Raw genomic sequence first — 57,671 nt, 5'->3', positions numbered from 1 at the left:
GCCCCCAGGGTGGCTTTGTCCTGTGGGTTCAGATGCCGGTGAATACCTCAGGAACCGAGGTCTATCGCCGGGCCCGGGAGGAAAATATCAATGTCGCCCCGGGGCTTATGTTCTCCACAACCGACAAGTACGAAAACTGTCTGCGGTTGAACGGAGCCCACCCCTGGAGCGAACGTATCGAGCAGGCGATCATTCGCCTTGGTGCCATAGCAACCGCAGTGGCCGCCGAGTCCTGAGGGTACTCACAGTCACCGTTCCCTGAGCTTTAGCGGGTCCAGCAGGCCGGCCGCAATGGCGATGCCGGTGACGTCAGGAACTCGTTCCACTCCCAGTCGTTTCATGACCCGCGCCCGATACAGGTCGATGGTCTTGATACCAACATCCAGCTGTTCCGCTATTTCCCGGCTGGTGTAGCCCTGGGCCAGTGGCATGAATACATCCCGTTCCCGGCGGGTAAGAGCGGCGATCAGGGTCTCGGTATGCTGGTCACCCTGCTGCCGTCTGCTGGCCTGCTGGTTTTCCTGCAGCGCCTGCTGGACGCTGTCGAGCAGCAGCTGTTCGTTGAAGGGCTTCTCGATAAAATCGAAGGCACCGGACCTGAAGGCGCGAACCACGATGGGTACGTCCGCGTGGCCGGAAACAAAAATAATGGGGAGCTGGGAGCCCCGCTTCTGCAATTCTTCCTGGATGTTCAGGCCGCCGAGACCGGGCATGCGAATGTCGAGAATCGCGCAGCCCGTCTGCGCCGGGTTCACCGATTCAAGAAACTGGCGCCCATCGGCATAGGGTTTCACCTGTAAGCCAACGGATTCCAGTAACCACTGGGTGGATTCGAGCATGCCGGCGTCATCGTCCACCACATATACGGTATGGGGCGATTCACTCATTCTGGTCTGTCTCCCTGCAGCTGTCGGTTTTGTTTTTATTGGCGTTGAGCGGCGGGAAGCGACAAACCAGAACCAGGCCGCCATCCTTGCCCCGGCGAGCGTCCAGAAATCCGCCAAACCCCTCTATGATGGAGCGGCTCATGGACAGCCCCAGACCCAGTCCCTGGGGTTTGCTGGTGTAGAACGGGGTGAACATTTTTCGCAAGCCCTCATCATCGAGCCCGGGCCCCTGATCGGCCACTTCGATCAGAATTTCCCGCTCTGAGGTTACGCAGGTTGTCACGGTAATCTGTGAAGGCGTATTCCCGTTCCGATGGGTCTCGATGTTGGCGTCGATAGCGTTGCGGATCAGGTTGATCAGTACCTGCTCGAGTAACACCGGGTCGGCGGTGATAACCGGCTTGCAGTCAGCAAGCTGTTCCCGGATTACCACGCTGTTCTTATCCGCATCCCACTGGCAAAGGCGTTTTACGTTGGTTACAGCGTCATTGATGCTGATGGGGGCGGTGCGCTTCTGGCCTTTGCGCAGAAAAGCGCGCAGCCGCTTGATGACCTCCGAGGCCCGGTTGGCATGGTGGGTAATCCGTTGCAGGCCGTCTTCCACACGTTCCAGGCACTCGGGGTTTTCCCGCGCCTGTTTCAGGTAACGCTGGCTGGCACTGGCGAAATTCACAATGGTGGCCAGCGGCTGGTTCATCTCGTGGGCAATGCTGGACGCTAGTTCTCCCAGGGTTGCCAGGCGCGCGGTGTGGGCCAGTTCGTCGGCCAGGCGACGATTGTTTTCTTCGGATTCTACTCTCGCTGTGATATCCCGGGACACACTCACCACCTCAATGACCGCCCCGGTATAGGTTTCACGGATGGCCCGGCTGGCAATCTCGAACCAGCGCTTGCTGCCATCGCGGTGGAGGATCTCCAGGGTCATGGTGGCGTAGCCTTCGTCCCGCAGCCGGTTGCGGGCTTCTTCCAGTTCTCCTTCCATTGTGCTGCTGCGGAACACATCTTCCAGCGGTTTGCCTCTGAGCTCCTCCGGCCAGTAACCCAACAACCGCCAGGATGCCGGGGTGGCGTCAATAAAACGGCCGTCCGGCGCGTGGCGGGAAATGAGGTCAGTGGTGTTTTCGGTGATCAGACGGTAAAGGCGGCTGGAGCGGGTTGCTTCGTTCAGCTTGCGGATCTCATCAGTGGCATTTCTGCCACGGGCCAACACCTGACCGGAGGCCCGATCGGGAATAAACGTCCACAGCAGCGAGATGTCGGGAAGGCTGCTTTCCACATTCTCAATGGCTCGCCCCTGGCTGAGGCTGGCGTTGATCAGGGCCTGGGTGTTGATTGGCAGAAGGCCAGCAACCTCCTGCGTTCCAGCCGTCCGAGCCAGAGTCATCGCAGCTGTGTTGCTTGCCAGAACCATGCTGTCGGCGCCAAGTACAAGTCCCGCTTCCGGGTCAGAGTCAGAAAGCTGAAAGGCAGGAACTGTCGATGTTTTTGTCATTATTCAGCCGTCATATAGTAATAACACTATAATACGTTGGTGTAATTTCTAGTATATTTCCTATCGAATACCATTTTCGCCAGCCAAGAGTATAGCTTTTCCAGCGTACTTACTGAATACACCATAAGAACAATGGAACCCAGAGGACCACACTGATGACCTCGATTTTTGATCAGGGCCTTGAGCCCGTCGACGCCAATTATTCTGTTCTGTCCCCCATCGATTTTATTGAACGCACCGCCAGCGTTTACCCGGAATATACCTCGGTGATTCACGGAGCCATTCGCTACAACTGGGCGCAGACCTACGAGCGCTGTCGCCGGCTGGCCTCGGCACTGGCTGGGCGCGGAATTCGCCGTGGCGATACCGTAGCGGCCATGCTGCCCAACATACCGGCCATGGTGGAGTGCCACTTCGGCGTGCCCATGATCGGGGCGGTACTCAACACCCTGAACGTGCGGCTGGACGCCGAAGCCATTGCCTTCATGCTGGAACACGGCGAGGCCAAAGTGGTCGTTGCAGACCGTGAATTCGGCGAAGTGATCCGTGATGCGGTCAGCCGTCTGGATGAAAAACCGCTGGTGATTGACGTAGACGATCCCGAGTATGGCGAAGGCACGCAGGTGAGCGATCTGGATTATGAGGCCTTCCTGCAGGAGGGCGACCCGCAGTTCCAGTGGAACCTGCCCGGGAACGAGTGGGATGCGATTTCGCTGAACTATACCTCAGGCACCACCGGCAACCCGAAAGGCGTGGTGTATCACCATCGTGGCGCCTACATGAACAGCATGGGTAACCAGGCGGTCTGGTCCATGGGTCAGCATCCGGTGTATCTGTGGACGCTTCCGATGTTCCACTGCAACGGCTGGTGTTTCCCCTGGACGGTCACCGCTCTGGCCGGCACCCACGTTTGCCTGCGCCGGGTAGACCCGGAGAAGATCCTGCAGCTGATTCGTGACCACCAGGTAACCCACATGTGCGGCGCACCGATTGTGCTTAATGCCCTGCTGAACGTGCCTGAATCCGCCAAGGCGGGCATTGATCATGAAGTAAAGGCCATGACGGCCGGGGCAGCTCCCCCTGCCCAGGTTATTGGTGCTATTGAGGAAATGGGCATCGCCATCACCCACGTGTACGGCCTGACCGAAGTGTATGGCCCGGTGACCGTATGTGCCTGGAAATCCGAATGGGATAAAAAAACTCTGGATGAGCGGGCCACCATCAAGGCGCGCCAGGGCGTTCGCTATCACACGCTGGCAGGAACCATGGTGGGCGACCCGAATAGCATGGAGCCGGTGCCCAAAGACGGTAAAACCATTGGCGAGATTTTCCTGCGCGGCAATACTGTGATGAAAGGTTATCTGAAGAACCCCAAGGCAACCGAAGAGGCCTTCCGGGGCGGATGGTTCCACACCGGTGATCTCGCGGTCTGGCACGAAGACGGCTACCTGGAAATCAAGGACCGCCTGAAGGACATCATCATTTCCGGTGGTGAAAACATTTCCACCATTGAGGTGGAGGATACCCTGTATCGCCACCCTGCAGTGCTGGAGGCAGCCGTGGTGGCGCGCCCGGATGAAAAATGGGGAGAAACGCCCTGCGCCTTTATCACTCTGAAGCCGGAAGCAGGTGAGGTCAGTGAAGAAGACCTGATCGGGTTCTGCCGCGAGCGCCTGGCCCGCTTCAAGGTACCGAAAACCATCGTGTTCTCGGAACTGCCGAAAACCTCCACTGGAAAGATCCAGAAATTCGTGCTGCGTGACCAGGCGAAAGAACTCAGCTAACCCCACAAATACAATATCAGGCGCGGAACGCTCCGCGCCGGGAGACTTCTGTTATGCAAATGTACGAACGCAAAGACGGGGAAGAGCAGCCGTATTGGCCCGCAGGTCCCTTCAAAGTCCGCCTGCCATTTGTCCATTACCGTTGGGAATTTGCGGAGATGGTGCAGGGCCTGATCATGTTTGTGGTCAGCCTGGCCATGATTCCCCTGCTGGAAAAATACCTTGGCGTACCCTACGACGTTGCGCTTGCCTATGTGGTGATCTGCGGTATCGGCTTCATGTTGCCGGCGCTTCTGGGTGTCCCGCTGGTTCCGGGCTGGATTACGCCTGGTATTCCTGTCGTGCTGCTGTTCCTGGGCGATTATGAACCCGGCCCCGAGGCCATCCAGGCCCTTTTTGCCCTGCAGTTCCTGGTGTTTATTATCTTCCTGGTGCTGGGCATAACCCGCCTGGGTAGCAAACTGGTGGAGCTGATTCCCCGGTCCATGAAGGGCGGCATTATCATCGGCGCCGGTATCGCAGCCCTGATGGGTGAAATCGAGGCCGGTGGCCGCCTGGCAGAAACCCCGATTTCGCTGATTGTTGGTGGCCTGGTCTGCCTGTACCTGATGTTCTCCGTGTCCTTTAAAGGCTTTGTGGACAGCAGCAACATCGCCCGGAAGATTGCCAACTACGGCATGGTACCGGGTATGGTGGTTGCTATCGTGGTGGGTTTTGCTACCGGTGAGTACGCCGTGCCCAGTGTCGAATGGGGTATTACCAAACCGGCGTTTGATGAACTCTGGAACTACCTGCCATTTTCGGTTGGCTTCCCGGATGCCAGTGTGTTCCTGTACGCCATTCCGACGGCGGTGATCGCCTACGTGATTGCCTTTGGCGACATTGTTGTGGGCCAGTCACTGATGAGCCGTGTCGACCACCTGCGCAAGGATGAAGACATCGACAACAGCATTGATCGTGTGCACCTGGTAACCGCCCTGCGTAATGGCGGCCACGCATTCTTCGCTCCGTATCCCGGCCTTGCAGGACCGATCTGGACGGCGGTGACGGCCACCATGGCGGAGCGCTACAAATACGGACGTAACGCCATGGAGTCCATCTACAGTGGTGGTGGCACTTTCTGGATTACGGGCTTTATTGCCGTATTCATGCTGCCCCTGGTGAGCTTCTTCCAGCCGGTGCTGCCGATTGCGCTGTCGCTGACCCTGCTGCTGACCGGTTATATCTGCCTGATGGTGGGCCTGGAGCAGCTGGAGAACAACACCGAGCGTGGAATCGCCGGTACCATGGGCGTGGTTCTGGCAGTCTATGGCGCGGGCTGGGGCCTGGCCACAGGTGCCGTTCTGTATTTTCTGATTGAGCGCACCAAAATCATCGGATTTACCGCCGACCCGGAAGCTCCGGGCGTCAAAGCGGCCGAAGAGCACTAACGAAGACCTCCGGCGTGGCCGGAGGCTTTCAACCCCTGTGTGTCCTTGGAGGTATTGGCGTCGCCATACCTCCTTTTTTGTCGTTGACGATCTGTCATTTTGTGACAATCTGTCGACTTTTTGCGTTTCCTGCCTTCCTTCCGGGTTCGATCCGGGTTTAAACTGACTGTTCTGATCAATTTTCGTACGCGGTTTCCCGCTGTACGGTGAATGCCGTTCCATAACCACAATAAACCGGAGGCAGTCATGACTATCAGTTCCACACCCGAAGGGGTTTCCGTCACCCCGCGGCACCTGCGCTTTGATCTTGCTGAAGACCTCAGAACCCTCTGGCATGGTAATGACGCTTTTCGTACGGCCTTTTTCAACGCGCTTTCGCTGCAGTTTCCGGACGGGGAGCAGCAGTTTATCAATGCAGTTCGCCTCTACCGTGATCAGGTGGATGACCCCAAGCTGAAAGAAGAGATCCGTGGGTTTATCGGTCAGGAAGCGCTGCACAGCCGGGAACACAAGCATTACAACGAAGCCCTGAAGGCGCGGGGCTATGACATCGATGCCATTGACGAGCGTTTCCGCAAGCACATGGAATGGGTAGGCAACTTGCCCCCCAGTCGTCAGCTTGCCGGCACCTGCGGCGCCGAACATTACACTGCCGTGCTGGCGAACGCGATTCTCAGGCATACGGAATGGATGGAAGGGGCTGCCCCCGGAATGGCCAGACTATGGCGCTGGCATGCCATTGAGGAGACCGAGCACAAGTCCGTGGCCTTCGATGTCTACCGTCATTGTGTGGGCAATGAGCGACTGCGGCGGGTTGTATTCCTGTTCGTGACCTGGAATTTCTTCAAGTATACCTTCCTGAATACCTGCAGCCTGCTGAAAACCGATGGTAAATTGTGGAGCCCTGGAACCTGGGTTGGCGGTATCAACTTTCTGTGGGGCAAACCGGGGGTACTGCGTAAATGCCTGCCGGACTTTCTAGCCTACTTCCGCGATGGCTTTCATCCCTGGCAGCAGGATAATCGTGACCTGATCGATAAAAACCTCAACGAACTTGAGCTGGAGCAAACTGCCAACTAGCAGACTGCTGAAATTACCACCACTTTGTGTAAGACTGATCGCTGCCAGGAACAACGACAATAAAAGGGAAGTGTCCGGCATAACAAACTTCCCGCAGCTGGAGGCCCCCAATGCGCGTTGGTCTTATAGTGGATTCGGCTTGCGATTTGCCCTACGAGTTCAGCCGAAAACACGACCTGTTCGTTCTACCGGTAACCGCCGTTATCGACGGTCAGACCTATATTGACGAGCACGATCCAGTGCGAACCCAGGAGTTTTACCAGAGTGGGCTGCTGAAAAAGGGCCACCATGCCGAGACCCAGGCCTTCTCTCCCCAGCAGATACACGACCTATTCATGGAAAAGATTGTCACCCAGTTTGACGTGGCAATTTGCGAAACCGTTACCCGCTCTCGCAGCCTGATTTTCCAGAACGCCACCGAAGCCATGAACAGCGTGATGGCGCATTACGAGGACGCGCGCAAGGCTGCCGGCCGCGACGGCAAGTTTTCCATGCGTGTTATCGACAGCAGGCAGATATTTGCCGGCCAGGGCCTGTTGGCGGCTCACACTCTGCGCCTGATCGAGCAGAAGCTGGCCAAGAACGCCCTCCGCAATGAGGTAGAAGCCTTCACCGACAAAATATACACCTGTGTGATACCGCGGGATCTGCATTACATCCGTGAACGTGCCCGCAAGCGTGGCGACAAGAGCGTTTCCGCGCTGGTGGCCTTTCTGGGCAGAGCTTTGAACATTACGCCGGTGATCTTCGGACTGGGTGCAGAGGGGCAGCCTGCGGCCAAAACCCGCAGCTTCGATATGGCGGTGGAAAAGGTGATGAACTACGCTGTCGGCCGGGTAGAGGCCGGGTTGCTGACGCCTTATGTCTGTCTTTCCTGTGGACTCACCTGGACTGAAATCGAGGACCTTCCCGGCCTGAACCGGCTGCGGGATGCCTGTGAGAAAAACGGCGTGGAACTGCTTCTGTCCCAGATGGGCATTACCAGCAGTATCTATGTCGGCCCTGGCAGCCTTTGCCTTGCGCTTGCGGCAGAACCCCACGAGTTCGGCGACTTCCAGTAACGTTTCTATAATGTCAATTGGACCCGATTATGACCGAAGGCAAAACGGATCTCGCCAATGCGCTGCTGGAACAGCATGTAAAACATGAACTGGCGTCCCTGAAGGGAGCAAAGCTGCGTCGGTTTCTGGCGACAGAGATGGATGAGCTGTTTGGTTGCGCCGATTCGATCACACTGAACCGGCTTACCTCTGTGGGCCAGGTGATGGGCGTGATTCACCGCATTGTGATCAACATGGAGCTGGCCCCCGGGATACCGGAGCTGGCAGCAGAGATGGCCACGGAAGTGCTCAATGACCCGGTCCAGCGAACCTCTCGCCTCAGTGACATTATTACCCGCGAGCAGGCGACCGGGTTTCTCGAAGAGGCACTTGAGCTTCGCCAGCAGCGGGAGCGGGTGATCAGCGAGATTATGGCGCACCCTGTCTATCAGGAGCTGGTTTCAAATCTGGTGTACCAGGGTGTGGTGAAATACCTCCATGAAGATAACCTGATCACCAAGAGGGTGCCCGGTATGGGCTCGATGATGAAGTTCGGCAAGCGCATGGCCAACAAGGCGGTGCCCGGACTGGATGAAAGCTTTGAGCGCCAATTCAAGGCCTGGCTGTCTGACAGTCTGCCCGGGCTGATTGCCCGTAGTGAACAGTTTCTGCACCGCGCATTGACGGACGACGAGCTGCGCGACAGCGTCATGGCCGTCTGGGTATCCCTGGAAGACCGCACGATCGAAGAGCTCCACGAAGGCCTGGGCGATGTGCAATTGCAGGAGTTTGTGGTTCTGGGGTACGAGTTCTGGCTGCAGTTCCGCAAGACCGAATATTTTGAACGCTGCGCCAGGGCGGTGGTGGAGCACTTGTTCACCATGTATGGCGACAGGCCAGTGATTGAACTTCTCGACGCGGTTGGCGTCGACCGCGACGTGGTGATGGCGGAAGTCGATGCCTACGCACTTCCGGTGATAGACGTGCTGCGGGAGGAGGGGTATCTTGAAGCCCTGATCCGTCGTCGCCTCGAGCCATTCTACAAGTCCGAGGCGGCGAAAAAGCTTTTGCAGCAGGAGAGCTGAATACACCGGCTGTCCGCGAGGGTGTTTGAGGATGTGGATGCCAACCGAACTGTTCTGGGCCTACCTGGTGGCGATTTCGCTGCTGACGATAACGCCGGGCGTGGATACGCTGCTGGTGATGCGAAATGCTGGCCGGGGCGGCTTGCAGGACGGTTGCGTAACCAGCGTGGGTATCTGTAGCGGGCTTTTCATTCATGCCACTTTGTCAGCCCTGGGTATTTCTGTGTTGCTGGTGGAGACCGCCTGGGCCTTTACCGCGCTCAAATGGGCGGGTGCCTGTTACCTGGTCTGGCTGGGGCTGAATTCATTGCGACAGGCCATGAAACCTGTTGCCGGGAAAGGTCCAGAACAACAGGCAGTGGGTGCTGCCACGGCGTTTACGAAACCGGTTTCAACCGCGGTGGCGTTCCGTGAGGGGCTGCTGTCCAACGTGCTGAATCCGAAAACGGCGTTGTTCTATATGGCGCTGTTGCCCCAGTTTATCGACCCCACGGGTAATGCCTTCCAGCAATCGCTGTTTCTGGCGGCGGTCCACTTCGTGTTGGCAATGGGGTGGCAATGTGCGCTGGCAGTGCTGGTGGTCAAGTCCCGCCGGCTTGGGGTGGGGCAGGGCGTCAAGCGTACGCTCAACGCACTGACCGGCGGCTTCTTCGTTGCTATCGGGGCCAAGCTGGCTACGCAGTGAGCGCAGCTATTACTTTTCCAGGTACTGCAGCTTGTTCGGCTTGCCGTCCCACTCTTCAGCATCCGGGAGTGGATCTTTCTTCTCGGTGATATTGGGCCACTTGCCCGCCAGATCGGCGTTGAGCTCGACAAACTGGGCCTGATCCTCAGGCAGTTCGTCTTCCGAGAAGATGGCCTCGGCCGGGCATTCCGGCTCACACAGGGCACAATCGATGCACTCGTCCGGATCGATGACCAGAAAGTTCGGGCCTTCGTAGAAGCAGTCAACAGGGCATACTTCCACGCAGTCCGTGTATTTGCACTTGATGCAGTTATCGGTAACGACAAACGTCATAGTCAGATTCCTGGTCCAGTAGTCAATCTCATCAGTGTAATAATAATTGCGCGATATTGTATTGAGCGGCCTGTCCGGTCGCAAGCGCCGCAGCGCACTATCGTTATAACATGGGTCAATTCTGCCCATTTTCCGCTTATTTCTTCAGCAGTTCCTTCAATTCATACAATCGGTTCAGTGCATCCCGGGGTGTCAGCCCGTCCACGTCCAGTTCCGCCAGTGTCTCTTCCACCTTACTCGGCTCGAGGCTGGCGAACATATCCCCCTGCATGACCGGTTCGCTGATCCGCGAAGACCTTTTACGCTTTTCCGGCACGGCCGGTGTCGTTGCGACCTCGTTGGAGGAGGGGGTCGCCGGTGCCGCGCTGCCTTCCAGGTGGGAGAGTTGCTGCCGCGCGTTGCGGATCACATCCTGGGGTACGCCCGCCAGTTTGGCGACCTGCAGGCCATAGCTCTGGCTGGCAGGGCCATCATGTACGTTGTGCAGGAATACAATGGTGTCGTCGTGCTCTGTGGCGGTCAGGTGAACGTTGACGGCATGCTCAAGCTCATCGGCCAGTTGCGTCAGCTCGAAGTAGTGGGTGGCGAACAGCGTGTAGCAGCGAATGTGCTTCGCCAGGTGTTCCGCGGTGGCCCAGGCCAGTGAAAGGCCGTCAAATGTGCTGGTACCTCGACCTACCTCGTCCATCAGCACCAGGCTGTGTTCGGTGGCGTTATGGAGGATATTGGCAGTTTCTGTCATTTCCACCATGAAGGTCGAGCGCCCACCGGCGATGTCATCGGAGGAGCCCATGCGGGTGAAAATGCGGTCCACCGGGCCGATGACCACCCGGTTGGCAGGTACAAAACTTCCGGTATAGGCCAGCAGTGCGATCAAAGCAGCCTGACGCATGTAGGTGGACTTACCGCCCATGTTGGGGCCAGTGATCACCAGCATACGGCGCTGCTGATCCATCAGCAGATCATTGGGTACATACGGATCGTTCAGCAGTTGCTCGACGACTGGATGGCGGCCTTCTTCAATGTCGAAGCCGGGCGTGTCGCTAAATTCCGGGGCATTGAAACGCAGGCTGGTGGCGCGTTCTGCAAAGTTACTGAGCACGTCCAGTTCCGCCAGGGCCTGGGCGGCATCCTGCAGTGGCGCGAGTTCGGCGGCCACGGTTTCCAGTACCTCGTCGTACAGCGCTTTTTCCCGCGCCAGTGACCGGCTCTTGGCGCTGAGGGCCTTGTCCTCGAATTCTTTGAGTTCCGGGGTGATGAACCGCTCGGCGTTCTTCAGGGTCTGGCGGCGTATGTAGTCCACCGGCGCCTGGGCTGACTGCGCACGGGTGATCTCAATGTAATAACCGTGTACCCGGTTGTAGCCCACTTTCAGTGTGCTGATACCGGTGCGTTCCCGTTCCCGTGTTTCCACATCCAGCAGGAACTGGCCAGCGTTCTCGCTGATGTTGCGCAACTCGTCCAGCTCTTCATCAAAGCCTTCCCGAATAACGCCGCCGTCGCGAATCACCACCGGCGGATTGTCGATGATGGCCCGTTCCAGCAAGTCCGCCAGTTCCGGGTATTCGCTGATAGTGGTGGCCAGCTTGACGATATGGTGGGAGTTTACCGGTGTCAGGGCCCTTTGTAGGTCCGGAAGCGCCTGAAAGGCATCCCGCAGCCGCGCCAGGTCCCTTGGGCGGGCCGAGCGCAATGCTACCCGCGCCAACACACGCTCAATGTCGCCAATGCTCTTGAGCAGGTCGTGGACCGGCTCGTAGTGAAATCCGTCCAGCAATGCTGAGACGGCCTGCTGACGCTGTCCAACCACGGCAACATCCCGCAGAGGCCGGTTCAGCCAGCGCCGTAGCTGGCGACCACCCATGGAGGTGGCGGTACGGTCCATCACCCAGGCCAGGGTGTGTTGGGTGCCGCCCATCAGGTTGGTGTCGATCTCCAGGTTGCGGCGGCTGGTGGCATCCAGGATTACCGCCTCCTCCCGCCGTTCGCGGCTGAGTTTGCGGATGTGGGGCAGGGCGGTGCGCTGGGTTTCCCTGGCGTATTGCAGCAGGCAGCCAGCGGCACAGATTGCCAGGGTGAGATCCTCGCAGCCGAACCCGCTCAGGTCACGCACCTGCAGTTGCTGGGTCAGCACTCGACGTGCGGTGTCAGATTCGAACAGCCATGGGCCCTGGCGGCGAATCCCGGTATAACCCTCCAGTACTTCCTGGTAGGGGAAGTCCTCGCTGATCAGGATCTCCGCCGGTCGCAGGCGCTGAAGTTCCCCCTGCAGGCCCTCGAGGTCATCCAGTTCGGCCACGGTAAAGCGCCCGCTGGAAATATCCAGCGAAGCGAAGCCGAACCGTTCACGGTGGTTGTAGATAGCGACCAGCAGGTTGTCCCTGCGGTCTTCAAGGAAGGCGTCGTCACTGAGCGTGCCCGGTGTCACGATGCGCACAACCTGCCGGTCTACCGGCCCTTTGCTGGTGGCCGGGTCGCCAATCTGTTCGCAAATGGCGATGGATTGACCAGCACGGACCAGGCGTGCAATGTAACCTTCAGCAGAATGGTACGGAATGCCGGCCATGGGAATCGGGCTGCCACCGGACTGACCCCGTGCGGTGAGAGTAATGTCCATCAGCTCGGCGGCCTTTCTGGCATCATCGTAAAACAGCTCGTAGAAATCCCCCATGCGGTAGAACACCAGCTCGTTGGGGTGTTCGCCCTTGATTTTGAGGTATTGCCTCATCATCGGGGTGTGCTGGGACAGATCGGTCTGGGCTGCTGACATGAACGGTTCCGGATCCATTGGCTTTATATGAAGACAGCGATTGTAAGAAAATAACCGCCACGATGAAACGAAGGAGACCATTATGCCACTGACCGACGACGCACTGGCGGAAGCCGGCGAGGCACTGGCTGAATTACTGGAGCGGCGCCAGCTTACCATTGCTACCGCCGAAAGCTGTACCGGCGGATGGGTGGCCAAGGTGTTGACTGACCGTGCCGGCTCGTCGGCCTATGTGCTGGCGGGGCTGGTCACATACAGTAATGATGCCAAGCGGGGGTTGCTCGGGGTTTCCGAAACCTCCCTGAACGAACATGGTGCTGTCAGCGAGCCCGTGGTGCGGGAAATGGTTGCCGGTGCGCTTTCAACAACAGGCGCCAGTGTTGCAGTAGCTATCAGCGGCGTCGCGGGCCCCGGCGGCGGTAGCGATGATAAACCGGTGGGTACGGTGTGGTTTGCCTGGGGGCGATCGACGGTGGACACCGAGGCTGTAGTTGAAACCTTTGAAGGTGATCGCGACGAGGTGCGGCGTCAGTCTGTATTGTATGTGTTACAGGGGGTTAGAAGGTTTCTGGAAAACTCCTGAACCGGAGGGGTTGGTCTTGCTCCCGGGTTATGTTTTAATACTGTTCAAATATACAGGAGCCCGGTTTTTCCAGGCTCCTTAGTTCACGATTAAGGCCGCCGGGCTCCCGTCCCGGTAACGGCATTGGCGACAGAGGGTTTGCAACGATGGAAGACAACCGCAACAAAGCACTGAGCGCAGCACTGAGCCAGATTGAACGCCAGTTTGGCAAAGGCGCCGTCATGAAGATGGGCGACCAGCCCCGGGAAGCGATTCCCGCGGTTTCCACCGGTTCCCTAGGGCTGGATGTGGCTCTGGGCATCGGTGGCCTGCCCTATGGTCGGGTCTGTGAAATCTACGGCCCGGAAAGTTCCGGTAAAACCACGCTGACCCTCCAGGTGATCGCCGAAGCCCAGAAAGACGGCAAAACCTGCGCCTTTATCGACGCCGAGCACGCCCTCGATCCTATTTATGCTGAAAAGCTGGGCGTGAACGTAGACGAGTTGCTGGTGTCCCAGCCAGACACGGGTGAACAGGCGCTGGAAATCGCCGATATGCTGGTACGTTCCAATGCGGTGGACGTCATCATCGTTGACTCGGTCGCGGCCCTGACCCCGAAGGCCGAAATCGAAGGCGAAATGGGCGACAGCCATGTTGGCCTGCAGGCCCGGCTGATGTCCCAGGCCCTTCGCAAACTGACCGGTAACATCAAACACGCCAACTGCCTGCTGATCTTTATCAACCAGATCCGCATGAAAATCGGCGTTATGTTCGGCTCGCCGGAAACCACCACTGGCGGTAATGCCCTGAAATTCTACTCCTCCGTTCGCCTGGACATCCGTCGCATCGGTTCGGTGAAAGACGGTGACGAAGTGGTTGGTAACGAAACCCGAGTAAAAGTCGTCAAGAATAAGGTTTCCCCGCCGTTCAAGCAGGCTGAGTTCCAGATCATGTACGGCAAGGGCATCTACCATATGGCCGAAGTCCTCGACATGGGCGTAAAAGAAGGCTTTGTGGACAAGTCCGGCGCCTGGTATGCCTACAAGGGCGACAAGATCGGCCAGGGCAAGGCCAATGCCTGCAAGTTCCTGGAAGAAAATCTGGATATTGCCAAAGAGATTGAAGCTGCCGTGCGTGACAAGCTGATGCCCAAGCCGGTTAAGAAAGAGGCGGCTGAAGAAGCGACCGCAGACGCCAATGGTGAGCTTCTTTAAGCCTCGTTAGTTCAGTTCCCGGAATATCGGGGGAGGTATGTGATATGGCCGCGAAAAAAAGACTGCTGATCGTTGCTCATGCGCCCTCCCCGAATACCCTCAAACTGCGTGAAGCGGTAGAGCAGGGCGCGAAACACGAAGACATTGAAAACGTCGAGGTGACCGTGCTTCCGCCGCTGGAAGCCGGCCCGGACGATGTCCTGGCTTGTGACGCGATTATCCTCGGCACCACTGAAAACCTCGGTTACATGAGCGGTGCGCTCAAGGATTTTTTTGATCGCAGCTATTACCCCTGCCTGGAGAAAACCCAGGGCCTGCCTTTCACCTTCTACATCCGTGCCGGCCTCGACGGCACTGGCACCCACCGTGCCATCGAATCCATTACCACAGGCCTGCGCTGGCGTCTGGCGCAGGAGCCTTTGCTTTGCCATGGTGAATATCGTGAGGAGTTCGAAGAGCAGTGCCGTGAACTGGGGCTCTATATGGCGGCCAGTCTCGACGCGGGGTTGTTCTAGGCAGGGCTCAGCTTGCGTGCCGGTTTTGAACGACGCCGGCAGCAACACGAAACTCGCGAATATAGTGTTTGCCGCTGGAAAGTTCTGCCGAATTGATCAATTTGTCCACAAGATTGGCTAAAACTTTAGCCTGAGCGCGACAGGGCGCGCCCCAGATTCTACAATGTCCGGCCAACACCAAATGCTTTCATACCGTTACAGGACCGAATCTTGAAGTCACTGTCCCTGAACCAGCTCTACAAAGCCTGTGTTTTAAAAGATTTACCGTTCAAGACCACCCGACAACTCGAACCCCTGGCAGAAATTGTCGGCCAGAATCGGGCTCAGGCCGCGGTACGTTTTGCCCTGGCCATGCCCCACGGTGGTTACAACGTGTATGCGGTGGGTCGCAACGGGCTAGGTAAGCGCACCATGATGCTGCGGTACCTCGAACACCATGTGGACACGGAGAACCAGAGCCACGACTGGTGCTATGTAGCCAACTTCGAAGAGCCCCGTGTACCCAGGATGCTCAGGCTGCCTGCCGGCAAGGGCACCGAGTTGAAACAGGATATGGAAAAGCTGATGGGGCGTCTGATGAAGATGATTCCCCAGACCTTTGACAGCGACAGTTTTCTGGAGCGCGCGGAAAAGCTCAAGAACGACTACGGCAAGAAGCAGGAAGACGAACTGGAAAAGGTCGCCGCTCAGGCAAAACGAAAGAAAGTCAGCCTGAACATCACCACCCCGGGTGGTTATCGCCTGGTGGCGATGAACGGCAAGGAGCCCCATACCGCCGAGTCTTTCCAGGCGTTGACCGAAGAACAGCGGGACAAGTTTGAAAGCGATATCAACAAGCTGGAGAAAAAGCTCCGGCAGGCGCTACGGAAACTGGCAGACTGGGAGCAGGAATACGCAGAGAGCCAGCAGGCATTGAATGAAGAGACGCTGGAGGGGATCTCGGGCCATCAGGTTGATGAGCTGATCGAAAAGTATCATGACCAGCCGGATGTCGTGGCCTACTTCGAGGCTGTCCGTAAGGATCTGTCAGAGAGTCTTGAAATCTTTCTCGAAGACAATGAAGAGCAGGCCGCCATTGCCTATGCGTCCCTGGACAAGAAAATGCCCCGGCGTTACCTCGTCAATGTGCTGGTTCACCAGAAAACCGACGAAGTCCCCATGGTGGTGGAAGACAACCCCACTTACCACAACCTGTTCGGCTACGTGGAGAGTGTGACCTTCAAGGGCACCGTGTTTACCGATTTCTCCCTTATTCGTCCCGGCAGCATTCACCGCGCCAACGGCGGCTATCTGTTGATGGATGCGATCAAGGTTCTGGAACAACCGTTCGTCTGGGATGGCCTTAAGCGGGCGTTGCGCTCAAAATCCATTCAGATCAATTCCCTGGAGCGTGAGCTGACTCTCTCCGGCACCATTTCGCTGGAGCCGGAGGCGATTCCTCTGGATGTGAAAATCGTGCTGTTCGGCGATCGGGAAACGTGGATGTTGCTGCAGGAGTACGACCCTGAGTTCGCCGAACTGTTCAGGGTGACGGCGGATTTTGAAAACGAGATGACGCGCACCGATGAAAGCCAGGTGCTTTATGCCAAGTTCATCGCCAGCCTGGTCAATGAAAAGAAGCTTCTTCACTGCAGCAATAAAGCGGTTGCCCGCATAATCGAGCACAGTGCCCGGATGGCTGAGCATCAGGATCGTCTATCCTTGCATGCTGCGGATATTGCCAATCTGTTGCGCGAATCGGATTACTGGGCCCGGCAGGCGGGTGCCCGGCTGATCCAGAACTCCCATGTGGATCAGGCGCTGGAAAGTGCCCGTTATCGCAGTAGTCGTATTCGCGACCAGTTCTATGACTCCATTCGTGATGGTTCAACTCTGGTTTCCACCACAGGTACCTGTGTGGGCCAGGTGAATGCGCTATCGGTACTTTCGACCGGTGGCTTTGAGTTTGGTCTGTCCAACAGAATTACTGCCACCTGCTATTATGGGGATGGCGGCGTGATGGATATCGAACGTGACGTGAAGCTGGGTGGTAATATTCACTCCAAGGGTGTGATGATACTCAGCTCATGGCTTTCTGCCCGTTTTGCAGTCAATGATCCCATGCACCTGTCGGCCAGCCTGACGTTCGAGCAGAACTACGGTGAAGTGGACGGTGACAGTGCGTCCCTGGCGGAAATGTGCGCCCTGGTTTCGGCCCTGTCAGGGCTACCCGTGCGGCAGGATCTGGCAATCACCGGTTCCGTTAACCAGTTTGGGCAGGTTCAGCCGATTGGTGGGGTTAATGAGAAAGTCGAGGGTTTTTACAGTACCTGTAAGCTGACAGGGGAGCTGACCGGAACCCAGGGTGTGATCGTACCTGCAAACAATGTGCAGAACCTGATGCTTGATCAGGAAGTTGTGCAGGCTGTTCGCCGTGGCGAGTTCACCGTTCACTCGGTATCCAGTGCAGAAGAGGCCATTACTCTTTTGCTGGGTAAGCCTGCGGGGAAAGCTGATAACAAAGGCAGGTATCCCAAACAGAGTGTTTTTGGCATGATCCAGCAACGTCTGGAAAAAATGCGCGAGCATGAGCGTCAGGAACATGCCCGGGATGACCACAAAGATCCGTCGATCCACTGATGTGCAGCGACGGTTATTGAAAGGAGAGGCAAGGCAGATGACTGATACCCAGCAGACAGTGTACGTGGTTGAAGATGACGAGGCGGTACGTGACTCGCTGGAGTTGCTGCTGAAATCCGATGGCAAGCTCGTCAGCACTTACGACAATGCCAATGCCTTTCTGAAGGACTATTCCGAGAAAATGGCTGGCTGCATTGTGCTGGATATTCGTATGCCCGGTATGGACGGTATGGAGCTGCAGAAAAAACTGAATGAAAAGCACTCTATTCTCCCGATCATTTTCGTGACCGGTCACGGCGATGTGCCGATGGCAGTAGATGCCATGAAAGAGGGCGCAGTGGATTTCATCCAGAAGCCCTACCGGGAAGAAGCCTTGTTGCAGAAAATTGAAGCGGCGCTGGAACAGGACCGGGAGCAGCGCAAAACCCTTGGTGAGAGACAGGAAATCCTGCGCCGCGTGAAGAGCCTGACACCCCGCGAACACGAAATAATGGACCGGATGATTGCCGGGCAGGCCAACAAGGTCATAGCCATTGAGCTTGAAATTAGCCAGCGAACCGTGGAAATACACCGTTCACGGGTCATGCACAAGATGGGAACCCATTCATTGGCACACCTGGTCCGCATGGTTCTGTCCGTAAAGGACCTTATCGACCCGCGCTGATTTGGCCGGCATTATGCAGTCACCATCGTAACCGGCCGTACTCATATGACAGATGCTGTCCTGGAGACAACAGACGTAACGGTTCTGCTTGTTGACGACAATCCGCAGAACCTGAAAGTGCTCTACGAAACCCTGAAGGACAAGGGCTATCGCCTGTTAATTGCCAACGATGGTGAAAAAGCGCTAGATCTCGCCCATCGTCACCAGCCCGAGGTGATACTGCTGGACATCATGATGCCGGAACTGGATGGCTACCAGGTGTGCGAGCGCCTGAAGGCCGATCCGGTTACTTCCGACTGTGCCGTGGTGTTCCTTTCCGCACTGGACGACCTCCAGGCCAAGGTCCGTGGTTTTTCCCTTGGCGGTGCCGACTACATCTCCAAGCCTTTCCAGGCCCAGGAAGTCATTGCCAGGGTGAAAACCCACGCCCGGGTCATCCGGCTGGAGCGGGAGCTTCAGGCGCGCAATCGACAGCTTGAAAGCGATCAGGCCCGCATACTGAACTCCATCAGTGAAGGCATCTATGGCCTGGACGCTGCCGGCGTTATCGTGTTCGCCAATCCCGCAGCTGCCCTTATCATGCGCAGCTCTTCTGAAGAGTTGATCGGCAAGAATTTCTTTGATCTCCATTTCCGCACAGCCGGCCAGGGATGTGAATCGCTTCCGGTTTTTGCGACCTGCAGTCAGGGAGTGGCGGAAAACCAGCGGGATATCGAGATGCTACGGGCGGATGGCACCGCGTTTCCGGTGGAGTATCGATCTACACCCAAGCTTGATGGGGATGAACTGCACGGCGCGGTAGTTGTTTTCCGGGATATCACTGCTGATCTTGAGAGTGAGCGGGCCCTAGAAGATGCACGCAATGTGGTTCAGGAACAGCGTGACCAGATCGCCCATTTTTCTCGCCTGACCACCATGGGGGAAATGGCCGCGGGCGTGGCCCACGAAGTGAACCAGCCGCTAACAGCGATTACCAACTATGCCCGTGTCGCCAAGCGAGTTCTGGCCAAGGAAGAGCCTGATCACCAATTGCTCGAGGAGACTCTGGATAAGATTGAAGCCCAGTCGCATCGCGCCAGTGAAGTGATTCGGCGAATTCGCCGGTTTATGAAAAAGCCGGCGGCGGGAAAGGACGTGCTTTCCATCTCTGCATTGCTTGAGGACACCCGCCAGTTTGCGGAAGTGGATATCCGGAATAATGAAGGCGGTGTTGAGATCTCGGTAGCCGATGATGTGCCAGAGGTGTTGGCGGACCCCATCCAGGTACAGCAGGTAGCGCTGAATCTGATTCGCAATGCGCTGGAATCCACACGAAGTGCTGATTCTTCGGCGCCGGTCGAGGTGGCAGTGACCATGTTTGGTAGCAGCTGCGTGCGGGTTACCGTGACAGACCATGGCATCGGGTTGCCCGCTGATGCGGAAGAGAAACTGTTCCTGCCGTTCTACACCACCAAAGAGGAAGGAATGGGGATCGGCCTGCCGATGTGCCGCTCCCTGATTCAGGCCCAGGGTGGTGATATCGGATTTGAGCGCCCGGAGCATGGCGGGGCCTGTTTCTATTTTACGTTGCCCGTAGCTGGCTCCGATGGCACTCCCTGTGCGCCTGACGCCGCCCCCTCAGAGCCGGCGAAATAACTCTCAGCTCCCCCAACGAATCTCGCCGCTCAGGTGAGGGGCAGATCCTGATGCATTCAGCAGTTGGTAATCCCAACCGGACTTCCCCGCCTGCCAGTTAAGCTGTGCCGTGCCCGGCAGAAACAGTGGCTTTTTGAACTGGCAGGATATCGACACTGCGTCCTGGCGCCAGCCACTCTGTTGCTCGAGCAGCGCCAGGACCCTGGCTTTGCTCCACATTCCGTGGGCGATGGCGCGGGGAAAGCCAAATGCTTTGGCAGTCAGTGCATGCAGATGTATCGGGTTACGGTCCCCGGAAACGCTGGCGTATTGCCGGCCAATGGACTCTGGCGCAATGATCTCTGTTGTCTCCGCATAGCGGGGCAACTCTGGTGGCTTGCTGCCGGATTGTTTATCGCTTTTGTCCGCCTGCCGGAACAAGTTGGTGCTGGTTTCCTCCCAGACCAGGCGGCCAGCGGACCAGGCCTCGGTGATGAGGTCGAATTCCAGCCCCTTGGCAGTTTTCTCCTGGCCGTCAAGTCGCACGGCAATATCCACGCTCTCTCCGGCACCGATAGGGCGATGCTGTGTGATGCGGTTACGAAGGTGTACCAGGCCCAGCAATGGCAGCGGAAACGCTTTCTCCGTCAGCAGTTTCAGGTGTAGTGGAAACGCCAGAATATGGGGCCAGGTGACAGGTAAGGTCGTTTTTGGTCGGAATCCGCAGACTGTCTGGTAACGTTTCAGGGTATCGTTGGCCGTGCTGACGCCAATCAGCCTGGCGGACAGTTCGGGAATATGGATATCACCGCCGGAGGGCTTCTCTTTCGGGAGCAGCACCCTGCTGTAAAGCGACCAGAGACCTGGCGGCTGATTACGATAAATTGCAGTATCTGTCATATTCTTAACTCTCCTGATACACCTGTGCGTCTCTGGCCTGATATGCTTCATTGTACGACTTAGGTCTCAGAGTCTGGCAAATCCCACTAGTATGGGCATTGACTTCGCTTGTCGGCAAGCTTGTCTGGCTGGCCAAGTCTATCAATGAACAACGATAAAGCGGGACATTATGCAGGAACTTCGCGATGCGGGTGTGATGTTGCGCCTGATTTATCAGGCCATGAAACGCAAAGGGATTGATACTGACGTTATATTTGCCCGATTGGGTGTCGATGAAGACTATGTTTACACCGAACAGCTGAGAACACCTCACAGCGCCCAGGTTTATTTCTGGCAGGTTGTCGAAGATGTTTCCGGGGACCCGGACGCAGGCCTTCACCTGGGCCAGTTTTTGCCAGCCTACAAGGGACAGGTTCTTGAATACCTGTTTCTCAGCAGTCCTACGTTTGGTGAGGGGCTTAGGCGGGCACAGAACTATCAGCGGCTATTGAGTGATGCCGCCAATACTGATTTCTTTATCGAGGGGGACGAGGCCTGCATGGTACTGGATGCCGCCTCTGACGAAGTCAGCCGCCAGCGACATTTTAACGAATGCTTCGTTCAGGGTCTGATCACCTTTTTCAGATCCATCACTGATGACCGTTTCTTTCCCTCCCGCATCGAATTCGAGCATGAACGTGACCATGGCGAAGCCCACGTGAGTAAGGTGTTGGGTTGCGACGTGGTATTCGGTGCGAAGGAGAATCGGCTGTATTTTCCGGTTTCCCTGTTGTCCCATGCCTCACCTCACGCAGAACCCGAGTTGCTGGACCTTCACGAGCGGTTTGCCAGTGAACAGGTGGCGCGCCTGGAGAAAAAAGACATTGTTGGCCAGGTAGAACGGATTGTGGCCGAGCTGCTGGACAGCGGAGAAGTGACCCTGGACGCGGTAGCCGAACGCCTGGGGATCAAACCGCGGACTCTGCGTACTCGTCTGACCGAAGCCGAAACCAGTTTTAACCAGGTGCTGGCGGATTTCCGCTATCGTCTGGCGCGGCAATTGTTGGCCACTACCGACGAATCCATTGACGAAATTGTCTATCTTACCGGCTTCTCGGAACCCAGCACTTTTTACCGTGCGTTCAAGCGCTGGTCGGGAATGACACCCATTGAATACCGCAAAACCGCACAGGGAAAGGACGCCATGGTTGATGCCATGTAACGGCACCCCGCGAAACTGGTTTTTTTCATGAAAAACGTTGACATGCGGGGCGGCCTCTTTATAATGCGCCCTCGTTGTCACCAAGCAATCACACCCTTGATTGTGTTCGAGGTGGCGGCTCACGCGGAGCGGTAGTTCAGCTGGTTAGAATACCGGCCTGTCACGCCGGGGGTCGCGGGTTCGAGTCCCGTCCGCTCCGCCATTTTCCCTCCCTGTCTCGTATCTTCTCTTTGTCATTTCGCAGACATCATCGTGTAATAGTTGCTGTGTCATTATTCTGGCATTTGATGCGCCGGAGATGAATGATGTCAGATTACGAAGAAGACTTGATTGATAGTCAGTTTGAGGACTATGAGGACGACGAAGGCCTGGATGACGCTACCGAGCTGTAATTTCCTCAATAACGTTTAACGAATGCTTTTGGCATCCTGCTCTGCCAGGTATCGCTTTCTGTGCTCCCCCGGGCTGGTTGCAAACCAGCGACGCCATGCCTTGTGAAACGCTGCCGGATTGGCAAACCCCAACAGCCAGGAAATTTCCGACAGGGATGCGCGTGTTTCCCGGATGTACTCCACTGCCAGCTCCTGGCGGGTTTCGTCCACCAGTTCCCGGAAGCCTGTCTGTTCGTCTGTGAGTTGCCTTTGCAGCGTCCAGGGAGCAACGCCAAGTTTTCCTGCAACCGCTGCCAGGGTAGGGGTGTCGCCCTGTAGTAGGGGCGGGAGCAGGTCCTTGACCCGGTCTCCAGTGGTCCAGCCCGCGCGGATTCGCAAAAAATCCCGCTGGCACTCCCCCGACAGTTTCTCGAACATGGCCGCTTGCGCCTGCAGTGAGGCCATATCCCTGATGCCCGGGGCCAGCCTCAGGCTGTTGCGCTGCGCGCCGAACTTCACCGGGCACCCGAACCACTGCTCGAACACGGCGTCCTGACCCTGGGAAGGGTACTCAATGGTTACCCTTTCGATGACTCTGTTTTGGCCGGTAATGATCCTCAGAAACTGCGTCCAGGCTGCCAGAACCGAGTCCACCACGAAAAAGTTGAATACGTTGTAGGGCTTGATCGAGTAGAAGTAAGCATCGCGCCCACCATCGGTTGTCCACGGAATCCCCCGACTATTGCGGCTGGTAAGCGGGGCAAAGTGAATCAGGGTATGAATGGCTTCTCCAGCAGTCGGCGCGCATTGGGCGGCCAGTCCGGCAATGCCCGCGTCGACCGGTCGTGACAATTGCCCCATGGTCAGGCCAAACGCGGGGTTGCCAGTGAGGGTAATGGCGGCCTGGCCCATTCGCATGAAGCGGGGAATGCTGATGCGGGTCTCGGGTTGCCCCAGTGCTCGCTCATCCAATCCGAAACGAGAGAGCAGGTCAGTGGGTTCTGTCCCTTCCGCGCGGATGGCTCGCGCCATGACATCAATATAAAGCACGCTGATGTCGCCGAGAGGGTTTTTGCGTCTGGAGATGGAGCGCATGGCTTTCTATATTGTCCTACAAGTTACTTGGGGATATCAGATTGTTACCTGAAGATATTGTCTGGTGCAAGCGCGAGGGCTAACTTAGAGCCCATATTACGGCTCCGCCGATCCAACACAAAAGGAGAGAGACAATGACCGCACCAACACCGGGTGTTTCGCGTTACCCCAATCTGCTGGAACCACTGGACCTGGGGTTCACCCGCCTTCGCAACCGCACCCTGATGGGCTCCATGCACACCGGCCTGGAAGAGGCCAGGAACGGGTTCGAGCGGCTTGCAGCCTTTTATGCCGAACGCGCCCGCGGTGGGGCCGGTCTGATAGTGACCGGGGGTATTTCCCCGAATGAGGAGGGCGCGGTATTTCAGCACGCCGCCAAGATGAACACGCCCGAAGAAGCGGCAAAGCACAAGGTTATCACGCGGGCCGTGCACGAGGCCGATGGCAAAATCTGTATGCAGATTCTTCATGCCGGCCGTTATGCCTACCATCCGGAACTGGTGGCCCCGTCTGCGATCCAGGCGCCTATCAATCCGCTGAAACCAAAAGCGCTGGACAAAGCCGGTATCGAAAAACAGATCGAGGATTACGTGAACTGTGCGGCGCTGGCGCGGGAAGCCGGCTATGACGGAGTAGAGGTTATGGGCTCCGAAGGCTACTTCATTAACCAGTTCATCGTGGCTCACACCAACCATCGTACCGACCAGTGGGGCGGCAGTTATGAAAACCGCATTCGCCTTCCCATCGAGATTGTTCGTCGTGTCCGTGAGCGTGTAGGTGCTGATTTCATCCTCATTTACCGTCTGTCGATGCTCGATCTGATCGAGGATGGCAGCACCTGGGAAGAAGTGGTTCAACTGGCAAAGGAAATTGAAAAAGCCGGTGCCACTATTATCAACACAGGCATTGGTTGGCACGAAGCGCGGGTGCCGACCATTGCTACATCGGTTCCCAGGGGGGCCTTCACCAAGGTAACGGCTCGCCTGAAAGACGAAGTGAGTATTCCCCTGGTGACTACCAACCGCATCAATATGCCGGATATTGCTGAGAAAATTCTGGCACAAGGCGACGCCGACATGGTCTCCATGGCCCGGCCATTCCTGGCGGATTCGGATCTGGTACTGAAAGCGGCTGAAGACCGTGCCGATGAGATAAACACCTGCATAGGTTGCAACCAGGCCTGCCTGGACCATACCTTCAGCGGCAAGTTGACCTCTTGCCTGGTTAACCCCCGTGCCTGCCATGAAACCGAGCTTGCTTATGTAAAAACAGCAACACCGAAGAAAATCGCGGTAGTGGGCGCCGGCCCCGCCGGCCTGGCTTTTGCCACCGTGGCGGCAGAGCGGGGGCACAGGGTCACGTTATTTGATGCCGGCAGCGAAGTGGGTGGTCAGTTCAATGTGGCCAAGCTGATTCCGGGCAAGGAGGAATTCTACGAAACGCTGCGTTATTACCGGGTAATGCTCGACAAACATGGCGTTGACGTTCGCCTGAATACCCGGGTGGATGTGGAAGGCCTCAAGGCTGGCGGTTTTGACCACGTGGTTCTGGCCACTGGAGTCAGTCCTCGCACGCCGGAAATCGACGGGGTGGATCATCCCAAGGTAATCGGCTATCTGGATGCCCTGCTGGGGCGCAAGCCGGTTGGTCAGAAAGTGGCGGTGATCGGCGCTGGTGGTATCGGCTTTGATGTCTCCGAATTTATTGTCCACAAGGGCGCCTCCGCGGCGCTGGATACGGAGCATTTCATGCGCGAATGGGGTGTGGACCTGAGCGTCAAGCACCGTGGCGGCATTCAGGGCATGAAGCCGGAGGTACCTGAGCCGGCCCGTGAAGTCTACCTGTTGCAGCGTAAAACCTCCAAAGTGGGTAAGAACCTTGGCAAGACTACCGGCTGGATTCATCGCACATCCCTGAAAAACCGTCAGGTACAGATGGTGCCGGGGGTCAGCTACCGCAGGATCGACGACGAAGGCCTGCATATCACCGTGAGTCCGAAAGGTGAGGAGCAGGGCGAAGACCGGGTGTTGCCAGTGGATACTATCGTGATCTGCGCGGGGCAGGAGCCACTGCGTGAACTGCAGGGTGGTCTGGAAGCCGAAGGCATTCAGGTTCACCTGATTGGTGGCGCGGACGTGGCGGCGGAACTGGATGCCAAGCGTGCCATAGATCAGGGAAGCCGGTTGGCAGCGGAGCTCTGACAGCCAGAACCGTGCTTCGGGCCCCGTGATCACAAAACGTTGCAGTTTTCCCCTGTCCAGCGGGCATTGACCCGCTAGACTATTACTCGGAAGTCTGACGGTTTTCGGAGAGTGGGGAGCGCACGATGGGGTCTGCCGACCAGGTAAGCGATGGTTATTCGGCGGTAATGTTCATGGACGGCAGCAATGTCTCGCGGCAGATGCGTGCCTCTGAGTTCGGCGCCTTTCTGGATGGCTATGTAGGGCTTTCGGACCTGGCAGACACTGACGTCAAGGCTGTGTACGTGCTTCTGGGCACGGATCTTATGGTGCGTTCGCTGGTGTTTTTCCGCATTTATTTCGATGAGGAGGGTCGGGCTGACAGCCACTGGAACCTGCCGGTAGAGAAACTTGCGAAGAAGGGCGCCAAGGGCCCTGACATGGGGGCCGGCCCGATTCGTCTGGTCTGCCGCAGCCAGTGCCCGAAGTCTGCCAATGCCGAAGAGCTCTGGGATCCGGATATGACTCCCGGGAGCAACCATTTTCAGGCTATTCGCAGAGCTTTGGAAGCCAATAGCCTGAAGCTCCGGAAAGTGGAACCGACGCCGGAGGAGAATATTCCGGTTCTTGGTGACGAAGCCCGCTCCCCCGAAGACCTCGAGACCTCTGCCGATCGTGTGCGACTGGCGCGCGTCATTCGCGAGCAGCGGCTGCGTATCAAGACCCTGCAAAGCGTCCATCGGGATGCGCTGTCTGACATCCAGCGGGAAAACCGTCACGAAATGCAGGCGTTGCGTAATGAAATAGCGGAACTTCAGCAGAAGTTCGAACGCCAGAAACTCAGCAATGAACAGCTGAAAAACCGCCTTGCTGAGCGTAACGAACAGTATTTGTCGATGCAGGAGCAGATTGCCGGCGGAGATGCACGCAAGGAGCATGAGGATGCCACTGTCGACGCAGAAGTTGTGCTGTTACGAGAGCAATTGGAGCGTCGACAGCGGGAGCTGGAAATCCGTGATGAGAAAATTGTGGCACTGGAGCAGGAAAATTACGATCTGCGTCACCAGAAACCCTCAGAAAACTCGGTGATGGACCACCTGCAGGGTCACTCGGTATTTCTGGTGGCGTATCACCCCGGAGTTGGTCACATCACCTTGCCTTATGATGATATCGAAACCTATTTCCGTAATCCTGTAGCTTATGCCGCAGAACGTTGTGGCCTGAATGAGCCCGCCTATAAGCAGTGGTTGGAACATTACGAAAAACCTGTCTGTCACCATCAGGGTGCTGATGGCACCCCCTGTGAAGAACCTGTCATGCGGGTCAGCCAGCCTGCTGACTTCCGGACGGGAATCGATGACCGCTGCGAAAAGCACCAGCCGCAGAGCGAGAATTAACGCTGCAGTGCCCGCCCGGAACAGGATCTTTTTTCAGAATCAGGCCGTATTTCGTTACTATGGTCTCCCAGACGTTTCCGGGAGAATAGCGAGACCGATCCCGGCCCATACAGATATCCACAGGAAGCTACATGGATCAATTCAGAAACATTGGCGTGATTGGCCGCATGGGCAGTGTCAAGGTGGTCGAGTCGCTGCGTCAGCTCAAACAATACCTGACGAACAATCACTACCACGTGATTATCGAAGAAGATACCGCCAGCATGCTGCCGGGCCATGGCCTGCAGGTTGCCAGTAAAAAGCTTCTCGGTGAGATCTGTGACCTGGTGATTGTGGTCGGTGGCGATGGCAGCCTGCTAGGTGCTGCGAGGGAACTGGCGAAGTCGAAGATACCGCTGCTCGGTGTGAACCGGGGTCGCCTGGGTTTCCTGACCGATATTGCACCCTCCGATCTGGAAGAGCGGCTGGGGAAGGTTCTCCAGGGCGAGTACATTGAAGAGTCGCGATTTCTGCTGGACGGACATGTTGAGCGAAACGGCCAGCCTCTCGGTTTCGGAACCGCACTGAACGACGTTGTACTTCACCCCGGCAAATCGACCCGAATGATCGGTTTCGATCTGTATATCGACGGACATTTCGTATATAGCCAGAGATCAGACGGGCTTATTGTGGCGACTCCTACCGGTTCGACGGCGTACTCGTTGTCGGCTGGCGGGCCGATCATGCATCCCAAACTGGATGCCATTGTGCTGGTGCCCATGTTCCCGCACACCCTGAGTAGTCGGCCCATCGTGGTGGACGGCAAGAGCGAGATCAAGTTGGTGATTGGTGAGACCAACGAGACCTATCCACAAATCAGTTTCGACGGTCAGATGAACATTGCCTGTGCACCAGGCGATATCATCCGAATCACCAAAAAGCCTTTCAAAATCCGCCTTATTCACCCAGCGGATCATAATTTTTACGCCACGTGCCGGGACAAGCTGGGCTGGGCCAGTGAGATTGCAGCGAGTTAAAAACATGGCAGGACAGGTTAGATCCGCAAGCCGCGGCTACGACATTATCGGCGATATTCACGGATGCGCACACACCCTGGAGCGCCTGTTGATTCAGATGGGGTACCGCAAGGTGAATGGGGTGTACGAGCACCCCCGGCGGCAGGCCATATTCATTGGCGACATTATTGACCGGGGACCTCGCATTCGTGAGTCCCTCCACCTTGTGAGGGACATGGTGGAGCATGGCTCTGCCCGCATCGTGATGGGTAACCACGAGTACAACGCCCTCGGTTACTGCACCCGTGCCCGCCCAGGCAGTGGCAAGACATTTCTGCGTGAACACAACGCCCGCCACGACCGGCTGATTCGTGAAACACTTGAGCAGTTCGAGCATCACCCTCACGAATGGAACGAGTTTCTGGAATGGTTCTATACCATTCCGCTGTTTATCGACGAACCGGACTTCCGGGCGGTGCATGCCTGCTGGGATAGTGAGCTGATCAACAAATTCAAGGACAGTCAGGGTGGGGCCTGCATTGATGACGACTTCCTCCATGCCAGCGCCGCCATCGAGTCCTTTGCGGGCCAGGTGATGGACACTCTCCTGCGCGGCACCGACCTGAGGTTGCCGCCAGGGGTAAAAATCACCGGTAAGGATGGCTATGTCCGGGAGTTTTTCCGCACCAAGTTCTGGGCTGACAATCCTAAAACCTACGCTGATGTGGTTTTCCAGCCAGACCCGCTGCCGGAGGAAGTTGCCTGTCGTGAGCTGACCGACGCCGAGCGCAGCCAGTTGATCAGTTATCCGGTTTCGGCACCCCCGGTGTTTGTGGGGCATTACTGGATGGAAGGCGAACCGGCGCCGCTGAAGCATAACGTTGCCTGTATCGATTTCAGCGCCGTCAAATACGGCAAACTGGTGGCCTATCGGCTGGATGGCGAGCGTACACTGTCCCGAGACAAATTTGTTTGGGTGGATGTGGAGCGTCCGGAGCAGCCGGAGTATCCCACTAGCGAAGACAGCGTGGCGAGGTAGCCTGTGTACCGGATCAAACAGATTGACACCGCAGTGAACCTGGCTGGTTTCAGTCGTTGGCTGAAAGAACAGGGCGTGGGTCACCGGATCACCGAGGAGGGCGGGTATCAGGTGTTGTGGCTGGAGAATCCGGAGCACACAGAGCCGGTTCTACAGGCTCTTGAACGCTTTCTGAGCGAGCCGGAAATCCAGCAGGCGGTGAATACTACTACGCGGTCGCCGGCGTTTGTGGGAGGGCGCTGGCAGCCGTCACCAAGCCATGCACCGGTCGTGTTGGGCATGATTCTGTTGGCTTTGGTGATGGCGTGGATGACTGCCATGGGGCAGAACCAGCTGTCCACTCTGCTGATGTTTGTGGACCCGCGGGTTCATGACTGGGGCACCATGGCGGAGCGTGTTCAGGCATTGTCCTCAACGCTGGCAAGTGGTCAGGTCTGGCGTCTGATTACCCCGGATTTTCTGCATTTCAGCTGGACTCACATCATCTTCAATTCGGTCATGCTGTGGTTTCTGGGCAGCCAGATCGAATGGTTTGATGGCCGCACCCGGTTACTGGTGCTATTCGTGGGAACCAGCCTGCTGTCCAACGGGCTGCAATACATTGTTTCTGGCCCACTGTTTGGTGGGTTGTCCGGAGTTGTATACGGCATTCTTGGCTACTGTTGGCTCAGTCAGCGGCGTGTGCCCAGGTTCCAGTTCCCTCCGGCGTTGGTCACTTTTGCGGTGGTCTGGATGGTAATAGGATTTACCCCCATCCCTGAGATGTTGGGGTTGGGGCGAATGGCGAACGAGGCTCATCTGGGTGGTTTTGTGGCCGGTCTGGCGCTGGCGGTGGTTTTGCCGGTACCAAAAAAAGCCCCGCGAAATCGCGGGGCATAAAAAGAGCATTTAGCTCCTGATGAGAGAGACCAAATGAACACGACCTCGGTCATTTGGCGAAGTAATGATAATCATTATCGTTTATGGCTGTCAACAGGTTTGCCTATATTTTTTTTGCGCTAGTGTGACTGGAGAATGAAATGACTTACGAAGAGCTGATCAAGCGGCTGGATCCAGCGGTCTATCAGAGCCTCAAGCTTGCTCTGGAGCTGGGCAAGTGGCCAGACGGGCGCAAGCTGAATGACCAACAGCGCTCGATCTGCATGGAGGCGGTTATCTATTACGAAGACCACCACCAGGTTCCCATGGAAGAGCGGGTGGGGTATCTCGACCGCGGCAAGAAGGCCGGTACTGCCTGTGATCCCAGCGTCGCGCGCACGGCCGGAAATTCCGCCAACGGGTCGGTGGACTCCGATCAGTTCTTCGAGGTGAAGTCTTGACGGCATTGGTTGATGTATCCGGTCGCCTGCGCAAGATGCCGGCGGAGCCTGGCGATCCTGTCAGCTATACCGTTCGGGTGGGGGACACTCTGGTTCCTCTGAACGAAATGATCGGTTTTCCGCTACAGCTCGATTTTGACGGCGTGATACGTTGTATCCACTGCGACCGTAAAACCAGCAAGAGTTTCAGTCAGGGGTATTGCTATCCCTGTTTCCGCAAGCTCGCTGCCTGTGACAGTTGCATCATGAGCCCGGAAAAATGTCACTATCATGAGGGCACCTGCCGCGAACCGGAGTGGGGTGAAACTCACTGCATGATTGAGCACGTGGTTTATCTGGCTAATTCATCCGGGCTGAAGGTCGGCATTACCAGAGGCTCGCAGGTGCCCACCCGTTGGATTGACCAGGGTGCGGTGGATGCCATCCCCATGGTAAGGGTAGCCACGCGCCAACTGGCGGGCTTCGTGGAGGTTGCCTGTAAGGCCCATGTTGCAGACCGTACCAACTGGCGAGCCATGCTGAAAGGCGACGTGCCGGAGCTGGACCTGGTTGAGGAGCGTCGTCGGATGCTGGACCTGATCGCCGATGACCTTGCCGGGCTGCGGGCCAGCCACGGGGAATCCGCGATCAGGGCGGTTGATGAAGAAAGTCTTGCGCTGAGTTATCCGGTACAGGTCTGGCCCCGGACGATAAAAACCCATAATCTGGACAAAACACCGACAGCGGAGGGTGTCCTGCAGGGGATAAAAGGCCAGTATCTCATCCTCGACACAGGCGTGATCAACATCCGCAAGTACACCGGTTACGAAGTCCGCTTCCGCGTCTATCAGGGCAACTGAAGCAGGCCCAACATATTCTGGAGATAACCAATGCGTACCAGTCAGCCACAAACCATTTATCTGAAGGATTACCGAGTCCCTGTTTTCCTGGTGGACCACGTGGATCTGCGTTTTGAACTGTTTGAAGATGGGGCGCGGGTACACAGTGTTCTGTCCATGCGCCGCAACCCCGACAGTGACAGTGCCGACAAAAGCCTTGAGCTGAATGGCGATACCATGACCACGCTGGAGTCGCTGAGCCTGGACGGTCGGGAATTGGCAAAGGACGCCTACGAGGATCGTGTTGACAAACTGGTGGTCCATGACGTTCCGGACCAGTTCGAACTGGGCGTGGTGACCTGGCTCGAACCACAGAACAATACTCGCCTGGAAGGCCTTTACCAGTCCTCCGGCATGTTCTGTACTCAATGCGAGGCCGAGGGATTTCGCTGTATCACCTACTTCCCGGACCGTCCCGATGTGATGGCCCGTTTCCGTACCCGCATTGAAGCGGACAGGGCCAGCTTTCCTATTCTGTTGTCCAACGGCAACGATGTTGAGAAGGGCGATCTGGAAGGTGGCAGGCACTTTGTGACCTGGGAAGACCCGTTTCCCAAGCCGAGCTATCTGTTTGCCCTGGTTGCCGGGGATCTGGTGGAAAAGCGGGACAGCTTTCACACCATGTCCGGACGCGATATTGACCTGCGCATGTATGTCGAGCCGCGCAATTCCGAGAAGTGTGATCACGCCATGGACTCCCTGAAGCGTGCCATGCGCTGGGACGAAGAGGTGTATGGCCGGGAGTATGATCTCGATATTTTCATGATCGTGGCAGTCGACGACTTCAATATGGGGGCGATGGAGAACAAAGGCCTGAATATTTTCAACTCCTCCTGTGTGCTGGCCAGCCAGGAAACCGCAACAGATCTGGCATTCCAGCGTATCGAATCCATCGTTGCCCACGAGTATTTCCACAATTGGTCCGGAAATCGGGTTACCTGCCGCGACTGGTTCCAGCTGAGCCTGAAGGAAGGTTTCACGGTTTTCCGTGACTCTCAATTCTCCGCTGACATGGGTTCCCCTACGGTCAAACGAATTGAAGACGCGACCATGCTGCGCACGGCCCAGTTCGCCGAGGACTCAGGCCCGATGGCTCATCCGGTGCGCCCCGAGTCCTACATGGAGATTACCAACTTCTATACCCTGACCATCTATGAAAAGGGCTGCGAAGTTGTGGGTATGATTCACACACTGCTTGGCCCCGACATGTTCCGCAAGGGCAGTGATCTGTATTTTGAGCGCCATGACGGCCAGGCTGTAACCACCGACGATTTTGTCCGGGCCATGGAAGACGCCAGTGGCCGTGACCTGTCTCAGTTCCGTCTCTGGTATGAGCAGGCGGGCACACCGCAGCTGACGGTGCGTGATGACTATGACAAGGCATCCGGGGTCTACCGCCTGACTATCGAACAGTCGATTCCGGATACCCCTGGCCAGACTGACAAGAAGCCGCAGCACATTCCATTTGCCGTTGGGCTTTTGGGGGACGGTGGTGAATCCCTGCCGCTAAAACTGAACGCAGGCGACACGGACGCACCCACGGATCGTGTGCTTGAGCTGACGGAAGCCAGCCACACCTTCGAATTCCATGATCTAGCGGAGCGTCCAGTCCCGTCTCTGCTGAGAAATTTCTCGGCACCGGTCCGCGTCTATTACCCCTGGACACGCGATCAGTTGATGTTCCTGATGAGTCATGATCCGGACGGTTTCAATCGCTGGGATGCAGGCCAGCGACTGGCAGTGGATGTTATCAATGGGCTTGTGGGCGACGACAGCAGCGATACTGTTGATTCTGGACTGACAGAGGCTTACCGCGGCCTGTTGACGGATGCGTCCCTGGATCAGGCACTGGTTGCGAAGATGCTGCAACTGCCGTCTGAGGCGTACCTGATTGAAATTTCAGACAAACCCAATGTGCCCGCCATTCACCGGGCGCGAGAAACCGTGCTTGGGCATCTTGCGACCGCACTGCGGGATGAGCTGCTGACCTGTTACCAGCGCAACACCGTTGAGGGCCGTTACGAAGTGACGCCAGAAGACGTGGCCCGCAGAAGTCTGCGAAACACGGCGCTTGCATGGCTGCTTCACACAGACGATGAAGAGGGGCGGTCGCTGGCGGTAAGCCAGTTTGAAAGCGCCGATAATATGACCGACCGCATGGGCGCATTGCGGTCGCTGGTGAACTCCGGTTATGACCAGGAGCGTGAACGGGCTCTGAAAGCGTTCTACGAGCAGTGGAAAGACGACCCACAGGTAGTGGAACAGTGGTTTTCCGTCCAGTCCGGCAGCAGCCGTACCGGGGGCTTGGCGAAGATTCACGAGTTGATGGCTCACCCGGCCTTCGATTGGAAAAATCCCAACAAGATCCGCTCGGTGATTGGTGTGTTTGCTGGCCAGAACCTGCCTGCATTCCACGCGGAAGATGGCTCGGGCTATCAGTTTCTTGAGCAGCAGGTGCGTCGTCTGGACGATAGCAATCCACAAATTGCTGCCAGGCTGGTATCTCCACTGACTCGCTGGCGCAAATTTGCACCGGTGCATGGTGAACAGATGAAAACAGCGCTGGAAGCCATACGAGACAAGTCCGGCCTGTCACGGGATGTCTACGAGGTGGTGCATAAAAGCCTTGCAGGCCAGTAAAGGAGAGAGGCTGAATCAGTACCTGCCAGTGCTGTTACGGAGCCTGTCGCAGGCGGATACAAAATCGCACTTTCGGTCGATAGACAATATCGGCCGATCGGTTAACCTGTCAGGAGCCGATATTCCATGACAACACAATAAGAAAAGCCTTATTCAGGGCTTTCAGACAGGTTTAAGGTCAAACAATGAAGTACAAAAATAACGTAATTCTGGGCAGTTTGTTTGCGTTTTCTGTATTCGCCACGCCAGTTAATGCTGCAGTTTCCGCCAGTGAGGCTGCTCGCCTCGGGCAGGACCTGACGCCGTTCGGCTCCGTCAAAGCCGGTAACGATGCGGGAACCATCCCACCATGGGACGGCGGGCTGACTGAAGCACCTGCCGGCTACGAAGGCAGTGGTCAGCATCACATCGATCCGTTCCCGGACGACGAAGTGTTGTTCACGATCAGCGCTTCAAACATGGATCAGTATGACGACTACCTGACGGATGGCCTTCGTGCCATGCTGGATACTTATCCAACCACCTTCCGTATTCCTGTCTACAAGACCCGGCGTACCCATGCGGTGCCGGACTGGGTGGCTGAAAATACCAAAGAGAATGCTGTTGACGCGGAAATCGTAGGTGAGGGCGCAGGCCTTGATGGCGCTTTCGGGGGCTATCCGTTCCCGATTCTGCATGGCAACAATGAAGAGAAAGCCTGGCAGGTTATTTGGAATCATCTGACCCGCTGGCGTGGGGTCAATATTACCCGTCGGTCCAGTGAGGTTGCCGTGCAAACGGATGGCGATTACTCGCTGGTTACCTCACAGCAGGAAGCCTTCTTCAATTTTTACAACCCCGAGGGGGGTGAAGATGAGCTTGATAACGTCATCTTCTACTATCTGTCATTCACTCAGTCGCCGCCCCGTCTTGCCGGTGGTGCAATCCTGGTTCACGAAACCCTGAACCAGATTATCAATCCTCGTAATGGGTGGGGTTATAACGCGGGCCAACGCCGTGTTCGACGTGCTCCCAATCTGGGCTATGATTCTCCGATTGCGGCGGCAGACAATCTGCGAACAGCCGATGACACTGATATCTTTAACGGTGCTCTTGATCGTTATAACTGGAATTATGAAGGAATGCGCGAGATCTACATTCCTTATAACAATTACCGTCTTGGCGAGGAGGGCACCCCTTACTCCGAGATACTGGGCATTTCTCACCTGAACCCGGATCTGACCCGTTGGGAGCTTCACAGAGTCCATGTAGTGGAGGCCACCCTCAAAGATGGGGAGCGTCATATCTATGGCAAGCGCCGTTTTTATGTCGATGCCGATAGCTGGAACACCGTGCTGCTCGACCAATATGATGGCCGTGGAGAACTATGGCGCGTGACCATGGGCATGCTTAAGAACTATTATGAACTTCCTGGCGTCTGGACGGTTCTGGATGTGTATCACGATCTGCAGGCACGTCGATATCACGTGCTCGGCCTTGATACTGAAGAAAATTCCACCCGCAAGTTTACCAACGAAGTGCCCAACCGGCGTTACTTCTCGCCGTCATCCCTGCGTCGCAGGAGTGTGCGTTAACGGTTGCGCTTGTTGGCAGGAAAACGGTTTTGCCAGAGACGGATGGCGACAAATATACCGGTGGCCGGAAGGCTACCGGTATATTCATAGTACAAGCCGGAAATACCGGTGAAATCAGAGTGACACGGTTCAACACAACATATAGGCAATCTGAATGGCTACAAGGTTGATGTGCAAGACTCTGGGAGCGGCCTGTCTTGGACTATCCATGACAATGTCCGCGCCCACGGTATTTGCGCTTGCAGATATCATCGAAACCCCTTCCCGGCCCACACTGCTCGCGCCCGAGAATCTGCTCAATGACGCAGACCGTGCAGGGGAGCGAATCGTGGCAGCCGGTGAGCGTGGTCATATCATTTTCTCTGATGATCAGGGTGAAACCTGGGTGCAGGGCCAGGTACCGGTCCGCGTGACCCTGACAGGTGTTGATTTTGGTACAGATACTCACGGCTGGGCAGTGGGACACAGCGGTGTGGTTCTCCATTCAGGCGACGCCGGTGAAAGCTGGGACCTGCAGTTGACCGGTATCGAAGCGGCCGAATTGGCTATTGCAAGCCGCCAGGAGCAGATCGAAGAAATGGAGCAGGAGATCGAGGAGGCTCCGGAAGAGGAAAAGGCCGACCTGGAATGGGCGCTGGACGATCTGTTCTTCTCAATGGAAAACCTGGAGTCCGATCTCGAAATCGGTCCTGTTAACCCGTTTCTGGATGTCTGGTTCGAGAACGAAAGCCACGGTTTTGTCATAGGTGCCTACGGCATGATTCTGCGCACCACAGACGGTGGCGAAACCTGGCGCGACTGGTCACCCCGGATCGAGAATCCCACCGGATTTCACCTCAACAGCATTACCCAAATCACTGGAGGAGCACTGGTGATTGTTGGCGAGGCCGGTCAGATCTTCGTCTCCATTGATGGTGGCGATAGCTGGGAAAAGCGTGAAAGCCCTTATGAAGGTTCGCTGTTTGGCGCCATTGGTACAGGCCAGGTGAACGAGGTTCTGGCATTTGGTCTGCGCGGCAACATGTTCCTCTCCACCGATCTGGGCAAGAGCTGGAAAGTGGTTCCGAACGAAGCCGGTGCAACGCTCAATAATGGCGTGGTTGCGGACGACGGCAGGATTACCCTGGTTGGTAACGGTGGCACGGTTCTGATGAGCACAAATGGTGGCACATCCTTCCGCCCTTACTCCCGCGATGACCGGGAAGGTGTGATGGACGTTGTCCCGCTCTCCGGAACCAACCTTCTGATCGTGGGCGAGGGTGGCGTTAAGTTCACCGACGCCCGTGGCAAGAACCTTCAATAACGCCCTGATGCGGCACCAACAGATCGAAAACAAGAGGGGCTTTTGAATGTCGAACCCGAAGCATGACAAGGGCGAGCATTACCTGACTACACCGAAGGCAGAACCGTTCCTGGAGCGGCTGATCTTCAACAATCGGGCGATTATCCTGATTGCATTTTTATTCCTGACGCTGTTTCTCGGCTATAACGCCGTCAAAATCCAGCCGGACGCCAGTTTCGAGCGGATGATTCCGCTTGAGCATCCGTACATCGTTAATATGCTGGAGTACAGGAACGACCTGGAAAACCTTGGCAACTTTGTGCGTATCGCCGTAGAGGTGGAAGAGGGCGATATCTTTACACAGGAGTACATGGAAACCCTGAAACAGATCACCGATGAGGTGTTCTATCTCAACGGGGTTGATCGTTCCGGGCTGAAATCTCTATGGACTTCCAACGTCCGCTGGGTGGAGGTCACAGAACAGGGGTTCCAGGGTGGCACGGTTATTCCGGACAACTACGATGGCTCCTCCCGGGATAGCCTGGAGCAACTGCGCCAGAACGTGCTCAGATCGAATGAGGTCGGACGGCTGATTTCGGATAACTTCCAGTCGACAATCGTTTACGCTCCGCTGTACGAAAACAACCCTGAAACCGGCGAGCCGCTGGACTATGGCGAGTTCTCCCGCCAGCTGGAAGAAAAGATACGGGACAAGTACGAAGCGCAGAACCCGAAAATTGACATCCATATTGTCGGTTTTGCCAAGAAAGTGGGTGACCTGATTGAAGGCATTGGCTCCATTGCCTGGTTTGCCGGTATTACCATCATTCTGACGACTTTGTTGTTGTTCGGTTATTCCCGCTGCATTAAAGGGACACTGGTGCCAGTGTTTACCTCAATCATCGCCGTGTTCCTGCAGCTTGGTACTCTGAGGCTGCTTGGTTATGGTCTTGACCCATACTCGGTACTGGTTCCGTTTCTGGTGTTTGCCATTGGTATCAGTCACGGCGTTCAGATTGTCAACGCCATGGCCGTGGAGGCGGCAAAAGGATTTGATTCCGTCACCGCCGCGCGGCTGGCATTCAGGGCTCTGTACATTCCGGGCATGCTGGCCCTGATTTCCGATGCTTTCGGTTTCCTGACCCTGATCTTTATCGAAATTGACGTTATCCGAGACCTGGCGGTTGCCGCCGGCATCGGTGTGGCGTTCGTTATCCTTACGAACCTGGTGTTGCACGTATTGATCATGTCCTACCTGGGTATCTCCAAAGGTGGCGTTCGTCACGTGCAGAATCACGGCGAAAAGCAGGACCGCAAGTGGCGCATCATGTCCTACTTTGCGCACCCGGGTGTGGCTCCGATTTCACTGCTGATTGCGGTGATTGGCCTCGGGGTCGGACTGTATTACAAGCAGGATCTGAAAGTTGGTGATCTTGATCAGGGCGCCCCGGAGTTGAGAGCGGACTCGCGCTACAACAAGGACAATGCCTTCATCATCGACAACTACTCGACGAGCGCTGATGTCCTTGTGGTGATGGTGAAGACGGAGGAAGAGCAGTGTACGCAGTACAACACTCTTCGTGCCATGGATACCTTGCAGTGGGAACTGCAGAATACGCCGGGCGTTCAATCGTCCGCTTCTTTGGCGAACGTGTCCAAACTGGTCACTAAGGCGTTGAATGAGGGTAACTGGAAGTGGTATGAAATTTCCCGCAACCAGACCATCATCAATGCTTCGATTCGTGAGGCTCCGGCAGGCCTGATCAACACCAACTGTGATCTTACTCCGGTACTGGTGTTCCTCGAGGATCACAAGGCAGAAACGCTGAAGACCGTTACCGAGCGTGTGGAAGAGTTCGCCAGCAACAACAATAACGATGAGCACACCTTCCTGCTTGGTGCTGGTAACGCCGGTGTCGAAGCGGCTACCAATGACGTAATCTCAAGCGCCAAGAACATGATGCTGATCTTCGTCTACAGTGTCGTCGCTTTCCTGTGCCTGCTGACGTTCCGCTCCGTCCGTGCGGTGCTTTGTATCCTGATTCCCCTGGGGCTCACGTCGATACTGGCTGAGGCCATCATGGCGGTGTCCGGTATTGGCATCAAGGTTGCGACCCTGCCTGTTATTGCGCTGGGCGTGGGTATTGGTGTCGACTACGGCATCTATATCTACAGCAAGCTTGAGAAGTTCCTGCTGGAGGGCAAAGCGCTCCAGGAAGCCTATTTCGAGACCCTGAAGTCCACCGGCAAGGCGGTTATCTTTACCGGTGTCACCCTCGGTATTGGCGTAGTGACCTGGATATTCTCGCCCATCAAGTTCCAGGCGGACATGGGCCTGCTGTTGTTCTTCATGTTCATCTGGAACATGGTCGGTTCCATCTGGCTGCTACCGGCTCTGGCGCGCTTCCTGCTGCGTCCGGACCGCATGGTCGCCAAGGCCCGCGCGAACAAATAGGATTCGCAAACGCCTGATCAGAAGAGCCCGCGCTGCGGGCTTTTTTGTTGTTTGCTCAGGTGGTTAGCGTGCTAATCCTGGCTTTCTTTATGACCGGAATTGGTCTATGTTTTAAGGCGAACGTGGAAAGAGTCTGTGTGAACACGCAGGCCAGAAAAAGCAATAACGAACACAAAAGGGAAAAGTCATGGCACTAAAACAGAAATTTTCCGCACTCGCGGTGGCAGCCGCAGTCAGCTTCGGAGCGACTTCAACGGCGGTAAGCGCGCAGGAGCAGCAATTTGTAACCATCGGCACCGGTGGTGTAACCGGGGTCTATTACCCGGCGGGCGGAGCAATTTGCCGGCTGGTTAATATGGATCGTAAAGAACATGGAATCCGTTGCTCCGTCGAGAGTACCGGTGGGTCGGTTTATAACCTGAATGCGATTCGTCAGGGCGAACTGGATCTGGCGGTTGCTCAATCTGACTGGCAATACCACGCCTATAACGGCACCAGCCAGTTTGAGGAAGACGGAAAGAACGAAAAGCTTCGCGCAGTGTTCTCGCTCCATCCGGAGCCGTTTACCGTTGTAGCCAGCAAGGGATCAGGTATCAAAACCTTCGAGGATCTTGAAGGTAAGCGGGTTTCCGTTGGTAACCCGGGCTCCGGTCAGCGTGCCACTGCAGAAGTTCTGATGGATGAAATGGGCTGGACCATGGACAAGTTCTCGCTGGCGGCGGAACTGAAAGCCGCTGAGCAATCCCAGGCCTTGTGTGATGGCAACATTGATGCCTTCTTCTATACAGTTGGTCACCCTTCAGGTGCGATCAAGGAGGCGACTACTTCCTGTGACAGCGTGATCGTCAGTGTTGACAACAAAGCGACCGAAACGCTGATCAAAGACAATCCGTATTACCGGCAAGCCGTTATTCCGGGTGGTATGTATCGGGGAAGTGACGATGACACCACCACTTTCGGTGTTGCGGCAACATTCGTGTCCTCGACCGATGTTTCGGATGATGTCGTGTACGAAGTGGTCAAGGCCGTTTTCGAAAACTTTGACAGCTTCAAGCGTCTGCATCCTGCGTTTGGCGTCCTGAACAAGGAAGAAATGGTATCCGACGCCTTGAGTGCGCCCCTGCACCCAGGTGCCGAGAAATACTATAAAGAAGCCGGGCTGATCGACTGATCCTGTAACCGGTAAAACAACACCGCAGGCAACTCTGTCTGCGGTGTTTTGATCTCCGACCCGCTATATTCTACAGGACCCAGCTATGGCCAATAGCGAACCGAGAGCCGGGGATAATGTGGACAGCTCAAAAGTTGCAGAGGTGCTCCAGACCGAAACCGGTGGAAGAGCTGCAACTGGCATGGCTGCCAGGATACTTTTCGTTGTCCCCCTGCTCTGGTCCCTTTTTCAGCTCTGGATAGCCTCGCCACTTCCTTATATTGTCGAGTTTGGCGTTTTTAACTCAACGGAATCTAGATCTATCCACCTTGCGTTCGCCACTTTCCTGGCATTTGCTGCTTACCCGATGATTCGGGGCAGGCATGTTGATCATGTTCCATTCTATGACTGGATTCTTGCACTGGCCGCGGCTTTTTCAGCTTCCTATCTTTACTTCTTTTATGAACAGCTTTCGACGCGTCCAGGCGCTCCCATTACCCAGGACCTGATCGTTGCCCTTGGTGGTATCGTGCTTCTGCTGGAGGCTACCCGCCGCGCCCTGGGCCTGCCGTTGACGATTGTGGCCGGCGTCTTTCTGGTCTATGCCCTGGCCGGCCCCTATATGCCGGATGTGATCTCTCATAAAGGCGCCAGCCTGCAAAAGCTTTCGTCCCACATGTGGTTGGGCACGGAAGGTGTTTTCGGTGTTGCCCTGGGGGTGTCTACCAGCTTCGTTTTCCTGTTCGTTCTCTTCGGTGCACTGCTGGAAAGGGCCGGGGCAGGTAACTACTTCATCATGGTTGCCTACGCCATGTTGGGACACATGCGTGGCGGGCCCGCCAAGGCTGCCGTTGTATCCAGTGGTTTGAGCGGTGTCATTTCCGGCTCTTCCATTGCCAATGTGGTAACTACCGGTACCTTTACCATCCCGTTGATGAAACGTGTTGGCTTCCCGGCGACCAAAGCCGGTGCTGTTGAAGTGGCTGCTTCGACCAATGGTCAATTGACCCCGCCCATTATGGGCGCGGCGGCTTTCCTGATGGTTGAGTACGTCGGGATTTCCTATCTGGAAGTCATCAAGCACGCCATATTACCGGCGATGATCTCCTATGTGGCATTGATCTATATCGTTCACCTGGAAGCCTGCAAGCTCAAGATGAAGGGTATTGAGCGTCCCAATCGTCCGACACTGGCCCAGCGTATGCTGAACTGGGTGGTGATTCTGCTTGGCCTGAGCGCTCTCACGCTCATTGTTTATTACGGCATTGGCTGGCTCAAGGTTGTGCTTGGAGAGTCGGCTGTGTGGGTGCTGGGGCCTTTGCTGCTTGCTGTCTACATTGGACTGGTCTGGTACTCCACCCGCTTCCCGGAACTTGAGCAGGACGATCCGGAGTCCGCGATGGACACGCTTCCGGATGTCGGGTCAACCGTGAAAACCGGCCTCTACTTCCTGCTGCCAGTGGTGGTGCTGGTCTGGTGTCTGACGGTCGAGCGTTTCTCTCCCCAACTGTCTGCCTTCTGGGCTACGGTGTTCATGATTTTCATCGTGATCACCCAGCAGCCGATGAAGGCTATTTTCCGCAAGAAGGGTGATTTTTTTGCGGAAACCAAAACCGGCGTCGTCGATTTGATGCATTCTCTGGTGACAGGCGCGCGGAACATGGTGGGTATTGGTGTGGCTACCGCGACCGCTGGCATCGTGGTGGGTACAGTGACGTTGACCGGTATCGGCTTGGTGATGACCCAGTTCGTGGAGTTCATCTCAGGGGGCAACCTGCTGCTGATGCTGATTTTCACCGCCATTATCAGTCTCATCCTGGGCATGGGGCTGCCCACAACAGCCAACTACATCGTGGTTTCCACTCTGATGGCGCCGGTTATAGTGACTCTTGGTGCTGAAAATGGCCTGCTGGTTCCGCTTATTGCGGTTCACCTGTTCGTGTTCTACTTCGGCATACTTGCGGATGATACGCCGCCCGTTGGGCTGGCCGCCTACGCGGCGGCTGCAATATCCGGTGCGGACCCGATACGAACGGGTATTCAGGGGTTCACCTACGATATCCGCACGGCCATTCTTCCGTTCATGTTCATCTTCAATACCCAGTTATTGCTGATCGGGCTGACGGGTTGGGTGGACTTGCTGATCACCATAGCCAGTGCGGTTACCGCCATGCTGGTCTTCTCGGCGGCGACGCAGGGTTACTGGTTCACCAAGAGCTACAAATGGGAGACAGCGCTGCTTCTACTGATCACTTTCACTCTGTTTCGTCCGGGGTACTGGTGGGACATGGTGTACCCGGCAACCGAAGACCGGCCAGGAGCGGAAATCGTCGAGCATGTCGAGAACGTCCCCGCCGGTGAGTCCATCATAGTCCAGACATCCGGTATGGCGCTGGATGGTGATGAGAGGTCTACCTATCTCAGCTTGCCGCTGCCTGATGCCGAGACCCCGGAAGCAAGGTTAAAGGAAGCTGGTCTCGAGTTGTCACCTGATGGTGAGCGGATGGTGGTTGATTTTGTTGGCTTCGGAAGCCCTGCAGAGGATGCCGGTATCAGCTTTGGCTGGACGGTCGATTCAGTGCAGGTCGAACTTGAACGCCCGCCAAAAGAACTCATGTTCATTCCAGCGCTTATCCTGCTCGGCCTTGTTGCATTTGGTCAGTTAAGGCGGCGAACGCCTGAGGAGGCCAGCGCTTATGACCTCGGATAAGTAGCGTTGAAAGCCCGGCATTAACCTGCCGGGCTTTTTTCTGTTAAACTCCTGCGCGCAACGGTCCGCGGTTTGTATCGCGGCCAACCGTCAACATGTGGTCTTTGGTACGGATCACCTCTGGGACTCAAGGAGCTAACTATGCCAGTTGTTACCCTGCCTGATGGCAGCCACCGCAGTTTTGCTGAATCTGTAACCGTTCACGATGTCGCCGCAGATATCGGGGCCGGTCTTGCCAAGGCCGCTATTGCCGGCCGTGTTAACGGCAAGCTGGTTGATACCAGCTATCCCATTGACGAAGACGCTGATCTCGCCATTGTTACCGAGCGGGACGAAGACGGCGTTGATATTATCCGCCACTCCACTGCCCATCTGCTGGCCATGGCCGTGAAGGAATTGTTTCCTTCCGCCCAGGTCACCATCGGCCCGGTTGTGGACAACGGGTTCTACTACGATTTCAAATTTGACCGGCCATTCACCAATGAAGATCTGAGCCGGATTGAAAGCCGGATGGAAGAGCTGGCCAAACAGGATATTCCTGTTTCACGCTCACTGATGTCCCGCGATGAAGCCGTGCGCCTGTTTGATGGCATGGGTGAGGAATATAAGGTCCGCATTATCGAGGATATCCCCGGCGATGAAGACCTGTCGTTCTACCGCCAGGGCGATTTTATCGACCTGTGCCGTGGCCCGCACGTGCCCAGCACCGGTAAGCTCAAGGCGTTTAAACTGACCAAGGTGGCCGGCGCTTACTGGCGCGGAGACACCAGCAACGAGCAGTTGCAGCGCGTTTACGGTACCGCCTGGGGCAACAAGAAAGACCTGAAGGCCTATCTGCATCGCCTGGAAGAGGCGGAAAAGCGGGACCATCGCAAGATCGGCAAGAAGCTGAGCCTGTTTCACATGCAGGAAGAAGCACCGGGCATGGTGTTCTGGCATCCGGATGGCTGGTCTTTGTACCAGGAAATCGAGCAGTACATGCGCCGTAAGCAGCATGACCATGGATACCTTGAGATCAAAACCCCGCAAGTGGTTTCCAAGTCACTGTGGGAGAAGTCCGGGCATTGGGACAAGTTCAAGGACGACATGTTTACCACGGAGTCGGAAAAGCATGACTACGCCATCAAGCCAATGAACTGCCCCTGCCATGTGCAGGTGTTCAATCAGGGCCTGAAGAGCTACAAGGATTTGCCCCTGCGCCTGGCGGAATTTGGCTCCTGCCATCGCAACGAAGCGTCCGGTGCCTTGCATGGCCTGATGCGGGTGCGTGGATTTACCCAGGACGACGCTCACATTTTCTGTGAGGAAGACGCCATTCAACAGGAAGTATCGTCCTTCATTGAGATGCTCCATGAGATTTACAAGGACTTCGGGTTCACCGATATTCTCTACAAGCTTTCAACCCGGCCGGAAAAGCGTGTTGGCTCAGACGAAGTCTGGGACAAGGCGGAAGCTGCTCTGGAAGAGGCTCTGAATCGTGAGGGCGTTGACTGGGAGCTATTACCAGGCGAAGGCGCGTTTTATGGCCCGAAAATCGAGTTTTCCCTGAAAGACTGCATCGGCCGGGTATGGCAGTGTGGTACCATTCAGGTTGATTTTTCCATGCCGGGGCGCCTGGGTGCGCAGTATGTGGCAGATAACTCAGAGCGCAAAACGCCTGTTATGCTGCACAGGGCGGTACTGGGATCCTTTGAGCGCTTTATCGGTATTCTGATTGAAGAATACGAAGGTTCCTTCCCGACCTGGTTAGCCCCGACGCAGATTGCGGTGTTGAATATTACCGATAATCAGCGTGATTATTGCCAGAATCTTGCGAAAAAGTGGGATTCTCTTGGCTATAGGGTTAATGCTGACTTGAGAAACGAGAAGATCGGCTTTAAAATCCGCGAGCATACTATTAACAAAGTCCCTTTCCTTGTTGTTGTCGGCGACAAAGAAGTCGAGAACAATGCCGTTGCGGTGCGAACCCGTAAAGGTGAAGATTTGGGGACTTTATCGCTGGACGCGTTTGAGCAGCTGATGGCTGACGAAATCAACCGCAAAGGCAGAACCAAAACGGAGATCTGATTATTAAACAGCGAGCGAATCGGGGGCGTACACCAAAGGCGCCGATCAATGAGAATATTGACGCAACTGAAGTCCGCCTTATTGACGCAGAGGGCAACCAGGTCGGCGTAGTGTCGATCGAAGATGCAATCAAGCAGGCAGAAGAAGCGTCTCTTGACCTGGTTCAGGTTACGGATTCCGATCCGATCGTCTGTAAGATAATGGACTACGGCAAGAAAATCTTCGATGAGAAGAAGGCCAAGGCTGCTGCAAAGAAAAAGCAGAAGCAGACCCAGGTCAAAGAGCTTAAGTTCCGTCCAGGAACTGAAGAAGGGGATTATCAGGTCAAACTACGCAACCTGGTACGTTTCCTTGAAAACGGGGACCGCGGCAAACTCACTATTCGCTTCCGTGGGCGTGAGATGGCACACCAGGAAATTGGTATGAAGCTCATGAACAGGATTGAAGCGGATATTGAAGAGATTGCCCAGGTAGAACAGCGGCCGAAAATGGAAGGCCGCCAGATGACCATGGTTGTGGCTCCCCGCAAGAAGAAGTAACACCTGATCTTACTAAAAACAGAATGCGGAGTTTTAAAAAATGTCCAAGATGAAAACCAAAAGTGGAGCTACCAAGCGGTTCAAGAAAACCGCCACTGGCTTCAAGCACAAGCAGTCCTTCACCAGTCATATCTTGACCAAGAAGAGCCCCAAGCGTAAGCGTCAGCTCCGCGGTACCAAGCTGATTGCCAAGTCTGATGTTGCTTCCATCAAGCGTATGACGGCGTGCTGATTCAGCCGCTAATCATTCCTGTAAAGGTTTAAAGGTAGAAGGATTAAAGTATGGCTCGTGTAAAGCGTGGCGTGGTAGCACGTCGTCGTCACAAAAAGATCATGAATCAGGCCAAGGGTTATTACGGAGCGCGTAGTCGCGTCTATCGTGTAGCCAAGCAGGCGGTTATCAAAGCAGGTCAGTATGCTTATCGTGACCGCCGTAACCGCAAGCGTTCATTCCGCGCACTGTGGATCGCCCGTATCAATGCTGGCGCCCGTGCCAACGGCCTGTCGTACAGCCGTCTGATTGCTGGCCTTAAGAAGGCCAATGTTGAGATCGATCGCAAAGTTCTGGCTGACCTGGCCATGAACGAGCAGCAAGCGTTTACAGCTGTTGTTGAGAAGGCAAAAGCGTCTCTGTGATCGCTTAGCTCTTTCATCGGTTACCGATCGATTCAGGCGTCTCCATGGGTCCATGAAGATGTCTTCTGATAGGGGAAGGGCGCGCTCTTCCCCTATTTTTGTTTAGAGCGATTCCATTTCTGGATTGGAGCAGGGTCAATGGAAAACCTGGATCAACTCGTTCAGGACGGTCTGGCGGCGGTTGAAAGTGCCGACAGCTTACAGGCACTGGATCAGATTCGTGTTGAATACCTTGGCAAGAAGGGTGTGATTACCCAACAGGCAAAGACACTGGGCAAACTGTCTGCGCAGGAGCGCCCGGCTGCCGGCCAGAAAATCAACGAAGCCAAGGGGCAGGTAGAGCAGGCCATCAACGCACGTCGCACAGACCTGGAGCGCGCAGCAATTGAGCAGAGACTGGCGAGTGAATCCATTGATGTGACCCTTCCCGGCCGCGGCCAGGACCTCGGTGGCCTGCACCCGGTGACCCGGACACTGCAACGCATCGAGCAGTTTTTCTCCCGTGCGGGTTATACCGTGGAACAGGGGCCGGAAATTGAAGACGATTATCACAACTTCGAAGCCCTGAACATTCCCGGGCACCATCCCGCTCGTGCCATGCACGATACCTTCTATTTCGATCCGGGCACGTTGCTGCGGACGCACACGTCTCCGGTACAGATCCGTACCATGGAAGATGGCCAGCCGCCGTTCCGTATGATCTGCCCGGGGCGGGTCTACCGTTGTGACTCCGACATGACCCACACGCCCATGTTCCACCAGGTGGAAGGTCTTTTGGTAGAGAGGGACGTCAGTTTCGCCGATCTCAAGAGCACCGTAGAAGAATTTCTTCGGGTGTTTTTCGAGCGCGATCTGGAAGTCCGTTTCCGCCCCTCCTACTTCCCATTCACAGAACCGTCCGCGGAAGTGGATATCGAATGGGGTCGAGAAGAGGATGGCAGCATCAAGTGGCTGGAAGTGATGGGCTGCGGCATGGTTCATCCCAAAGTATTCGAACACTGCGGTATCGACGCCGAGGAGTACCGTGGCTTTGCATTTGGTCTCGGCGTTGAACGCCTGGCCATGCTCCGCTATGGCGTGAACGACCTGCGTATGTTCTTCGAGAACGATCTCCGCTTCCTGCGGCAGTTCCGCTGAACAGGTAGTTACGGTAAACAAATAGACAGGCAAACCGCATCAGGACAAGGCAGATACCATGAAATTCAGTGAGCAGTGGCTACGGGAATGGGTCAATCCGGCGAACGATACCCAGGCATTGATGGACCAGATCACCATGGCGGGGCTGGAAGTTGACGGATTTGAGCCGGTAGCCGGCAAGTTCAGTGGCGTCGTCGTGGGTGAAGTGGTTTCCGTATCGCCTCACCCGGATGCGGATAAACTGCGGGTTTGCCAGGTAAGCGACGGAAAACAGGCCGTGTCAGTGGTTTGTGGTGCGCCCAATGTCCGTGATGGGCTCAAGGTACCCTTTGCGGTCGTGGGTGCGGTGCTGCCGGGAGACTTCAAGATCAAGAAGGCAAAACTGCGTGGGCAGTCGTCTGAAGGCATGTTGTGCTCGGAAGCTGAACTGGGACTGTCGGAAAATCACGATGGGTTGATGGAATTACCGGAAGATGCGCCGGTGGGCCAGGAACTGACTGAGTTTCTGAAACTGAACGACGTCACTATTGACGTGGACCTGACACCGAATCGCAGTGACTGCCTTTCCATTAAAGGCATCGCCCGTGAGGTGGGTGTGTTGAACAGCCTGGTGGCGGAAGGCCCCGAGATCACACCTGTGGAAGCAGTACACTCTGACGTGCCGGAGATTGCCGTAAAGGCTCCCGAAGGCTGCCCAAGATACCTGGGCCGGATTCTGCGCAATGTGGACCTGAGCGTTGAATCCCCCCTTTGGATGCAGGAAAAGCTGCGTCGCTCTGGCATTCGTTCCATCGACGCGGCTGTGGATGTGACCAACTATGTCATGCTTGAGCTTGGCCAGCCTCTGCATGCGTTTGATCGCGACGAGATCGATGGGGGCATCGTCGTCCGCATGGCCAGACCGGATGAAAAGCTGGTGCTGCTTGATGGTCAGGAAGTGGAATTAACCGCTGATACCCTGGTCATTGCCGATCACGCCAAGCCAATTGCCATCGCAGGCGTGATGGGGGGGGAGCACTCGGGTGTCAGCGAAAAAACCCGGGACCTGATCCTCGAGGCTGCGTATTTCGATCCGATCACCCTGGCCGGCAAGGCCCGCCACTACGGCCTTCATACCGATGCCTCACACCGCTTTGAGCGGGGTGTGGACTTTGAGCTCGCCCGTGATGCCATGGAGCGGGCCACGGCGTTGTTGATGTCGATTGTTGGTGGTGAGCCCGGTGATATTGTGGAAGTGGTCAGCCAGCAGGATCTTCCGATCGATCGCACAGTGGATCTTCGTGAGCAGCGTGTTTCTGCCGTTCTGGGGCTGGAAATCGGCCGGACCACGGTAGAAGAAATCCTGACACGGCTGGGTTTGCGTATCGACAAGTTATTGAAGAATGGCTGGCGTGTGCATGTACCCAGTTTCCGCCCGGATATCAGTATCGAAGAAGATCTGATTGAAGAGATTGGCCGGATCTACGGCTATAACAATCTGCCTGTTACGGAACCAAAGGGGTCCCTCGGCCTGCGACCTCAGCAGGAGGCGGTTCGACCGGTTTCCGCCATTCAGGATTATTTTGTCTCTTGTGGTTATCAGGAAGCGATTACCTACAGTTTTGTTGATCCCAAGGTGCAGAATCTGGTTGATCCTGAGCGAGAGGGCATTGCACTGGCGAACCCGATCTCGTCTGATCTGTCGGTCATGCGCACCACGCTGTGGAGCGGACTGCTCAAGACCGTGGCGCACAACCAGAACCGGCAGCAACCACGCATTCGACTGTTTGAGACCGGCCTCAGGTTTGTGAAGGATGGCGACCGTATAGATCAACGGCCCATGCTCGCCGGTGCGGTCGTTGGTAGTCAGCTACCAGAAAACTGGGCAAATGGTCGCAGAAATGCCGATTTCTTTGATGTAAAAGGAGAGATTGAAAGTCTTTTCCGTCTTTTGGGAATCGAGGTCCAGTTTCTTGCTGGCCAGCACCCGGCCCTGCACCCAGGCCAGACGGCTGAATTACTGCGGAATGGCGAACATGTAGGCTGGCTCGGCATATTGCACCCACAAGTTCAGAAAAAACTGGAACTTAATGGCACGATTCTGATGTTTGAGCTATCCTTGAATTCGATCGTTTCGGGATATGTGCCTAATTTCAAAGATATTTCGAAATTCCCTGAAGTTCGGCGGGATTTGGCTATCATTATCGGAAGCGATGTGGGGTTTGCAGACGTTGAACGTGTGGCAAAAAAGCACGCCGGCGAGCACCTCACAGCTTTGCGTGCGTTTGATGTTTATGAAGGTGAGAGCCTGGGTGAAGGTAATCGCAGCCTTGCCCTCAGCCTGTTCTGGCAGCATCCCGAGCGCACACTCAATGAAGAAGAGGTGCATTCACTCTTCAACGGTGTCATCGAGGCATTGCAGGAAGAGTTGGAGGCAACACTGAGGAGTTAACAGATGGCGGCTTTGACGAAAGCGGAAATGGCGGAGCGCTTGTACGAGGAATTGGGGCTCAACAAGCGCGAAGCCAAGGAAATGGTAGAAGCTTTTTTCGACGAAATCAGGGGCGCTCTCAGCCATAACGAACAGGTGAAACTGTCGGGATTCGGCAACTTCGATCTGCGCGACAAGAAGCAGCGGCCAGGGCGGAACCCGAAGACTGGTGAAGAAATACCTATTAGTGCACGGCGTGTTGTTACCTTTCGCCCGGGGCAAAAACTAAAACAGAAAGTTGAAGCGTATGCTGGAACCCAGTCATAACAACGAGCTACCCACAATACCGGGTAAACGTTACTTTACCATTGGTGAAGTTGCTGAACTCTGCGCGGTAAAAGCGCACGTTCTCAGGTATTGGGAACAGGAATTTCCACAACTGTCTCCGGTCAAGCGCCGTGGTAATCGCCGCTACTACCAGCGTGCCGACGTTATCACCATCCGCCAGATCCGCAGCCTGCTTTACGATCAGGGCTATACCATTGGTGGCGCCAAGCAGAAGCTCAGCAGCCATGAGGTAAAGGACGACACGTCACAGTACAAACAGCTGATCCGGCAAATGATTACGGAGCTTGAAGACGTCCTGGATGTGCTTAACAGCCCCGTTCGATAAGCCGATCCAACAGAGTACCGACCAAAAAAACCGAAGGTTTGCCTTCGGTTTTTTTGTGGTTGAACCGTGGATGGGCCGTGTTGATGATGTGTTTTGGTGGTCGCTACGTAATGTAAAGTAGAATTCAACTTCAATGGAGAAAGAGACTATGCTTGGGTATGTAACGGTTGGCGTCAGTGATATGGCAAGGGCCAAGAAATTCTATACTGAACTGCTTGGAGGCCTCGGTGCGAAAGAGCTGTTGGATATTGGCAGGCTCGCGTTCATCGGCGAGAGTATGAAGGCTCCGATGCTGGCCGTATGCACGCCTTATGACGGTGAGCCCAACCATCCTGGTAACGGTAACATGGTCGCCATTCCGCCGGGCTCCAAGGAAGCCGTTGATGCGTATTACAGAAAAGCTATTGAACTGGGTGCGACCTGCGACGGTGAACCGGGGCAACGGATTCCCAATCAATTTTATGGCGCTTACGTGAAAGATCCGGATGGTAACAAGCTGGCCTTTTTCCACTTCGGCTAGCGGTCTCCTGATCCGGGACAGTGGTTGGGTACTGAGCTGGCGTGGGAAAGGAAATGGCTAAACGTTATACCTACACCCTTGGTGCGAGTACCTGGCAGTTCAGGGGCCTGGCGGATCTGCTGGCGAAAGCTACACCGGCGCGCTCCGGAGACCGGCTCGCAGGTGTTATCGCCGAATCAGCCGAAGAACGGGTTGTTGCCCAGATGCGCCTGGCCGAGTTGCCACTGACAGAGTTTTTGTCCGAGGCGCTGATCCCCTATGAGCAGGACGAAGTCACCCGCCTGATACTGGATACGCACGATAAGGACGCATTTGCAGCCATATCGCACCTTACGGTGGGGGATTTCAGGAACTGGCTGCTGAGCGATCATGCCACACCAGAAAGCCTCGAGCGGCTTCGGAATGGCCTGACCCCGGAAATGGTCGCGGCGGTCAGTAAGCTGATGCGGAATCAGGATCTCATTCTGGTCGCGAAAAAGTGCCAGGTGACCACCGCGTTCCGCAACACCATCGGCTTGCCCGGTCACCTGTCTACCCGCCTGCAGCCAAACCACCCCACCGACGATGTCTCAGGCATTGCCGCCAGTATTCTGGACGGTCTGCTGTACGGTAACGGCGATGCGGTGATTGGCATCAACCCGGCAACAGACAACGTCAGCCAGACCATCAAGTTGCTGAGTCTGCTGGACGATGTCATTCAGAAATACGATATCCCTACCCAGTCCTGTGTGCTCACCCATGTGACCAATACGCTGGAGGCGATTGATCAGGGCGCACCCGTGGACCTGGTTTTCCAGTCCATCGGTGGCACCGAAGCCACCAACAGCAGCTTCGGCTTCAATCTTGCGACGCTTGCAGAGGTCCGGGATGCGGCGCTTTCGCTGAAGCGAGGCACGGTTGGCAACAATGTAATGTACTTTGAGACCGGGCAGGGCAGCTCGCTATCGGCAAACGCCCACCACGGCATTGATCAGCAGACCTGTGAGGCCAGGGCTTATGCGGTGGCGCGGCGCTTCGACCCGCTGCTGGTCAACACGGTTGTTGGCTTCATCGGCCCGGAATACCTGTTTGATGGCAAGGAAATCATTCGGGCGGGGCTGGAAGATCACTTTTGCGGAAAGTTGCTCGGCCTGCCCATGGGGTGCGACGTCTGTTACACCAACCATGCTGAAGCCGACCAGAACGATATGGACAACCTCCTTACCCTCCTGGGTGTGGCGGGTTGCACGTTCATCATGGGTATCCCCGGTTCCGACGACATCATGCTGAATTACCAGACTACCTCTTTCCACGATGCACTCTATGCAAGGCGGGTCCTTGATCTGAAACCTGCTCCGGAATTCGAGGACTGGCTGGTTCGCATGCAGATTTTCGAGAACGGCGGCCGCTACACTCCAAGCCGGCTGCTACCAGACAGGTTCAAAGCACCACTGAAGGCTCTGAAAAGGGACGTTGGTGATGGCTGAAACAAAGTCGCTTGTTACCGAAAATGTATGGCGAGTGCTGCGACGGTTCACCGCTGCCAGAATTGGCCTGGGACGGGCTGGAATAAGCCTGCCTACACAGGAGCTACTCAAGTTCCAGCTCGCTCATGCCCAGGCGAGGGACGCTGTTTACTTTCCGCTGGATGTGCAGCGCCTGGTGGGAGTCCTCAGGGAATCACCGGCAGCATTGCCGGGCAACTCCCCGCTATTGCTCAAAAGCCAGGCCGAAAACCGGCTGACTTACCTCCAGCGCCCGGATCTGGGGCGGGCACTTGCGCAGGAGTCGGTGCAGCATCTTGCCAGTTATCAGGCTCCGGGCCAGGAAGCGCCCGTTGTTGCCATTGTGATTGTTGATGGGCTGTCATCAACTGCCATCCAGAACAATGCGGAGCCCATGGTTACGCGGTTACTGCAAGATCTGGAAGGAGAATCTGAAACCTGGCGACTCGCCCCCCTGACGATTGTAGAGCAGGGTAGAGTAGCCATAGGTGACGAGATTGGGAGCTGCCTGGGAGCCAGTTTAGTGATTGTATTGATCGGTGAGCGGCCGGGGCTCAGCTCACCCGACAGCTTGGGAATCTACCTGACCTGGGGCCCGGAGAGAGGTTTGAGCGATGCTCGCCGTAACTGCATCTCCAACGTGCGGCCAGACGGTTTGAGCTTTGAGCAAGCGAGCCAACGACTTCTCTATCTGATGCGTGAGTCGAGACGGCTGGGGATATCCGGCGTCAGTCTTAAGGATCGAACCGATGAGGTTGTGATTGAGACAACAGCGAACAACAAGAATTTCCTGACTGGCTGAAAACAATAAAGCCCGGACCTTTCGGCCCGGGCTTTGTTGTAGGGAATTCTGGTCGGGACGGTAGGATTTGAACCTACGACCCCTTGCACCCCATGCGGTTAAAAAACAGATTTCAGTAGACATTAAAAGACCAGTTTGTACTCACTAAAACCTAGTAAAAATATAGAGTTAGGGTTATTATTACTCCGTTGATGTCCATTAAGAAACACCGAGAGCCAGTCGATCCGGTGGGGCAAAAAGTGGGGCAAAAATAGGTTTCGCTCAATATGGCACTGGGAGTAGAGAGATAATGGCCAAGCTGACTGTCCGGCAATTGGAGTCACTTACTGATGCTGACGATGGAAGGACGCTGCGAGAGGATGGGGGATTAGTTGGGAAGGTTCGAGCCGGCGTGCGGGGCATCACGGTGTTGTTCCGCTACGAGTTCAAGCTGGATGGCCGCAAGCATGATCACCGATTAGGGTCTTGGCCGAAGAAATCCCTGGCAGAGCTGCGGGCTGAGCGTGATGTAGCCAAGCCCAAAGTGGCCAAGGGCCTAGACCCTACCAAGGCAAATAAAGCCGCGAAGATCGAAGCCCAGGCTGCCATAGCCGCTACCATTGCCGAGGCAGAGCGCCAGGCTACCGACAACCTGACCATAGCCGACCTCTTTGCTGAGTGGGTCAGAGATGGGGTCGCTAGGCAAGACGGCAACGCCGAACTTAAGCGTTCCTTTCAGAAAGACGTACTGCCAAATATCGGCAAGAAGACAATCCGGGCGCTCTCTGAGAAAGACCTTCTATCCGTCTTGCGCGCCGTGCGGGCGCGCGGCCTGAATAGAACAGCGGTGATTCTTAACAACGACATGGGTCAGATGTTGCGCTGGGCAGAGAAACGGAAGCCTTGGCGCGGGCTCATGGTCGATGGCAACCCCGCTGATTTAGTAGATATTGAGAAGCTGCTAGATGCGGACTATCACGAAGAACGTGACCGCTTTTTGTCCACCGACGAGATCCGAGAACTGCGCGATATCTTTGCTCGCCTTGAGTCTGATTATTCAGATTTACCAGCTGGCGAAAAGTATTCCGGTATACGCCCGGTAAATATTCGAGTCCAGTGTGCGTTATGGCTTTGTTTGAGCACGCTCTGCCGGATTGGAGAGCTCCTGAAAGCCGAGTGGAAGCATATTGACCTGGATGCCGGCACCTGGCTTATTCCCGCTGAGAACACCAAAGGCAAGCGTGGAAAGCGTCAAGACCATCATGTTTTCCTGTCACCTTTTGCAATATCACATTTCAAGCGCCTCCTCACTGAAACTGGAGACACCCCGTTTTGTTTCCCGTCGAAGTCCAAAACCAGTCATGTGTTTGTTAAAACCGTCAGCAAACAGATAGGCGACCGCCAGTGTCGATTCAAAAACCGCTCAAAGCCACTGTCTGGACGCCAGCATAACGACACCCTTGTTCTGGCTGGCGGAGCCAACGGTGAGTGGACCCCGCACGATTTGCGACGTACCGGGGCTACGATGATGCAAAGCCTTGGCATTTCTTTGGACATTATTGATCGCTGCCAGAATCACGTTATGAAGGGCAAGGTGCGCCGCCATTACCTCCACCATGACTACGCGGAAGAAAAGGCAGAAGCATGGCGCCAATTGGGGGAGAGGATAGAGGTCATATTGAACGTCCATAACGTTATTCATGGTGACTTCAAGCGGGCTTGATTAGTTGCGCGACAATAATCCCATTTTGACAAGGTGACATAAGGATTCTCTAGGGAGGGATAGTGAGGAAGGTTTCAAAAACATCTGAATTACCAGCATGGTTTGATCTCAGGAACTACAAGGGAGTCGAGGGTTTTGGGCCGACTGAATGGTTGGCATCTTTGCGCATAAGGAAGAATATTCTGGATGGTTTCTCTATGCTTATGAACGCACTCTCCATAGATGATCCCGAGCGGTGTGTTCGTTATGCGCGCGACAAAATGCCGGAGTTGATCTGCGAACTGGAGACAATCAGAAGGTCGCCATTAGATGCGTCCGGTTGTGGTAGTTGGGCAAACTTGCTTGCTGATTTCGATGATGGCTCACCATCGTGCCCTATACGTCCGCTGCTGATGTCTGACATTGCAAAGGTGTATTCGACTGATCGTTACAGAGTGGAGAACGGACAAGCACCGGAGCGTGATCTGGAACGCTGGGATTCGATATTTGAGTGGCCGGCAGTTCCTGCCAATACATCTGAAGTTCCTCTGGACTTACAGTTGGAATCGCCTCATGACTTGAATAAGGAAGCTTCGCATGAGACGAACACCAAGCCCCACGGAACATTGTTTGTAGATTTACGTTGCAACGATGCTGTGCTCAAGCAAGCTTTCAGTCAGTGGTTGGAAAGTACCCGTGATAGCTGGCGGGAACGCCTTGCGCTCCATAATTGGAGGCGTTTCGGTTTGCTGCCGTACCTCGATTTGATGATATGGGAAAAGGAGAAAGGAAATCAGCTTACCCGCTCGTTGATGGCAAAGTCGGTTGGTTATGTGAGCGGAGGTGATAATTTCCAAAAAACAGTCCCTAGTCTCGCTGATGAGTTGATGGACGATCTTGGTGAATTGGAAGCTATTGTCTCTGTAGAAAGAAAAAGCTAACAATAACAGTAATCTAAAATCGTAAAACTTAGCCGCGAGTCTTGTCGTACCGCGAAGTCTGGCTATGTGAATAATGGGAGGTCTCTTGTCCACAAAGCGCAATCAAGCGCAAAGGAGACGTGACCATGTCCGATACCCTAAAACCCCGCCGCATTATGCGCCTGCCCGAAGTCAAAGCTGCCACTGGCTTTGGTAGGGCACATATCTACAACCTCATGAAAGAAGGTCGCTTCCCGAAAGCACGCAAAATCGGCCCTCGTGCTGTTGGTTGGGATAGTCAGCTGGTCGAAAGCTGGGTAGCTGCGCGTCTGGATGGGGAGGTTTGAAATGAAAATGGCGACCCATTCCGAAGAACAAAGCCGCCCGCGCAAGGCTGATGATAACACCAAACCACCGACAAAGACTGCCCGGATACTGACGGTTTTTCTGGCTGGATCCAGCCTCAATCGCTTTGAAGCAGAGCGTATCGGTGATCACTGTTTGCACAGTACCGTCTCGGCATTGGCAAATATTCATGGCTTGGTTTTTGAGCGAAAGCAGGAGCGAGTACCTAACCATTGGGGAAGGCCTTGCAACGTTACGCGCTACCAACTGCCAGAGAGTCAGCGCGAGTTGGGGCACAAAGTACTGCTTAAGCTGGCACGCACCCAAACAGGCAGCGAGGAGTGAATTTTATGTCGAGTAATCGCAAATTCATTCCAGCATGGCTGATGAATGCTGCCGCCTGGCTCCTTCGTCGGCCGGGAGTTGCCGATCTGCTGGTGTTGGTAGCCGTAATCATTCTGCTGGCTCTGGGGGCCGGGTATGAGTGAGGCAGTCTTCATGTTCCGCGATGCTTTGCAGGAAAAGTTTGGCTTGGTGGACTGGATTCCAGTTCCGGATGGCAAGATTCAACGATTCGAGGTGCCCGGCGATAAGCCGGGCAGCAAGAACGGCTGGTATGTGCTGTTTCTGGATGGAGTTCCGGCCGGAACGTTCGGAACCTGGAAAGAAAATGCCAGCTACAACTGGTGCGCCCGGAAGCCAGTAGATCCTTTTGAGGCACAGATGGTTGCCAACCGCATTGAACAAGCCAGACGAATCAGAGAATCGGAAAGGGCGGGGGCACAGCGTGACGCAGCTGTTCGTGCCAATCGCATCTGGCACCAGTCAAAACCTGCTAGCGGCAACCATCCATACTTGATCCGCAAGGATGTCGAGCCACATCTGCTGCGCCAGGCTGGGCCGGCCCTTCTCGTGCCTTTATATGCGGAGTCCGACCTGGTGAGTCTCCAGTTCATCTATCCGGATGGCGCAAAGCGTTTCTTGTCTGACGGAAGAGTAAAGGGGTGTTACTCCCCCATTGGTACCCCGGAGCCCGGTCAGCCGCTTTATATCGTCGAGGGGTGGGCTACGGGAGCGACAATCCGCATGTATGAAGGGCTCCCTGTTGCTTGCGCTATGAATGCGGGGAATCTTCTTGCGGTTGGCCGCCAGTTACAAGCTCGCTATCTGAACAGTCCCTTGATTATTGCTGGCGATGATGACCGAAAGTCAGAATCAGAGGGCGAGGGGAATGCCGGTGTTAAGTTTGCCACTGAGGCCGCCCATACACTGGGTTGCGGGATGGTTTTGCCGGAATTTCCACCTGAAGCACCGCTAGCACTGTCAGACTTTAACGACCTGGCGAACTGGAGGGCGAGCCAATGACCTCAGCAAATATTGCGCCTCTGGTGCCAGAGGCAATATATCCTGATTCAATACCACCGTTTCGATTTGTGGTTGCCGCCAATATGGCGGTCAACCCAGTCTGCTGGCTGGTGGATGGCTATATAGAGGAAG

Annotated in this window: 51 protein-coding genes and 1 tRNA gene (2 of these 52 only partly in view); 46 read left to right on the top strand and 6 right to left on the bottom strand. The window is 55.7% G+C overall.

What is annotated here, in order from left to right; all coding sequences use genetic code 11:
• Positions 1-236, top strand: partial view of an aminotransferase-like domain-containing protein gene (locus M8010_RS08995; protein WP_250090541.1) — the final stretch only. It extends 1,177 nt beyond the left edge of the window; the window shows 236 of its 1,413 coding nt (coding positions 1,178-1,413); the start codon falls outside the window, past its left edge; its stop codon occupies positions 234-236.
• A gap of 12 nt (positions 237-248) precedes the next feature.
• On the opposite strand, the gene M8010_RS08990 is transcribed toward M8010_RS08995, so the two are convergent.
• Positions 249-887 (bottom strand): response regulator transcription factor, encoded by a 639-nt coding sequence (locus M8010_RS08990; protein ID WP_250090540.1) that lies wholly within the window; start codon positions 885-887, stop codon positions 249-251.
• Positions 880-2,379, bottom strand: coding sequence for a sensor histidine kinase (locus tag M8010_RS08985; protein WP_250090537.1), 1,500 nt, complete (start codon positions 2,377-2,379; stop codon positions 880-882). Before M8010_RS08985 ends, M8010_RS08990 begins: the two co-directional genes overlap by 8 nt.
• 155 nt (positions 2,380-2,534) lie before the next feature.
• On the opposite strand from M8010_RS08985, the gene M8010_RS08980 reads away from it, so the two are divergent.
• The 6 genes from M8010_RS08980 to M8010_RS08955 all read left to right on the top strand — a co-directional run bounded on the left by M8010_RS08980 (position 2,535) and on the right by M8010_RS08955 (position 9,483).
• Entirely contained in the window at positions 2,535-4,163 is a 1,629-nt protein-coding gene (locus M8010_RS08980) for an acyl-CoA synthetase (protein ID WP_250090535.1), read from the top strand.
• 53 nt (positions 4,164-4,216) lie between these two features.
• Positions 4,217-5,593 carry a solute carrier family 23 protein gene (locus tag M8010_RS08975; protein WP_250090533.1) on the top strand — a complete coding sequence of 459 codons (1,377 nt, stop codon included), beginning with the start codon at positions 4,217-4,219 and terminating at the stop codon, positions 5,591-5,593.
• 246 nt (positions 5,594-5,839) lie between these two features.
• On the top strand, positions 5,840-6,673 hold the full coding sequence (locus tag M8010_RS08970) for a metal-dependent hydrolase (RefSeq protein WP_250090532.1): 834 nt from the start codon (positions 5,840-5,842) through the stop codon (positions 6,671-6,673).
• 110 nt (positions 6,674-6,783) lie between these two features.
• Positions 6,784-7,734 carry a DegV family protein gene (locus tag M8010_RS08965; RefSeq protein WP_250090530.1) on the top strand — a complete coding sequence of 317 codons (951 nt, stop codon included), beginning with the start codon at positions 6,784-6,786 and terminating at the stop codon, positions 7,732-7,734.
• A gap of 29 nt (positions 7,735-7,763) precedes the next feature.
• Positions 7,764-8,798 (top strand): hypothetical protein, encoded by a 1,035-nt coding sequence (locus M8010_RS08960; RefSeq protein ID WP_250090529.1) that lies wholly within the window; start codon positions 7,764-7,766, stop codon positions 8,796-8,798.
• 31 nt (positions 8,799-8,829) lie between these two features.
• Positions 8,830-9,483 (top strand): LysE family translocator, encoded by a 654-nt coding sequence (locus M8010_RS08955; protein WP_502846209.1) that lies wholly within the window; start codon positions 8,830-8,832, stop codon positions 9,481-9,483.
• 9 nt (positions 9,484-9,492) lie between these two features.
• Here M8010_RS08955 and fdxA read toward each other — a convergent pair whose 3' ends face one another.
• Positions 9,493-9,816, bottom strand: a complete 324-nt coding sequence (gene fdxA / locus M8010_RS08950) for a ferredoxin FdxA (RefSeq protein WP_250090526.1) — start codon at positions 9,814-9,816, stop codon at positions 9,493-9,495.
• A gap of 136 nt (positions 9,817-9,952) precedes the next feature.
• Entirely contained in the window at positions 9,953-12,586 is a 2,634-nt protein-coding gene (gene mutS / locus M8010_RS08945; protein WP_250090524.1) for a DNA mismatch repair protein MutS, read from the bottom strand.
• A gap of 82 nt (positions 12,587-12,668) precedes the next feature.
• Between mutS and M8010_RS08940 the strand changes: the two genes are divergently transcribed.
• From M8010_RS08940 to M8010_RS08915, 6 genes are all read left to right on the top strand, one after another.
• Positions 12,669-13,169 (top strand): nicotinamide-nucleotide amidohydrolase family protein, encoded by a 501-nt coding sequence (locus M8010_RS08940; RefSeq protein ID WP_250090522.1) that lies wholly within the window; start codon positions 12,669-12,671, stop codon positions 13,167-13,169.
• Positions 13,170-13,315: 146 nt separating this feature from the next.
• A complete protein-coding gene (gene recA / locus M8010_RS08935; RefSeq protein WP_250090520.1) occupies positions 13,316-14,362 on the top strand; it encodes a recombinase RecA in 1,047 nt (348 codons plus the stop codon).
• Between the two features lie 44 nt (positions 14,363-14,406).
• The gene (locus M8010_RS08930) at positions 14,407-14,877 is read left to right on the top strand and encodes a flavodoxin family protein (RefSeq protein ID WP_250090519.1); all 471 of its coding nucleotides are present in this window, start codon (positions 14,407-14,409) and stop codon (positions 14,875-14,877) included.
• 210 nt (positions 14,878-15,087) lie between these two features.
• The gene (locus M8010_RS08925; RefSeq protein WP_250090516.1) at positions 15,088-17,496 is read left to right on the top strand and encodes a Lon protease family protein; all 2,409 of its coding nucleotides are present in this window, start codon (positions 15,088-15,090) and stop codon (positions 17,494-17,496) included.
• A 37-nt stretch (positions 17,497-17,533) separates the two neighbouring features.
• Complete coding sequence (gene fixJ, locus M8010_RS08920; RefSeq protein ID WP_250090515.1) at positions 17,534-18,160, top strand: response regulator FixJ; 627 nt, start codon at positions 17,534-17,536, stop codon at positions 18,158-18,160.
• 45 nt (positions 18,161-18,205) lie between these two features.
• Positions 18,206-19,795: an ATP-binding response regulator gene (locus tag M8010_RS08915; protein ID WP_250090513.1), complete on the top strand. Its 1,590-nt coding sequence runs from the start codon at positions 18,206-18,208 to the stop codon at positions 19,793-19,795.
• A gap of 3 nt (positions 19,796-19,798) precedes the next feature.
• Here M8010_RS08915 and M8010_RS08910 read toward each other — a convergent pair whose 3' ends face one another.
• Positions 19,799-20,674, bottom strand: a complete 876-nt coding sequence (locus M8010_RS08910; RefSeq protein WP_250090512.1) for a MaoC/PaaZ C-terminal domain-containing protein — start codon at positions 20,672-20,674, stop codon at positions 19,799-19,801.
• Between the two features lie 169 nt (positions 20,675-20,843).
• Here M8010_RS08910 and M8010_RS08905 point away from each other — a divergent pair, with 169 nt between their 5' ends.
• Both M8010_RS08905 and M8010_RS08900 read left to right on the top strand, forming a co-directional pair.
• Entirely contained in the window at positions 20,844-21,875 is a 1,032-nt protein-coding gene (locus M8010_RS08905; protein WP_250090510.1) for an AraC family transcriptional regulator, read from the top strand.
• 125 nt (positions 21,876-22,000) lie between these two features.
• Positions 22,001-22,077, top strand: a tRNA-Asp gene (locus tag M8010_RS08900).
• A gap of 205 nt (positions 22,078-22,282) precedes the next feature.
• Here M8010_RS08900 and M8010_RS08895 read toward each other — a convergent pair.
• Positions 22,283-23,341, bottom strand: coding sequence for an AraC family transcriptional regulator (locus M8010_RS08895; RefSeq protein ID WP_250090508.1), 1,059 nt, complete (start codon positions 23,339-23,341; stop codon positions 22,283-22,285).
• Between the two features lie 134 nt (positions 23,342-23,475).
• Between M8010_RS08895 and M8010_RS08890 the strand changes: the two genes are divergently transcribed.
• The 31 genes from M8010_RS08890 to M8010_RS08740 all read left to right on the top strand — a co-directional run.
• A complete protein-coding gene (locus M8010_RS08890; protein ID WP_250090507.1) occupies positions 23,476-25,542 on the top strand; it encodes an NADPH-dependent 2,4-dienoyl-CoA reductase in 2,067 nt (688 codons plus the stop codon).
• Positions 25,543-25,667: 125 nt separating this feature from the next.
• Complete coding sequence (locus M8010_RS08885; RefSeq protein WP_250090505.1) at positions 25,668-26,918, top strand: DNA repair protein; 1,251 nt, start codon at positions 25,668-25,670, stop codon at positions 26,916-26,918.
• 131 nt (positions 26,919-27,049) lie between these two features.
• Positions 27,050-27,934 carry an NAD(+) kinase gene (locus M8010_RS08880; RefSeq protein WP_250090502.1) on the top strand — a complete coding sequence of 295 codons (885 nt, stop codon included), beginning with the start codon at positions 27,050-27,052 and terminating at the stop codon, positions 27,932-27,934.
• 4 nt (positions 27,935-27,938) lie between these two features.
• Complete coding sequence (locus M8010_RS08875; RefSeq protein ID WP_250090500.1) at positions 27,939-28,952, top strand: metallophosphoesterase; 1,014 nt, start codon at positions 27,939-27,941, stop codon at positions 28,950-28,952.
• A gap of 3 nt (positions 28,953-28,955) precedes the next feature.
• Positions 28,956-29,831: a rhomboid family intramembrane serine protease gene (locus tag M8010_RS08870; protein ID WP_250090498.1), complete on the top strand. Its 876-nt coding sequence runs from the start codon at positions 28,956-28,958 to the stop codon at positions 29,829-29,831.
• Between the two features lie 140 nt (positions 29,832-29,971).
• Positions 29,972-30,271: a YeaC family protein gene (locus M8010_RS08865; protein WP_250090497.1), complete on the top strand. Its 300-nt coding sequence runs from the start codon at positions 29,972-29,974 to the stop codon at positions 30,269-30,271.
• Complete coding sequence (locus M8010_RS08860) at positions 30,268-31,110, top strand: DUF2797 domain-containing protein (RefSeq protein ID WP_250090494.1); 843 nt, start codon at positions 30,268-30,270, stop codon at positions 31,108-31,110. The genes M8010_RS08865 and M8010_RS08860 overlap by 4 nt, the downstream gene beginning before the upstream one ends.
• A 30-nt stretch (positions 31,111-31,140) precedes the next feature.
• On the top strand, positions 31,141-33,789 hold the full coding sequence (gene pepN, locus M8010_RS08855; protein ID WP_250090492.1) for an aminopeptidase N: 2,649 nt from the start codon (positions 31,141-31,143) through the stop codon (positions 33,787-33,789).
• A gap of 185 nt (positions 33,790-33,974) precedes the next feature.
• Positions 33,975-35,363: a DUF1329 domain-containing protein gene (locus M8010_RS08850; protein ID WP_250090491.1), complete on the top strand. Its 1,389-nt coding sequence runs from the start codon at positions 33,975-33,977 to the stop codon at positions 35,361-35,363.
• Between the two features lie 154 nt (positions 35,364-35,517).
• On the top strand, positions 35,518-36,666 hold the full coding sequence (locus M8010_RS08845) for a WD40/YVTN/BNR-like repeat-containing protein (protein ID WP_250090489.1): 1,149 nt from the start codon (positions 35,518-35,520) through the stop codon (positions 36,664-36,666).
• 46 nt (positions 36,667-36,712) lie between these two features.
• Entirely contained in the window at positions 36,713-39,100 is a 2,388-nt protein-coding gene (locus tag M8010_RS08840; protein WP_250090488.1) for an efflux RND transporter permease subunit, read from the top strand.
• Between the two features lie 187 nt (positions 39,101-39,287).
• A complete protein-coding gene (locus tag M8010_RS08835; protein WP_250090487.1) occupies positions 39,288-40,271 on the top strand; it encodes a TAXI family TRAP transporter solute-binding subunit in 984 nt (327 codons plus the stop codon).
• 85 nt (positions 40,272-40,356) lie between these two features.
• The gene (locus tag M8010_RS08830; protein WP_250090485.1) at positions 40,357-42,960 is read left to right on the top strand and encodes a TRAP transporter permease; all 2,604 of its coding nucleotides are present in this window, start codon (positions 40,357-40,359) and stop codon (positions 42,958-42,960) included.
• A gap of 141 nt (positions 42,961-43,101) precedes the next feature.
• On the top strand, positions 43,102-45,027 hold the full coding sequence (gene thrS, locus M8010_RS08825) for a threonine--tRNA ligase (RefSeq protein WP_250090483.1): 1,926 nt from the start codon (positions 43,102-43,104) through the stop codon (positions 45,025-45,027).
• On the top strand, positions 45,024-45,566 hold the full coding sequence (infC, locus tag M8010_RS08820; RefSeq protein ID WP_250091149.1) for a translation initiation factor IF-3: 543 nt from the start codon (positions 45,024-45,026) through the stop codon (positions 45,564-45,566). Before thrS ends, infC begins: the two co-directional genes overlap by 4 nt.
• Positions 45,567-45,606: 40 nt before the next feature.
• Complete coding sequence (gene rpmI / locus M8010_RS08815) at positions 45,607-45,798, top strand: 50S ribosomal protein L35 (RefSeq protein WP_250090481.1); 192 nt, start codon at positions 45,607-45,609, stop codon at positions 45,796-45,798.
• A 50-nt stretch (positions 45,799-45,848) separates the two neighbouring features.
• On the top strand, positions 45,849-46,202 hold the full coding sequence (rplT, locus tag M8010_RS08810; protein WP_027831417.1) for a 50S ribosomal protein L20: 354 nt from the start codon (positions 45,849-45,851) through the stop codon (positions 46,200-46,202).
• A 138-nt stretch (positions 46,203-46,340) separates the two neighbouring features.
• Entirely contained in the window at positions 46,341-47,339 is a 999-nt protein-coding gene (gene pheS / locus M8010_RS08805; protein WP_250090479.1) for a phenylalanine--tRNA ligase subunit alpha, read from the top strand.
• Between the two features lie 58 nt (positions 47,340-47,397).
• Positions 47,398-49,770, top strand: a complete 2,373-nt coding sequence (gene pheT / locus M8010_RS08800) for a phenylalanine--tRNA ligase subunit beta (RefSeq protein WP_250090477.1) — start codon at positions 47,398-47,400, stop codon at positions 49,768-49,770.
• Positions 49,771-49,773: 3 nt separating this feature from the next.
• Complete coding sequence (gene ihfA / locus M8010_RS08795; protein ID WP_007151838.1) at positions 49,774-50,076, top strand: integration host factor subunit alpha; 303 nt, start codon at positions 49,774-49,776, stop codon at positions 50,074-50,076.
• A complete protein-coding gene (locus M8010_RS08790) occupies positions 50,057-50,422 on the top strand; it encodes a MerR family transcriptional regulator (protein ID WP_250090475.1) in 366 nt (121 codons plus the stop codon). Before ihfA ends, M8010_RS08790 begins: the two co-directional genes overlap by 20 nt.
• Before the next feature lie 148 nt (positions 50,423-50,570).
• Entirely contained in the window at positions 50,571-50,942 is a 372-nt protein-coding gene (locus M8010_RS08785) for a VOC family protein (RefSeq protein ID WP_250090474.1), read from the top strand.
• A 53-nt stretch (positions 50,943-50,995) separates the two neighbouring features.
• Positions 50,996-52,408, top strand: coding sequence for an ethanolamine ammonia-lyase subunit EutB (locus tag M8010_RS08780; RefSeq protein WP_250090472.1), 1,413 nt, complete (start codon positions 50,996-50,998; stop codon positions 52,406-52,408).
• Positions 52,401-53,228, top strand: a complete 828-nt coding sequence (gene eutC, locus M8010_RS08775; protein ID WP_250090471.1) for an ethanolamine ammonia-lyase subunit EutC — start codon at positions 52,401-52,403, stop codon at positions 53,226-53,228. The genes M8010_RS08780 and eutC overlap by 8 nt, the downstream gene beginning before the upstream one ends.
• Positions 53,229-53,517: 289 nt before the next feature.
• Positions 53,518-54,930, top strand: a complete 1,413-nt coding sequence (locus M8010_RS08770; RefSeq protein WP_250090469.1) for a tyrosine-type recombinase/integrase — start codon at positions 53,518-53,520, stop codon at positions 54,928-54,930.
• Between the two features lie 62 nt (positions 54,931-54,992).
• Positions 54,993-55,850 (top strand): DUF6387 family protein, encoded by an 858-nt coding sequence (locus M8010_RS08765; RefSeq protein ID WP_250090468.1) that lies wholly within the window; start codon positions 54,993-54,995, stop codon positions 55,848-55,850.
• Between the two features lie 125 nt (positions 55,851-55,975).
• The gene (locus M8010_RS08760; RefSeq protein ID WP_250090467.1) at positions 55,976-56,176 is read left to right on the top strand and encodes an AlpA family transcriptional regulator; all 201 of its coding nucleotides are present in this window, start codon (positions 55,976-55,978) and stop codon (positions 56,174-56,176) included.
• Position 56,177: 1 nt separating this feature from the next.
• Positions 56,178-56,519 (top strand): hypothetical protein, encoded by a 342-nt coding sequence (locus M8010_RS08755; RefSeq protein ID WP_349666099.1) that lies wholly within the window; start codon positions 56,178-56,180, stop codon positions 56,517-56,519.
• A 5-nt stretch (positions 56,520-56,524) separates the two neighbouring features.
• Entirely contained in the window at positions 56,525-56,662 is a 138-nt protein-coding gene (locus M8010_RS08750; protein ID WP_250090465.1) for a hypothetical protein, read from the top strand.
• A gap of 10 nt (positions 56,663-56,672) precedes the next feature.
• Positions 56,673-57,539 (top strand): toprim domain-containing protein, encoded by an 867-nt coding sequence (locus tag M8010_RS08745; protein ID WP_250090464.1) that lies wholly within the window; start codon positions 56,673-56,675, stop codon positions 57,537-57,539.
• Positions 57,536-57,671: the 5' end (the start) of an AAA family ATPase gene (locus M8010_RS08740; protein ID WP_250090463.1), read on the top strand. The gene runs 1,088 nt beyond the window's last position; only the first 136 of its 1,224 coding nucleotides appear in the window; its start codon is at positions 57,536-57,538; the stop codon falls past the right edge of the window. Before M8010_RS08745 ends, M8010_RS08740 begins: the two co-directional genes overlap by 4 nt.

It is taken from the genome of Marinobacter sp. ATCH36 (assembly GCF_023555055.1).
In the GTDB taxonomy this organism is placed as follows: Bacteria; Pseudomonadota; Gammaproteobacteria; order Pseudomonadales; family Oleiphilaceae; genus Marinobacter.
This window is presented reverse-complemented; position numbering and strand designations above follow the sequence as displayed.

Coding starts and splice junctions, on each gene's coding strand:
- M8010_RS08990 (WP_250090540.1), bottom strand. CDS start 887: ATGAGTGAATCGCCCCATACCGTATATGTGGTGGACGATGACGCCGGC.
- M8010_RS08985 (WP_250090537.1), bottom strand. CDS start 2,379: ATGACAAAAACATCGACAGTTCCTGCCTTTCAGCTTTCTGACTCTGAC.
- M8010_RS08980 (WP_250090535.1), top strand. CDS start 2,535: ATGACCTCGATTTTTGATCAGGGCCTTGAGCCCGTCGACGCCAATTAT.
- M8010_RS08975 (WP_250090533.1), top strand. CDS start 4,217: ATGCAAATGTACGAACGCAAAGACGGGGAAGAGCAGCCGTATTGGCCC.
- M8010_RS08970 (WP_250090532.1), top strand. CDS start 5,840: ATGACTATCAGTTCCACACCCGAAGGGGTTTCCGTCACCCCGCGGCAC.
- M8010_RS08965 (WP_250090530.1), top strand. CDS start 6,784: ATGCGCGTTGGTCTTATAGTGGATTCGGCTTGCGATTTGCCCTACGAG.
- M8010_RS08960 (WP_250090529.1), top strand. CDS start 7,764: ATGACCGAAGGCAAAACGGATCTCGCCAATGCGCTGCTGGAACAGCAT.
- M8010_RS08955 (WP_502846209.1), top strand. CDS start 8,830: ATGTGGATGCCAACCGAACTGTTCTGGGCCTACCTGGTGGCGATTTCG.
- fdxA (WP_250090526.1), bottom strand. CDS start 9,816: ATGACGTTTGTCGTTACCGATAACTGCATCAAGTGCAAATACACGGAC.
- mutS (WP_250090524.1), bottom strand. CDS start 12,586: ATGTCAGCAGCCCAGACCGATCTGTCCCAGCACACCCCGATGATGAGG.
- M8010_RS08940 (WP_250090522.1), top strand. CDS start 12,669: ATGCCACTGACCGACGACGCACTGGCGGAAGCCGGCGAGGCACTGGCT.
- recA (WP_250090520.1), top strand. CDS start 13,316: ATGGAAGACAACCGCAACAAAGCACTGAGCGCAGCACTGAGCCAGATT.
- M8010_RS08930 (WP_250090519.1), top strand. CDS start 14,407: ATGGCCGCGAAAAAAAGACTGCTGATCGTTGCTCATGCGCCCTCCCCG.
- fixJ (WP_250090515.1), top strand. CDS start 17,534: ATGACTGATACCCAGCAGACAGTGTACGTGGTTGAAGATGACGAGGCG.
- M8010_RS08915 (WP_250090513.1), top strand. CDS start 18,206: ATGACAGATGCTGTCCTGGAGACAACAGACGTAACGGTTCTGCTTGTT.
- M8010_RS08910 (WP_250090512.1), bottom strand. CDS start 20,674: ATGACAGATACTGCAATTTATCGTAATCAGCCGCCAGGTCTCTGGTCG.
- M8010_RS08905 (WP_250090510.1), top strand. CDS start 20,844: ATGCAGGAACTTCGCGATGCGGGTGTGATGTTGCGCCTGATTTATCAG.
- M8010_RS08895 (WP_250090508.1), bottom strand. CDS start 23,341: ATGCGCTCCATCTCCAGACGCAAAAACCCTCTCGGCGACATCAGCGTG.
- M8010_RS08890 (WP_250090507.1), top strand. CDS start 23,476: ATGACCGCACCAACACCGGGTGTTTCGCGTTACCCCAATCTGCTGGAA.
- M8010_RS08885 (WP_250090505.1), top strand. CDS start 25,668: ATGGGGTCTGCCGACCAGGTAAGCGATGGTTATTCGGCGGTAATGTTC.
- M8010_RS08880 (WP_250090502.1), top strand. CDS start 27,050: ATGGATCAATTCAGAAACATTGGCGTGATTGGCCGCATGGGCAGTGTC.
- M8010_RS08875 (WP_250090500.1), top strand. CDS start 27,939: ATGGCAGGACAGGTTAGATCCGCAAGCCGCGGCTACGACATTATCGGC.
- M8010_RS08865 (WP_250090497.1), top strand. CDS start 29,972: ATGACTTACGAAGAGCTGATCAAGCGGCTGGATCCAGCGGTCTATCAG.
- pepN (WP_250090492.1), top strand. CDS start 31,141: ATGCGTACCAGTCAGCCACAAACCATTTATCTGAAGGATTACCGAGTC.
- M8010_RS08850 (WP_250090491.1), top strand. CDS start 33,975: ATGAAGTACAAAAATAACGTAATTCTGGGCAGTTTGTTTGCGTTTTCT.
- M8010_RS08845 (WP_250090489.1), top strand. CDS start 35,518: ATGGCTACAAGGTTGATGTGCAAGACTCTGGGAGCGGCCTGTCTTGGA.
- M8010_RS08840 (WP_250090488.1), top strand. CDS start 36,713: ATGTCGAACCCGAAGCATGACAAGGGCGAGCATTACCTGACTACACCG.
- M8010_RS08835 (WP_250090487.1), top strand. CDS start 39,288: ATGGCACTAAAACAGAAATTTTCCGCACTCGCGGTGGCAGCCGCAGTC.
- M8010_RS08830 (WP_250090485.1), top strand. CDS start 40,357: ATGGCCAATAGCGAACCGAGAGCCGGGGATAATGTGGACAGCTCAAAA.
- thrS (WP_250090483.1), top strand. CDS start 43,102: ATGCCAGTTGTTACCCTGCCTGATGGCAGCCACCGCAGTTTTGCTGAA.
- rpmI (WP_250090481.1), top strand. CDS start 45,607: ATGTCCAAGATGAAAACCAAAAGTGGAGCTACCAAGCGGTTCAAGAAA.
- rplT (WP_027831417.1), top strand. CDS start 45,849: ATGGCTCGTGTAAAGCGTGGCGTGGTAGCACGTCGTCGTCACAAAAAG.
- pheS (WP_250090479.1), top strand. CDS start 46,341: ATGGAAAACCTGGATCAACTCGTTCAGGACGGTCTGGCGGCGGTTGAA.
- pheT (WP_250090477.1), top strand. CDS start 47,398: ATGAAATTCAGTGAGCAGTGGCTACGGGAATGGGTCAATCCGGCGAAC.
- ihfA (WP_007151838.1), top strand. CDS start 49,774: ATGGCGGCTTTGACGAAAGCGGAAATGGCGGAGCGCTTGTACGAGGAA.
- M8010_RS08790 (WP_250090475.1), top strand. CDS start 50,057: ATGCTGGAACCCAGTCATAACAACGAGCTACCCACAATACCGGGTAAA.
- M8010_RS08785 (WP_250090474.1), top strand. CDS start 50,571: ATGCTTGGGTATGTAACGGTTGGCGTCAGTGATATGGCAAGGGCCAAG.
- M8010_RS08780 (WP_250090472.1), top strand. CDS start 50,996: ATGGCTAAACGTTATACCTACACCCTTGGTGCGAGTACCTGGCAGTTC.
- eutC (WP_250090471.1), top strand. CDS start 52,401: ATGGCTGAAACAAAGTCGCTTGTTACCGAAAATGTATGGCGAGTGCTG.
- M8010_RS08770 (WP_250090469.1), top strand. CDS start 53,518: ATGGCCAAGCTGACTGTCCGGCAATTGGAGTCACTTACTGATGCTGAC.
- M8010_RS08760 (WP_250090467.1), top strand. CDS start 55,976: ATGTCCGATACCCTAAAACCCCGCCGCATTATGCGCCTGCCCGAAGTC.
- M8010_RS08755 (WP_349666099.1), top strand. CDS start 56,178: ATGAAAATGGCGACCCATTCCGAAGAACAAAGCCGCCCGCGCAAGGCT.
- M8010_RS08750 (WP_250090465.1), top strand. CDS start 56,525: ATGTCGAGTAATCGCAAATTCATTCCAGCATGGCTGATGAATGCTGCC.
- M8010_RS08745 (WP_250090464.1), top strand. CDS start 56,673: ATGTTCCGCGATGCTTTGCAGGAAAAGTTTGGCTTGGTGGACTGGATT.